The organism is Aestuariibaculum lutulentum, from assembly GCF_032926325.1.
Classification (GTDB): domain Bacteria; phylum Bacteroidota; class Bacteroidia; order Flavobacteriales; family Flavobacteriaceae; genus Aestuariibaculum; species Aestuariibaculum lutulentum.
In genome coordinates this window covers 1,767,844-1,815,000 of record NZ_CP136709.1, presented here as the reverse complement: position 1 = coordinate 1,815,000, position 47,157 = coordinate 1,767,844, and the positions used below count along the sequence as shown (strand labels likewise).

General features: G+C 36.3%; 37 protein-coding genes, 2 tRNA genes and 2 rRNA genes (2 of these 41 cut by a window edge). 3 read left to right on the top strand and 38 right to left on the bottom strand.

The annotated features are described in order from the left end of the window. The 4 genes from R1X58_RS07780 to R1X58_RS07765 form a co-directional block, all read right to left on the bottom strand. Nucleotides 1-217, bottom strand: a 23S ribosomal RNA gene (locus R1X58_RS07780) (it extends 2,613 nt beyond the left edge of the window). A 172-nt stretch (nucleotides 218-389) separates the two neighbouring features. Continuing rightward, a tRNA-Ala gene (locus R1X58_RS07775) sits at nucleotides 390-463 on the bottom strand. Nucleotides 464-568: 105 nt separating this feature from the next. Then, nucleotides 569-642: transfer RNA gene (locus R1X58_RS07770), tRNA-Ile, on the bottom strand. Between the two features lie 138 nt (nucleotides 643-780). Beyond that, nucleotides 781-2,298 (bottom strand): 16S ribosomal RNA (locus R1X58_RS07765). Together the 16S and 23S rRNA genes with 2 tRNA genes alongside form the textbook arrangement of a ribosomal RNA operon. Before the next feature lie 1,005 nt (nucleotides 2,299-3,303). Between R1X58_RS07765 and R1X58_RS07760 the strand changes: the two genes are divergently transcribed. Continuing rightward, nucleotides 3,304-4,134 (top strand): mechanosensitive ion channel family protein, encoded by an 831-nt coding sequence (locus R1X58_RS07760; RefSeq protein WP_240575285.1) that lies wholly within the window; start codon nucleotides 3,304-3,306, stop codon nucleotides 4,132-4,134. Here R1X58_RS07760 and tsaB read toward each other — a convergent pair. The 23 genes from tsaB to R1X58_RS07645 all read right to left on the bottom strand — a co-directional run bounded on the left by tsaB (nucleotide 4,131) and on the right by R1X58_RS07645 (nucleotide 31,782). Then, nucleotides 4,131-4,808 carry a tRNA (adenosine(37)-N6)-threonylcarbamoyltransferase complex dimerization subunit type 1 TsaB gene (tsaB, locus tag R1X58_RS07755; protein WP_240575283.1) on the bottom strand — a complete coding sequence of 226 codons (678 nt, stop codon included), beginning with the start codon at nucleotides 4,806-4,808 and terminating at the stop codon, nucleotides 4,131-4,133. The genes R1X58_RS07760 and tsaB overlap by 4 nt on opposite strands. Before the next feature lie 2 nt (nucleotides 4,809-4,810). Next, entirely contained in the window at nucleotides 4,811-6,139 is a 1,329-nt protein-coding gene (locus R1X58_RS07750; protein ID WP_240575281.1) for a TolC family protein, read from the bottom strand. A gap of 15 nt (nucleotides 6,140-6,154) precedes the next feature. After that, complete coding sequence (locus tag R1X58_RS07745; protein ID WP_240575279.1) at nucleotides 6,155-7,288, bottom strand: efflux RND transporter periplasmic adaptor subunit; 1,134 nt, start codon at nucleotides 7,286-7,288, stop codon at nucleotides 6,155-6,157. Nucleotides 7,289-7,303: 15 nt separating this feature from the next. After that, nucleotides 7,304-8,551 carry an ABC transporter permease gene (locus R1X58_RS07740; RefSeq protein WP_240575277.1) on the bottom strand — a complete coding sequence of 416 codons (1,248 nt, stop codon included), beginning with the start codon at nucleotides 8,549-8,551 and terminating at the stop codon, nucleotides 7,304-7,306. A gap of 1 nt (nucleotide 8,552) precedes the next feature. Continuing rightward, nucleotides 8,553-9,782, bottom strand: coding sequence for an ABC transporter permease (locus tag R1X58_RS07735; protein WP_240575275.1), 1,230 nt, complete (start codon nucleotides 9,780-9,782; stop codon nucleotides 8,553-8,555). After that, nucleotides 9,775-10,476: an ABC transporter ATP-binding protein gene (locus R1X58_RS07730; protein WP_240575271.1), complete on the bottom strand. Its 702-nt coding sequence runs from the start codon at nucleotides 10,474-10,476 to the stop codon at nucleotides 9,775-9,777. Before R1X58_RS07730 ends, R1X58_RS07735 begins: the two co-directional genes overlap by 8 nt. Before the next feature lie 90 nt (nucleotides 10,477-10,566). Further along, complete coding sequence (locus R1X58_RS07725) at nucleotides 10,567-10,797, bottom strand: hypothetical protein (RefSeq protein WP_240575270.1); 231 nt, start codon at nucleotides 10,795-10,797, stop codon at nucleotides 10,567-10,569. Next, nucleotides 10,790-11,323, bottom strand: a complete 534-nt coding sequence (locus R1X58_RS07720) for a DUF420 domain-containing protein (RefSeq protein WP_240575269.1) — start codon at nucleotides 11,321-11,323, stop codon at nucleotides 10,790-10,792. Before R1X58_RS07720 ends, R1X58_RS07725 begins: the two co-directional genes overlap by 8 nt. Next, the gene (locus tag R1X58_RS07715; protein WP_240575268.1) at nucleotides 11,316-12,059 is read right to left on the bottom strand and encodes an SCO family protein; all 744 of its coding nucleotides are present in this window, start codon (nucleotides 12,057-12,059) and stop codon (nucleotides 11,316-11,318) included. The genes R1X58_RS07720 and R1X58_RS07715 overlap by 8 nt, the downstream gene beginning before the upstream one ends. Further along, nucleotides 12,046-12,768 (bottom strand): hypothetical protein, encoded by a 723-nt coding sequence (locus R1X58_RS07710; RefSeq protein WP_240575267.1) that lies wholly within the window; start codon nucleotides 12,766-12,768, stop codon nucleotides 12,046-12,048. The genes R1X58_RS07715 and R1X58_RS07710 overlap by 14 nt, the downstream gene beginning before the upstream one ends. An 88-nt stretch (nucleotides 12,769-12,856) precedes the next feature. Then, nucleotides 12,857-13,237 carry a cytochrome C oxidase subunit IV family protein gene (locus R1X58_RS07705; protein ID WP_240575266.1) on the bottom strand — a complete coding sequence of 127 codons (381 nt, stop codon included), beginning with the start codon at nucleotides 13,235-13,237 and terminating at the stop codon, nucleotides 12,857-12,859. Nucleotides 13,238-13,256: 19 nt separating this feature from the next. Continuing rightward, complete coding sequence (locus R1X58_RS07700; RefSeq protein WP_240575265.1) at nucleotides 13,257-14,237, bottom strand: cytochrome c oxidase subunit 3; 981 nt, start codon at nucleotides 14,235-14,237, stop codon at nucleotides 13,257-13,259. Between the two features lie 138 nt (nucleotides 14,238-14,375). After that, complete coding sequence (locus R1X58_RS07695) at nucleotides 14,376-14,957, bottom strand: cytochrome c oxidase subunit 3 (RefSeq protein WP_240575264.1); 582 nt, start codon at nucleotides 14,955-14,957, stop codon at nucleotides 14,376-14,378. Nucleotides 14,958-14,960: 3 nt separating this feature from the next. Beyond that, nucleotides 14,961-15,854 (bottom strand): heme o synthase, encoded by an 894-nt coding sequence (gene cyoE / locus R1X58_RS07690; protein ID WP_255802988.1) that lies wholly within the window; start codon nucleotides 15,852-15,854, stop codon nucleotides 14,961-14,963. Between the two features lie 116 nt (nucleotides 15,855-15,970). Beyond that, nucleotides 15,971-18,070 carry a gliding motility protein RemB gene (locus tag R1X58_RS07685; RefSeq protein ID WP_240575261.1) on the bottom strand — a complete coding sequence of 700 codons (2,100 nt, stop codon included), beginning with the start codon at nucleotides 18,068-18,070 and terminating at the stop codon, nucleotides 15,971-15,973. Nucleotides 18,071-18,197: 127 nt separating this feature from the next. Continuing rightward, on the bottom strand, nucleotides 18,198-18,947 hold the full coding sequence (locus R1X58_RS07680) for an energy transducer TonB (RefSeq protein WP_240575259.1): 750 nt from the start codon (nucleotides 18,945-18,947) through the stop codon (nucleotides 18,198-18,200). A 176-nt stretch (nucleotides 18,948-19,123) separates the two neighbouring features. After that, a complete protein-coding gene (locus R1X58_RS07675; protein WP_240575257.1) occupies nucleotides 19,124-19,849 on the bottom strand; it encodes an energy transducer TonB in 726 nt (241 codons plus the stop codon). 62 nt (nucleotides 19,850-19,911) lie between these two features. After that, complete coding sequence (locus tag R1X58_RS07670; protein WP_240575255.1) at nucleotides 19,912-20,223, bottom strand: VanZ family protein; 312 nt, start codon at nucleotides 20,221-20,223, stop codon at nucleotides 19,912-19,914. 58 nt (nucleotides 20,224-20,281) lie between these two features. Further along, nucleotides 20,282-20,662 carry a glycine cleavage system protein GcvH gene (gcvH, locus tag R1X58_RS07665; RefSeq protein ID WP_240575253.1) on the bottom strand — a complete coding sequence of 127 codons (381 nt, stop codon included), beginning with the start codon at nucleotides 20,660-20,662 and terminating at the stop codon, nucleotides 20,282-20,284. Nucleotides 20,663-20,732: 70 nt separating this feature from the next. Next, nucleotides 20,733-27,980, bottom strand: a complete 7,248-nt coding sequence (sov, locus tag R1X58_RS07660) for a T9SS outer membrane translocon Sov/SprA (protein ID WP_449500949.1) — start codon at nucleotides 27,978-27,980, stop codon at nucleotides 20,733-20,735. A 25-nt stretch (nucleotides 27,981-28,005) separates the two neighbouring features. After that, nucleotides 28,006-28,587 carry a Holliday junction branch migration protein RuvA gene (gene ruvA, locus R1X58_RS07655; protein ID WP_240575251.1) on the bottom strand — a complete coding sequence of 194 codons (582 nt, stop codon included), beginning with the start codon at nucleotides 28,585-28,587 and terminating at the stop codon, nucleotides 28,006-28,008. Between the two features lie 53 nt (nucleotides 28,588-28,640). Further along, nucleotides 28,641-30,938, bottom strand: a complete 2,298-nt coding sequence (locus R1X58_RS07650) for an NADP-dependent malic enzyme (RefSeq protein ID WP_240575249.1) — start codon at nucleotides 30,936-30,938, stop codon at nucleotides 28,641-28,643. Between the two features lie 142 nt (nucleotides 30,939-31,080). Next, entirely contained in the window at nucleotides 31,081-31,782 is a 702-nt protein-coding gene (locus R1X58_RS07645; RefSeq protein WP_240575248.1) for a LytTR family DNA-binding domain-containing protein, read from the bottom strand. Between the two features lie 152 nt (nucleotides 31,783-31,934). Between R1X58_RS07645 and R1X58_RS07640 the strand changes: the two genes are divergently transcribed. After that, the gene (locus R1X58_RS07640; RefSeq protein ID WP_240575247.1) at nucleotides 31,935-32,252 is read left to right on the top strand and encodes a MotA/TolQ/ExbB proton channel family protein; all 318 of its coding nucleotides are present in this window, start codon (nucleotides 31,935-31,937) and stop codon (nucleotides 32,250-32,252) included. 27 nt (nucleotides 32,253-32,279) lie between these two features. On the opposite strand, the gene queG is transcribed toward R1X58_RS07640, so the two are convergent. From queG to R1X58_RS07590, 10 genes are all read right to left on the bottom strand, one after another. After that, nucleotides 32,280-33,206, bottom strand: coding sequence for a tRNA epoxyqueuosine(34) reductase QueG (gene queG / locus R1X58_RS07635; protein ID WP_240575246.1), 927 nt, complete (start codon nucleotides 33,204-33,206; stop codon nucleotides 32,280-32,282). 38 nt (nucleotides 33,207-33,244) lie between these two features. Beyond that, nucleotides 33,245-34,270 (bottom strand): Holliday junction branch migration DNA helicase RuvB, encoded by a 1,026-nt coding sequence (gene ruvB / locus R1X58_RS07630; protein WP_240575245.1) that lies wholly within the window; start codon nucleotides 34,268-34,270, stop codon nucleotides 33,245-33,247. 111 nt (nucleotides 34,271-34,381) lie between these two features. Beyond that, nucleotides 34,382-36,172, bottom strand: coding sequence for a cytochrome c oxidase subunit I (locus R1X58_RS07625; protein ID WP_240575244.1), 1,791 nt, complete (start codon nucleotides 36,170-36,172; stop codon nucleotides 34,382-34,384). 34 nt (nucleotides 36,173-36,206) lie between these two features. Beyond that, nucleotides 36,207-37,271 (bottom strand): cytochrome c oxidase subunit II, encoded by a 1,065-nt coding sequence (locus R1X58_RS07620; protein WP_240575243.1) that lies wholly within the window; start codon nucleotides 37,269-37,271, stop codon nucleotides 36,207-36,209. A gap of 30 nt (nucleotides 37,272-37,301) precedes the next feature. Then, complete coding sequence (locus R1X58_RS07615) at nucleotides 37,302-38,663, bottom strand: quinol:cytochrome C oxidoreductase (RefSeq protein WP_240575233.1); 1,362 nt, start codon at nucleotides 38,661-38,663, stop codon at nucleotides 37,302-37,304. 20 nt (nucleotides 38,664-38,683) lie between these two features. Further along, complete coding sequence (locus tag R1X58_RS07610) at nucleotides 38,684-39,232, bottom strand: c-type cytochrome (RefSeq protein WP_240575232.1); 549 nt, start codon at nucleotides 39,230-39,232, stop codon at nucleotides 38,684-38,686. A gap of 7 nt (nucleotides 39,233-39,239) precedes the next feature. Then, nucleotides 39,240-39,770: a DUF3341 domain-containing protein gene (locus tag R1X58_RS07605; RefSeq protein WP_240575231.1), complete on the bottom strand. Its 531-nt coding sequence runs from the start codon at nucleotides 39,768-39,770 to the stop codon at nucleotides 39,240-39,242. Between the two features lie 9 nt (nucleotides 39,771-39,779). Next, complete coding sequence (gene nrfD / locus R1X58_RS07600) at nucleotides 39,780-41,228, bottom strand: NrfD/PsrC family molybdoenzyme membrane anchor subunit (protein ID WP_240575230.1); 1,449 nt, start codon at nucleotides 41,226-41,228, stop codon at nucleotides 39,780-39,782. Nucleotides 41,229-41,256: 28 nt separating this feature from the next. Further along, nucleotides 41,257-44,364, bottom strand: a complete 3,108-nt coding sequence (locus R1X58_RS07595; RefSeq protein WP_240575229.1) for a TAT-variant-translocated molybdopterin oxidoreductase — start codon at nucleotides 44,362-44,364, stop codon at nucleotides 41,257-41,259. A gap of 34 nt (nucleotides 44,365-44,398) precedes the next feature. Next, nucleotides 44,399-45,694, bottom strand: coding sequence for a c-type cytochrome (locus R1X58_RS07590; protein WP_240575292.1), 1,296 nt, complete (start codon nucleotides 45,692-45,694; stop codon nucleotides 44,399-44,401). A gap of 216 nt (nucleotides 45,695-45,910) precedes the next feature. On the opposite strand from R1X58_RS07590, the gene R1X58_RS07585 reads away from it, so the two are divergent. After that, nucleotides 45,911-46,306, top strand: coding sequence for an SPOR domain-containing protein (locus R1X58_RS07585; protein WP_240575228.1), 396 nt, complete (start codon nucleotides 45,911-45,913; stop codon nucleotides 46,304-46,306). Nucleotides 46,307-46,442: 136 nt separating this feature from the next. Here R1X58_RS07585 and infB read toward each other — a convergent pair whose 3' ends face one another. Continuing rightward, on the bottom strand, nucleotides 46,443-47,157 hold the 3' end of the coding sequence (infB, locus tag R1X58_RS07580; RefSeq protein WP_240575227.1) for a translation initiation factor IF-2. It continues 2,129 nt past the right edge of the window; the window shows 715 of its 2,844 coding nt (coding positions 2,130-2,844); the start codon falls outside the window, past its right edge; the stop codon is at nucleotides 46,443-46,445.

The following is a 47,157-nucleotide window of genomic DNA, read 5'->3' as shown; positions in this document are numbered from 1 at the left end:
CACTTTTGTTTTCTTCTCCTCCGGGTACTTAGATGTTTCAGTTCTCCGGGTTCGCCTCCTTAACGGATACTATATCTTCAATATAGTGGGTTGCCCCATTCGGATATCTGCGGATCAAATCGTATGTGCCGATCCCCGCAGCTTTTCGCAGCTTATCACGTCCTTCATCGCCTCTGAGAGCCTAGGCATTCCCCATACGCCCTTATTTAGCTTATTGTACTTTTTGCTTTTTTATGAGTTTTATTCACCAGATTATTATCTTGTGAATATCTATTATAATATCGCTCGTAACGAATATTATAATTACAAATTTTTTAAAATAGATATTAAATCTATCTTTCATGTATCTTTTTTCAATATGTCAATGAACTTTCGTCCCTCAGGACTCGTGGAGAATATCGGAGTCGAACCGATGACCTCCTGCGTGCAAGGCAGGCGCTCTAGCCAGCTGAGCTAATCCCCCATAATGAAATTCAGAATTGTGAATTCAGAATTACAAACGTTGAATTCTCTAACTTCCAGAATTTCCTTTCAATATTTAATGAACGTGACCATCTCTGGTACTTCGTAGTCTCAGGCAGACTCGAACTGCCGACCTCTACATTATCAGTGTAGCGCTCTAACCAGCTGAGCTATGAGACTGTGTTTTGTCTACAGTTTTCAGTTTTCAGTATCAATACTGAGCACCGTTTTCTGGTGACTTGTTTTTTAAATTAACAGCTATGAGAATAAACTACTCTTTTCTTAGTTTTATTGATACCATTAGTCGTCTTTCTCTAGAAAGGAGGTGTTCCAGCCGCACCTTCCGGTACGGCTACCTTGTTACGACTTAGCCCTAGTTACCGATTTTACCCTAGGCCGCTCCTTGCGGTGACGGACTTCAGGCACTCCCAGCTTCCATGGCTTGACGGGCGGTGTGTACAAGGCCCGGGAACGTATTCACCGCATCATGGCTGATATGCGATTACTAGCGATTCCAGCTTCACGGAGTCGAGTTGCAGACTCCGATCCGAACTGAGATAGGGTTTATAGATTCGCATCCCCTCGCGGGGTAGCTGCTCTCTGTCCCTACCATTGTAGCACGTGTGTAGCCCAGGACGTAAGGGCCGTGATGATTTGACGTCATCCCCACCTTCCTCACAGTTTGCACTGGCAGTCTTGTTAGAGTTCCCGACATTACTCGCTGGCAACTAACAACAGGGGTTGCGCTCGTTATAGGACTTAACCTGACACCTCACGGCACGAGCTGACGACAACCATGCAGCACCTTGTAAGTAGTCCGAAGAAAGATCTATCTCTAAATCATGCAACTTACATTTAAGCCCTGGTAAGGTTCCTCGCGTATCATCGAATTAAACCACATGCTCCACCGCTTGTGCGGGCCCCCGTCAATTCCTTTGAGTTTCATTCTTGCGAACGTACTCCCCAGGTGGGATACTTATCACTTTCGCTTAGCCACTCAGACCGAAATCCGAACAGCTAGTATCCATCGTTTACGGCGTGGACTACCAGGGTATCTAATCCTGTTCGCTCCCCACGCTTTCGTCCATCAGTGTCAATACATTATTAGTGATCTGCCTTCGCAATTGGTATTCTATGTAATATCTATGCATTTCACCGCTACACTACATATTCTAACCACTTCATAATGATTCAAGATAACCAGTATCAAAGGCAATTCTACAGTTGAGCTGCAGGATTTCACCTCTGACTTAATCATCCACCTACGGACCCTTTAAACCCAATGATTCCGGATAACGCTTGGATCCTCCGTATTACCGCGGCTGCTGGCACGGAGTTAGCCGATCCTTATTCTTACGGTACCGTCAGAACTCTACACGTAGAGTGGTTTCTTCCCGTATAAAAGCAGTTTACAACCCATAGGGCAGTCTTCCTGCACGCGGCATGGCTGGATCAGTCTTTCGACCATTGTCCAATATTCCTCACTGCTGCCTCCCGTAGGAGTCTGGTCCGTGTCTCAGTACCAGTGTGGGGGATAACCCTCTCAGGCCCCCTACCTATCGTCGCCATGGTGTGCCGTTACCACACCATCTAGCTAATAGGACGCATACTCATCTTGTACCGTAACCTTTAATAAAAACTCCATGCGAAGTAATTATACTATGGGGTGTTAATCTTCATTTCTAAAGGCTATCCCCCAGTACAAGGCAGATTGTATACGCGTTACGCACCCGTGCGCCGGTCGTCAGCAGAGCAAGCTCCCTGTTACCCCTCGACTTGCATGTGTTAGGCCTGCCGCTAGCGTTCATCCTGAGCCAGGATCAAACTCTTCATCGTTAAATTTTAAATATTATTTAACAACTAATTGGAATCTCTAGTACTCAAAATGGTTTATTCTCTTAGTTGATTTAAATCGTTTCCAACTTAAATCTTACGCTGTCAATTCAATATGTTTATGAACTTATTTCTCTTTATCTCTTAACTCGTTTCCTCGTTAAGCGGGTGCAAATATAAAACCCTTTTTTTAACCTCACAATAGTTTTGATACTTTTTTTTTGAAAAAATTTTTGAAGCTTTAAAACTTCGTTTTCTCAAGTATATCAACACTTCTTACAAGAACTTCGCTACTCATAACCTTCGCTATTTTTGCGGCTGCAAACATACAACCTTTTTTAATTCTGACAAGATGTTTTTGATATTTTTTTGAAGTTTTTTCCTTTGACCTGAAAATCAAATCTCTAAACCTCGTATCGCTATCTTTTTATGAACTTACCGCAGCAGCTTAGCCGCTAACGGGCTGCAAATATACCACCCTTTTTCTCTACCAAACAAACTTTTTTATGCCTTTTTTTTAATCTTTTTTGTCCAATGCTTATTTACAATAAGTTACATCCAAATTATTTTTGATTCAACTTAATGTTATGACTGCATTAGAACAAAAACCTTCGGTTTTATAATATCTATAATATAAGAACAACTCTTCTATATATATTATATGAAGATGATTTTACCTTTGGGATGAAACGGCATCCTTTTTATGCTTACTACCTATTCTTTATAATACACTACATATGTATACCTAAAAATCACTTCTTATACTATTATATATAGTAGCATAAAATGATATAGTGGACAGCCCGACCAGAAGCACCACGGAGGGTAATGCTATAATACTATAAAAGCCATTTAACTTTGACCTCAGCAAAAGTTTGCGTGTCTTAAACGGAGTAAACATTATTAACCAATTATAACATTTGTAAGATTTAACTATTTTTTCACTGGTTTTATCAGGTAAAGTCTAGATTAGTTAATATTTTTGAATGAAATATAAACAAACACATTATGAATTTAGCAGAAATTGATTTTCAAAGTTTTGACTCTGGAAAGTTAATGGACTTTATCACCGAATACGGATTAAAAGTAATAGGTGCCATTCTTATCTGGATTATTGGATCGTGGATTATTAAAAATATCCTGAAGGCGACTAAAAAAATTATGTCGAAAAGTAATTATGAGGAAAGTCTGCAGAAGTTTTTATTAAACCTTTTTAGCTGGGGCTTAAAAATCCTTTTAATCATTACATTGCTAGGAACCCTTGGAGTACCAACCACATCGTTTGCTGCCATTATTGCTGCTGCAGGTTTAGCCGTAGGTATGGCTCTACAAGGTTCTTTAGGTAATTTTGCAGGTGGGGTTTTAATTATGATTTTTAAACCTTTTAAAATTGGCGATTTAATTGAAGCACAAGGTGAAATAGGCGTTGTAAAACACATTGAAATCTTTACAACAAAATTAACCGGACTTTCAAACAGAGAAATCATTATTCCAAACGGTGCCTTATCTAACGGAAACATTATCAATTATACCACTGAAGGAACACGTCGAGTAGATTTAGTTATTGGTGTTAGCTATGATGCCGACATTAAACAAACCAAAGAGGTTTTAATGAACGTTTTAACATCTCACCCAAAAGTTATTGACACGCCTGCTCCATCAGTTAACGTTCTTGAGTTGGCAGATAGCTCTGTAAACTTCGCGGTAAGACCATGGTGTAACGCTGAAGATTACTGGACAGTTTACTTTGAATGTACCGAAAATATTAAGTTAGCTCTTGATGCTGCAGGTATTGAAATTCCTTACCCACATCAAGTTGAAATACAAAAGAAAGGTTAAGACTTCGGTTTTGGTTTCATAACCACAAAGTCCTTTAAATAATAAGGCTCAAAATAAGCGACATCTTCGGTGTCGCTTTTTTTATACTTAGCATCACTAATTGCCCCCATCTCGTTTGCTGATGGTAATTTATCGTCAACAAAAATAGCATTTGGATGCTGGATTAAGGTTTTAGTTTTTTCAACGCCATTACCTATAAAGTATACTTTACCCTGATTTAAATATTCCGCGAAAGCGTTTTCATCTAAAATCTGAGCTTCGGTTGCTCTTACCTCGTTATAATTTGAATCGTAAATTGCCGAATATACTTCCATACGTCTGGCATCTAACATCGATACGATAATGCCTTCCGTTATTTTCACCTGGCAAGCCAATGCTTGTAATGTAGGCACTGACACCAAAGGTTTATCTAATGCAAAACATAAGCCTTTTGCTGCCGACACCCCAATACGTAATCCTGTATAAGAACCAGGCCCTTTACTAATGGCAATAGCATCTAAATTATTTGCATCAACATTGGCTTCTTTTAAAACTGAATCTATAAATACATGTAAACTTTCGGCATGCGAATAGTTCTTACTGTTATCTTCTTTTAAAAAGATTGTCTCTCCATCTCTCGATAAAGCTACAGAACAGTTTGTTGTAGCCGTTTCTATGTTAAGTATTAATGCCAATTTTAATTTGTTATTGTTTTTCCCATGTAAAAGTCTAAAACTTTTGTCTTAAAAACAAAATCATACTTCGCATTTATTAATAAATTCTGTGCATTTAAGTATCTTATTCTGGTTTGCTCTAAATCGAAAGCCGTCATATTCCCTAATTTGTAGCGTTCTTCCGCATTTTCGAAGGCCAGTTTTTGAGATTCGATAGATTTTTTTGCAGATTCATATGCTTTCAATGCTGCTTGCGCATCTGTAAAGGCTCTTTGAATATTTCCTTCTAAATCTAATTTAGCTTGTTCTAAATCTAATTTAGAGTTTAATTCCTGTATTTGCGATTTGGCTACTGCCGTTTTGTTTTGAAACTGAGAGAAAATAGGAATGTTTAGCCCTAACCTAAACGAATGCGATTTTTGATTATTAAGCTGATTAAAAAATGAATCTTCATTTTCGGTTAAATTAGAATAAAAAACATTAGACCCAAAACCATATCCAAAACTTACACTTGGCCAATATCCCGCCTTGTTTATTTCGGTGCCCAACTCGGCGACTTCTATATTTTTCTCTGCCAGTTTAATTTCATTTCTATTACTATAAGCATATTCTAAAATAGAATCGACATCATCATAAAATAAAGCAAAATAAGACGCATCGATATTTATCATTTCTACCTGAAATCCTTTGTATGGAATTTGAAGCAATTGCGACAATGTTAGCAAGGACAAATTATAATTGTTTTCGGCAGTTGTTAAACTCTGCTCGTCTGAAGCCAAAGTGGCTTCGGCATCAAAAATATTGGCTTTGGGCTGAACTCCTGCATCTACAAAACTTTTAACCTGCTCTAATTGTCCTTTTGAAAATTCAATTTGAGCTTTTGCTGCTTCTAAATTCTCCTTGTTGAACAAAATATTTAAATAAGCATTCGCTACATTTAGTGAAATATCGTCTTTTAATTGCTGCAATTGTAATTCACTAGCTTCCTGAGACAACAAGGATTGTTTATAAATATTGGTATTACGGAAACCATTAAATACATTTTGGGAAACCTGTATCCCCACATTCGTTTGGTGCGATGTACGATTAACAAACTGACCTTGAAACAACTCCTGATTACCAAACCCCATGGATTGGCTTGCACTTGCTCCCAAGGATGGTAATAAATTACCTTTTGCAGCCACTACATTTTGTTCGCTTGTTAATATAGAATTATTGGACTTTTGTACACTAATATTATTTTCTAAGGCATAGTCGACACATTCCTGTAAGCTCCATATTTTTTCCTGAGCAAAAACCGCAGCTCCTATAAAAAATACGACTATACTAATTTTAGTTTTATATTTAAACATACTCTATCTTATCTTTTAGTGTGCAGGTGGTCCTGGTCTTACTTCTACCTTTTCTTCATCAGATGTTTTATTCCAGATTTTTATCTTATCCTCTTTTTTGAGTCCTTCTGTAATTTCAACATTAATACCATCTGAAATTCCTAAAACCACATCTACTTTTTTATACTTTCCTTCTGCTTCTAAAACCTCTACAAAAGGTTTTTCAGTAATTCGATTGTATTGCAACAACGCTTCTCGAATAGCAAAGACACTGTCTTTACTTTCAATATCAATTTCCGCATTAGCACTATAGCCCGCTCTTACATTAGTACCTTCATCTATAGTTACGTTAGCCTTTATAGTGAACTGAACAGCGCCGTTTTCTTCAACACCTTTAGGTGCAATAAAGGTTAACTTAGCTGGAAAATCTTTATCTTTTATGGCTCCCAATACGACTTTTATCTCTCTACCTTCAGAAAGCTTACCCACTTCGGCCTCATCAACCTTACCTTCAAAAATCATTTGACTCATATCGGCGACAGTCGCAATGGTTGTTCCTTCATTAAAGTTGTTACTCTCAATAACCTGATCGCCTTCTCTCACCGGAATCTCTAAAATAGTTCCTGAAATTTGTGCTATAATATTGGTATTGGCTGAAGCACCTCCTGAAATAGACCCCCTTTTAATAATTTGATAATTATTTTGTGCCTGCTTTAAAGTTTCTTTCGCCTGGTTAAATGATAATTCACTGTTTTCAAAGTCCTGTTGAGAAATCACCCCTTTTTCAAAAAGCGATTTATTTCTATTGTATAACGTTTCAGCATTATTAAAAGACAACTGCGCAGTTTTTATTTGACTACTTGCACTCACCAAACTTTGCTCATTAGGTACTACTCGAATTTTAGCAATTAAATCGCCCTTTTCAACCCTATCGCCTTCTTCAACAAGAATCTCATCGATGATTCCGGAAATTTGAGGTTTTAATTCAATTTCTTCTTCAGGATTCAATTTCCCTGTTGCCACAGCTTTGGTATTAATCGAGGTGTAAAATGGCTCTTCAACTTCGTATTCTTCAATAGTTTTTGAATTGGCATCCTTAAAATACTTCAACACTACCAGTAATAGGATTAAAACAACAATTCCTATAATAATTTTTACTGTTTTATTCATGTTTATTTTGATTGTTTATTCTTCTCTTAATGCTTCTATTGGTTTTACACTAGTTGCCTTAATGGCAGGAATGAGTCCTATCAACGTTCCAAAAACAACTGAAACAACTAATGCTATAAATAGTACAAGAATAGATACTGATGCATTAACCAAAACTGCTTCACTACCTTGTCCGTAAAAATGATTTAATGTAATTAAAATCCACCCACCAGAAATCACTCCAAACATTCCCGCAACCATTGTTAAAAATACCGCTTCGACAACTATTTGTCTTTGAATTTCAAAAGGTGTGGCCCCCAATGCACGGCGAACGCCTATTTCTTTAGTACGTTCTTTTACGGTAATTAACAAGATATTTCCAATGGCAAAGACACCTGCTATTAATGTCGCAATACCTACAAACCAGGTTAAAAACTGCATTCCGGTTAAAAACTTATACCTTTTTGCAAACTCCTTTCCAATATTAATAGCCCCAAAAGCCTGATTATCCTCTGGATGTACTTGATTCAGATTTTTTAACAGCAACTTGGTATCCATTTCTATTTGTTCTATATCGTATTCCGGCTTACCTGTAATCATTAAAAAAGAAACTTTATCTGCCTGATTATAGACTTGCTGAAATGTAGAAAAGGGAATATATACATCTTCACTTGGGCCGAAATTATCAATAACTCCCTTTTTGTATACACCAACAACCAGATAATTAATTTCTCCAATTTGGATATATTCGCCTATGGCCTTTTCGTCTTTTTTGAACAGCTGCTTATAAGTATCCTCAGAAATAACCGTTACTTTTTTATGGTTATCAATATCATTCTGATTTATAAATCGCCCACTGATTAGATTTCTTTTTTTGATTTTGTCTAAAACAGGATAATCTCCAAGAACATTTAAATCTGCTGAGAGAAAATCTCTAACCACAAGTGCTTGATTCATATTTCTGGGTACCGTAAACTCAATACCTTTTATATTTTCATCTAATTTTTCAATATCCGACAACCTTAACCGAACCCTTTTTCCTTTTTGAAATCCGTTAAAAGGAATACTAGTTTGACCTCCAAAAACAATAACACTATTCGTTGAAAAATCTCCAAACAAACGATTAAACGTATTCTCCAAGCCACGAGCAGCGCCTAGCAAACTAACCAGTAACAATATTCCCCACCAGACACCAACCATAGTAAGGATGGTTCTCAACTTGTTTTTACTTAAACTGTCGAAAACTTCCTGCCAAGTATCTTTATCGAATAAAAATCTAAACATACTAATCGTTTCTTAAAGCTACTATTGGTTTTATCTCTGACGCCTTCTTAGCAGGAAAATATCCGGCAATGGCTCCAGAAATTATTAAAATTATTGTTGCACTTATCACGAGACTGGTACTTACATATGGATTAATAATAGAATATTGCACCAAACTTGGTCCTATAATTTTTAAAACCCAAACACCAATAAGTAGCCCAACGTATCCGGCAATAGTCGTTACAACTATAGACTCTATTAAAATTATCGAAACAATAGATTTTGGTGACGCTCCTAAAGCCTTTCGTATTCCAATCTCTTTCGTGCGCTCTTTAACTATAAAAATCATGATATTACTAATCCCAACAATTCCAGCTATTAAAGTTCCCAAACCAATAATTAGAATAATACTGGTTAATGCCATACTAAACATACTCACCTTTTGAGCTTCTGAAGCTAGATTATGAACCCTAATAGCACGCTGATCTGTAGCATCTACTGAAAATCTATCTTTTAACTTTATCATTAAAAGATTACTGAATGCCAAAGCCTGATCATAATTTAACTCGGGATTATAAGTTAAATATATTTGATCGATATAATCGTTATTACCATACAAACGCTGAACGGTAGATATTGGCGTATAGATAAGTCGTTCTTCGTCATCTCCACCATCGTCTGTATAAACACCTACAACTTTATATGGAATACCACTTAAATTAATATATTTTCCTAAAGCTTTTGTTTCTTTAAAAAGATCTTCTTCTACAAGGCGTCCAATAACAACAACCTTGCTCGTATTTTGTATATCGTTTTGATTGATATAACGTCCCTCTTTAATTTCTGTTTTTTCTAAAAACTGAAAGTCCGGATGAACAGCCGACAGACTATAACTTTTTTTCTCACTTCTGAAAGATGCATTGACACTTCTGTTAATCCGACCGGTAATAAATTCTATATCGCTATCAAATTCATTTTTTATATAATCGAAATCTTCATTTTTAAACCGAATACGTCTGCCAGCCTGAAGTCCTTTACTCGCAGTAACTGTTTTCCCAGAATTTATAAAAACCCGATTTAAAGCCTCGTCTCCGAAAGCTTGTTTAAAGGTATTTTTTAAACCATTGGCGATTCCAAAAAGAATGACAAATAACAAAATAGCAAATGAAACGGTAAAACCAGACATAACACTTCTGGTTCTATTTTTATTAATACTTTGAAATATTTCTCGCCAAAGATCTAAATCAAACATACTGTTCGGCTCTTACTTGATCAACTTTAGTATCTTCCATAATAACACCATCACGTAAACGAATAATACGTTTACACATATTGGCGATATCTTCTTCATGAGTTACCATTAATATGGTCTTACCTTCATCATTTAACTGCTGAATAAAAGCCATAATTTCATAGGATGTTTTGGTATCCAGTGCACCGGTGGGCTCATCGGCAAGAAGTAATTTTGGGTTGGCTGCCAAGGCTCGAGCAATCGCAACACGCTGCTTCTGTCCTCCGGAAAGTTCCTTTGGTAAATGATGAGACCATTCTGCCAAGCCAACTTTTTCTAAATGAAACATAGCTAATTCTAAACGTTCCTTACGTTTCATTCCTTGATAGTATAAAGGTAAGGCAACATTTTCAAGTGCAGTCTTATAATTGATAAGGTTAAACGACTGAAAAATAAAACCAAGAAACTTATTGCGATAAACGGCAGATTTCTTTTCGGTAAGATCTTTTATGGCCAAACCATCCAAAATATAGTCCCCAGAATCGGCTTCATCGAGCATTCCAATAATGTTCAGTAATGTGGACTTACCAGAACCCGAAGAGCCCATGATGGCAACCATCTCACCTTCTTTAACAGATAAATCAATACCCTTTAATACGTGTAAACTGGAATCCCCTATTGGATAGGATTTGTGCAATTCATGAATTTGTAACATATACTAAGAAAGTTTGTTTACTTGGAGTCGTTTTGAAGTTAGACTCACTAAGCAAGAATATGTTACAAAATAGTTTAAATAATTTACACTTTATTTTTTTGAGGTGTTAAATTTCTTATAAATAAGATAGCCAATGCCACCTACTAATATATACGGAAGCGCCATTAAATAGACAATACCATCGTTAATTCCCTGTGCTGCCGACTGTCCTTCTTCACTTTCTAAAACCGCACGACACATGGCACACTGGGCATTTGTTTCAAAAAAAGAAACTAATGCCAGGACACTAAACAGTATTTTATATTTTACAGAATTATGCATAATACGGAGAAATCATTATGTACACAACAACACCTGTAATAGCGACATAAAGCCATAATGGAAATGTAATTTTCGCAATTTTCTTGTGTCTTTCAATATTATTGGTAATACCTCGAACGTATGTTATAAGCACAAAAGGTATTACGATAATAGACATTAAAATATGCGTAATTAAAATAAAATAATACATATACTTTAATATACCTTCCCCTCCAAACTTTGTAGAATCACTTGTCATGTGGTATGCCACATACATAACTAAAAACAGTAACGACAACAAGATAGCAAATTTCATAAGTTGCTCGTGCAACTTAATCTTTCCATTTTGTACAGCAATAAAAGCCATTACCAAAACTAAAGCTGTAATCGCATTTATTACGGCATAGATTGGCGGTAAAAAAACAGGTAAAGTCGCATCTATTTTAACACCAAATAAAATCGCTACGACAACCGGAATAACAACCGATAAAACAACGATTAACTTATTATACTTCTTGTCGTCTATAATTTGCTCTGATTTATTCATCAAGTAATTTTTTAATATCTTCTTTTAATGCTGTAATTTCCTGAGGAACGCCATCTTCATCTACTTGCTCTTCTTCCGAAGCGATTCCTCTGTAATATATAATTGGATTTCCGTAATCGTCTTTTCGTGAACGAATGAATCCGTTTTTGTCGATTAATGCAAAGTTACCAGAATGTTCGAAACCTCCAGCAGCGTTTTCATCTTCGGCTGAATACAAATTAAATCCTTCGTTTGATAATTTATAAATATCATCACGATCGCCTGTCATTAAATGCCAGTTTGGGTTGGTAACACCATACTGAGTTGCATATTCCTTTAGCACTTCAACTGAATCGTAAGCTGGATTTATAGTGAACGATGCTACCCCAAAATTTTCAAAATCTTTAAACGTATTCTGAACCTGAACCAAATTTTTACTCATTCTTGGACAAATGGTTGGACACGTTGTAAAAAAGAATTCTACCACATATACTTTACCTAAGTAATCTTCATTGGTAATGGTTTTCCCATTTTGGTCGGTAAATGAAAAACTCGGCACTTTTTTAGCCACTCCATCAACTTCAATAAAAGCCAAATCGGATGTAATGTCTCTTTTTTCATTTGCAAAATCGCTGCGGCTTTCATCTCGAACGACGTCGCCATTTTGAATGCGCTCAATAATTTTAGGAATGAACAAAATACCAAACAACAGAATGATAAATGCAATGCCTATGTATGAATAATTATTCTTCTTCATTACTATTTTTTAAATCGTTTTCTCTTCGGCTTGTCGAATCGAATTCTCCTTTACGTTTTTGTCTGTATTCGGTAAACAAGATACGTAAATCGTCACTCATTTTATTTTTAATTTCGGCAACTTCTATAGTGTTATAGGCATATAAGCCATAAACCGGATTGTTTTTTTCCTTTTCACGGTCTTCTCTATCATCGAAGCGCCCACGTTGATAAAGGTCTTTGTCAACTATAAATATTTTGTTGGTTTCTAAACGAGAACCTAAAGCTTCTTCAGTTTTAAGACTTGAATATACTCTTTGAATTTGTTCAGGAGACCCGTAAACAAAATGCCAGAATTTCAAATCCTCATAAGTAAAAACTTCCTCCTTTAATTTTTCAACAGATTGTTCGGTTCCGTTTGGTACAACCAACACAATCTGAAACTTTTTAAAGCCTTTAAATTTATCGTAAACCAGTTCTTTTAGATTTGAAACTTCAACCGCATTATCCATTGGGTTTATTCCTAAAAATCCCAATACTGTAATATGATTTTTTAAAAGAATACTTTCTTCGTCTTCTGAAGTAAATCCTTCGATATCCAATACCGATTCATTAACAATATCCAGCGGAGTATAATTATGTGTTGCCGGATATAAAAACAATAGGAACGTTACAGGCAGAAAGAACAAAACTGCTAAAACGACGTATCTACTTATTTTCTTATAATTCATTAAATACCTGTTGTGTATTGCGCTGCAAAAATAAAAAAAGGCGGTTTAATAACCGCCTTTATATTTCTATTTAACTAAATTATAATAGTTAAAAATCTGATTTTATATATCCTTTATCGTAAACGTTAAATACATACCCACCTTCTTGTAATAGGATGAAGGTTAGATAAAGAATTAAGAAAATAGTTGTCCAAACAACGGCACGTCTTAAGCCTTTAGTTTCGTCACGCATGTGCATGAAATCCCATGTGATGTAATATGCTTTTACGATAGTTAAAATGATAAATATCCAGTTAAGTAATTTCATACCTAACACTTTTATCATTAACGATTCTGGTTTGTAAATACCTAAAATAACTTCAACTGCAGTTACAAGAGATAAGAATACTAATACACCCCAGATTTTTTGTGTATTCGATTTAAATTTAACTAAACCTCTTAATATTTCTAATTTATGATCTTGTGCCATTTTAACGCTATTTTTAATATTAAACTAGGTAGAAGAATGTAAATACAAATACCCAAACTAAATCGACAAAGTGCCAGTATAATCCAACTTTCTCAACCATTTCGTAGCTCTTACGTTTTTCGTAAGTTCCTAAAACAACATTAAAGAAAATAATGATGTTTAAAACAACTCCAGAGAATACGTGGAATCCGTGGAAACCAGTAATAAAGAAAAAGAAGTCTGCAAATAATGGCGAACCATATTCGTTGTGTTGTAAGTTAGCACCCTCAACAACTAATTTACCATTAGCTTTTAACTGGTATAGAGATTCAGCTCTTGTTAAAACTGTTTTATGGCCGTGCTCGGTTAATTCCTGTGTTCTGATTAAAAGGTTATCGTTAGCCTCAAAACTGTGAATTACATCTTCTACAGTGTAAGTTGGCAAAGAACCTTCACCTACGAACCATAATCCATTTTTACGTTCTTGTTGAACACGCTCATGCTCACCAGCAACAACAAAATCTTTTAATGCCACACGGTGACCTTCAGTATCTACGAACTGTAAAATATTACCACCTTTAGTTTCTACTGCTCCGAAATCTCCTTTAATAAATGTAGCCCACTCCCATGCTTGAGATCCTACGAAGATTAAACCACCAATAATGGTTAAGAACATGTATAAAGTAACTTTCGCTTTATTTAAATGGTGTCCTGCATCTACAGCTAATACCATAGTTACAGACGACATAATAAGAACGAACGTCATGAATGCCACATAAATCATTGGCAACTCTTGCCCGTGTAAAAACGGTACGTGAGTAAATACTTCATCGGCTATTGGCCACGCATCGATAAATTTAAATCTTGAAAACCCATAGGCCGCTAAAAAACCTGAAAATGTTAAAGCATCCGAAACGATGAAAAACCACATCATCATCTTACCGTAACTTGCCTTAAGTGGCTCATTACCACCACCCCAAGTTTTACCTTCTGTCTCAGTAGTTACAACTGTAGTACTCATATAAGTTGGTTATTATTTTAAAATTTGGACAAAAATAAGTATTTTATTCATGTAATGAAACATCAAACTTAATTTTTAAGGGCTTAAATGCCGATGTTTACCGATGTTTACAAAGATTTTATAAAAATGTGAATTATTTTATCTTACGAAATATAAAAACAGAAATAGATACACCCACAGTATATCAACAAAATGCCAAAATGTTGCAGCTAGCTCAAAGCCAAGCATATTGCTTGATGGATACTTCTGTTTAAAATGATTATAAATTACAACTAACAAACAAACTAACCCCGCTACAACGTGTAATATATGCATTACCGCAATAACATACACATAAGACATTGTTACATTACTGGTTGGCCCTGTAAAGTTGTAGCCTAAATCTATGATTTGCTGAAACCCAACAAACTGATTGTAAATAAAAACAACACCCAATACTAAAGTAACAACAAGCCAAAGCATGGCTCCGTTTCTATTATCTTTCTTCAAGGCTTGCTTTGCTAATAAAATACTGATGCTACTTAATACAATAACAACTGTACTGATAATAAAAGCATTTGGTAATTGGAAGTCTTTTAACCAGTCTGGTCTAGAACTACTCACAATAAAAGCACTTGTCCATCCTGCAAACGACATCACTAATGAAATGATACCAAACCAAAGCATCATTTTTTTTGCTCTTCCGGTTTTCTCTTCTGTTGTACCTTGTGTTAAATCCATGGTTTATCTAATAAATTTATCTATGACGTATACAATTTGTATTAACGATATATACGATACGCTAACAAGCATTAATTGGCGCGCGGCCTTTTCAGTCATTACATTAAATAATCTAAAGGCGTAATACAGCATCCATAATCCTAATAAGAACACAATCACAGCCGACACGATACTTAATTGTAATTTTCCTGTAAAACCAAATACTGGAATAATAGATACCAAAATAGTCCAGATGGTATACATAATAACCTGCACAGCGGTACCTTTATCCTGTTTTCCTGTTGGCAACATAAAGAATCCTCCCTTTTTGTAATCTTCATACAAAAACCAGCCTATCGCCCAGAAATGTGGGAATTGCCAGAAAAACTGAAGGGCAAATAAGGTACCTGGTTCAATACCAAAATCGCTGGTTGCAGCTACCCATCCTAACATAAACGGTATAGCTCCTGGAATGGCCCCAACAAATACTGCTAATGGTGTCTTAGTTTTTAATGGTGTATACACACAAGTGTATAAAAAGATCGATATCGCACCAAACATTGCCGTTTGCTTATTAATAGCGTACAAAATAATAATACCCGCCAATGTAAATACACACGCTATAATAAATGCTGTGGTTACCGACATACGCCCCGAAGGAATTGGTCTGTTTTTGGTACGGTTCATTAAGGCATCTAAATCCTTTTCTATAATTTGGTTAAATGCATTCGATGCACCAACCATAAAATACCCACCTAAAGCCAGTAATAAAAGTGTCTTATAGTTTACTGTATCTACCCCAAGCAAATAACCGGCAAGTGACGAAAACACGACACTTAATGCCAAACGCATTTTAGTAATTTCTTTAAAATCTGAAATAACCGAAGGGGCTGTTAATGAAGTTTTTGAGTTACCCAATGTTCTTTTTACTTAATCGCTTTCATTTTGCGAGTGCAAAGATACTTTTTAAAACCAATCTGACCAATGCTTTTTACAGGTATTTAAAAAAGTTAACTGACTTTAAAGAACTTACTCTAAAAATCGAAATACCAATTAAATAAATCGGTACGGATTCCGAAATTCATCCAAACGGTGTTTGACTTAAATGTTGATGTTGTTTCGGCTTCCGGATTAAAATCTCTAAAAGTTACATCTGCAAAAATTTTCAGATTTGATGCCGGATTTATTAAATATCCCGCCTGAAGGTTTCCATTAAACACATTAGTTTTATTTCCTTGACCAACTTCAACACCTTTATCGAATGGACGATCGTCATAATCGCGATACACATCACCTCCATAACTGTAATTGTCTGTTCCATCATTAAAATCTAATCCGCGTGTACCAAAAATCAACTTAGCATTAGCAAACCATCGGTTATAATGATAACGACCTATCAAAATAAATTCACTAAAATTGGCTCCCCATAAATGCGCCATAGACTGGTTGTTATGTCCGTAATTCGTGGCAATTGTATTATGAGAATAGGTATAAGGACGAATACGATTGTATTCTGCCTGAACCAATAGATTATCAACTTTAAAGGCATTGTAATATTTAACACCTAACTGATAACCATATTTATTGGTCCAACTTCGTTCGCCAGCTTTTACATCGCTGAGTTTGAATTCATCTAATACAAACTGACTATAAACATTAATGTTGTCGTTCACCTTATATTTTCCAGAGGCTCCCAAAATGGCATTTCCAGCATCCTGTCCGGTTTCGAACTCGATGGCTCTGTAAAAAATAATCGGGTTTAGGTAATTAATATCAAATCCACGGTTATTAGCATCGGTCCACATTACTGATTCGAAAAAACCAAGATTTAAACGTTTCGATACATTCCAGCTTAAATAATGATTCGCCATGTACTTGGTTAAAAAGGCACCGTCTTCGGTAACTTCCGGACGCACATCGCGCAACCACATCCAGGTGTTAGTGTATTTAATTTTCCAGAACTGCGTATTTAATTTTAAAAACGGGTGCGGACTTGCCACATCGCTTAATAATAAGGAACGATACCCATCCCCTATAAAGTTATTACCATGCCCAAACTGAATGTTTAAAAAATCCACAGGCGCATAAGACAAATAAGCTTCGGCAACCGGATAATCATACGAATCTGTTTTGAATCGTTTTGCTATTCCACGTCCGGGAATAATAGCCGGATCAGGCCCGAAAGCTTTTAAGCTTTCTGCATAGTCGTTAAAATATTGAGCAAAACGCCCCTGACTTTCATAAACGGTCGTAAAGAAGTTAAACTTCTTCCCTAATCCTCCTTGCACTCTTAAACCGCGAGTATTATTATAGGTAGAACTGAAATCGGCATCGGTATCTTTACCAACTTCCAAATCGAATATCGGGTCGATGGTAAACCAATAGTCTTTACCTTGCAATTGCACTAAATGCTCATTCCATAACTTTCTACCAAACCAGGTCTCTCTCTTCTGCAGAAGCATTTCTGTTTTTGCATCAAAATCGTAATACTTCGCGACATCCTGATAAACAAAAGGCTTCGATGCGGTATGACTGTTGGTTCCCACTAAGTTGATTTGCCTATCGAATTTGGCATAATCGGCATGCGTAAACGGAATGTTTAACTGACTTGAATAGGCCTTATTTTCAAAAGCAACTAAAGTAGCATTAACACTATCAAACTCTGTTTTTGCTTTTTCTTCTATCGCTGTAATGGTTTTCATTTTTGATTCCTGATTTTGAATATCAGATTGATTAACCAGAGGAATCTTCACCTTTATAGAATATTGTTTAAAAGTCTTTCTGCCGTTATAAGTTGCAGGTGCCACCTTTGGAAATTCTGAAAATACACGTTTTGTTTCCATTTTCAGTTCTTCATACATGGCATCAACATAAATAACTTTAAAGCTACCAAGCGTATCTACCTCAAAAAGCACCACAATATCTCCTTTATACTTATCGTCATTAACTTTTTGCGGTACATTAAAAGTGTTATAAATATTATTATAAACATTACTATCGAAACACTTTTGTAATTCACTAACCACTACCGAATCACAATTTGAAAATACCGGTGGTTTCTCGTAATACAATTCATTTTGTGCATATACACTATATTGAAGACATACAAAAAGTAGGATGATGAATTGCTTCATGAATACCAGATTATAGTTGATAGAGTTGAATTTGGCAGAAAGATACTATATTTTTAATAATGCATTCGTTAAAAAAAGCCGATATCGAAAAACGACATCGGCTTTAAATTTTACTGGTTGGATAAAATTAATCCTGAACTTCGAAAATTATTGGTAAATCGTAAATAACATCTACATTTTTATCGCGTTGTTTCCCAGGTGTCATTACAGGGATAAAATCAATAACGCGTTCGGCCTCATTTTTTAATTCCGGATGTGGCGCTCTAATTTGTAAATCTTTTACCTCTCCTTTTTTATCTATAGTGAAGCGCGTTCTAATAACCTGTTTACCCGACAAACCATATTCACCACCTAAACCTGTATTAAATTTACGCTGAATTAGCTTTGTGATTTTATCTGACATGCATTTTTTACGCCCTGCATTATCCTTTTCCTTTTCACAACCAGGATAAATAGGCACTTGTTCTACTCTAATAAAACTAACCGCTGGCTCGACAGTTGGAGCATCAACAAGTTTTATCTTATCTGGATCTAAATCACTATTAGATAAAGAGGGTTCATCTTGTGCTTTAAAATTGTCTGTGGGTTCAATATCCGAATCGTTTTCTATCACTTCGGGTGGTAAATCCGTATCAGGTAATTCTGGTTGTGGTGGTTCTGGAATATCAACTTTTTCCTGATACACTTCGTAGTTTTCAACGTCGATTTCATCAGGTGTTACATCAATTGGAAGCGCACAAATTTCTTGCGAAAGTTCTGATTTAAATTTCATTTCTAATAGTCCGTAGGCGGATAGCAAACAAACTATTAATCCGATTTGAAAATAGAGGGTCGTGTTTTTTTGTAAATTAGCCTCATGCTTTTGTGATTTTTTCACGATTTGCTCATTTTGCCGAATGAGATCGTGAGTTTTCTTTTGATTACTCATAAATATTAAAAGTTAAATGTTAATATTATGATAAAGTCACAATAAGCATACCAAAAAAGAAAACCCGTTACAAAAATTGTAACGGGTTTTTAATATTATAAACGTTTGTTATTAAACGAGGTACCTTAGTCTTGTACTTGAAAAACGATAGGTAAAGAATATGGTACAGTTACCGCTTTTCCACGTTGTTTACCTGGTTCCATTTGAGGAAGCATTCCAATTACACGAGCTGCTTCTTTTTCTAAACCTGGGTGTGGTGCTCTGGCACGAATACCTGTTACCTTACCTGACTTGTCAATTTTAAAGATTACGTTAATACGTTGTCTTCCTGATAATCCTAAATCACTTGCTAAATCGGTATTAAACTTTTTACCAACAAACTGTGTGATTTTTTCAGACATACAATCTTTTTTCTCTTGATTGGTTTTCTTTTTCTCACAACCAGGGAAAACAGGTACGTTCTCGATTACTGCGAAAGGAACCTCAATATCTTCTTCTACTGCTGCTGCAACTTCTACGTCTGCTACCTCAACAATTTCTGTTTCCTGAGATACCTCTGTAGATTCGATAACGGTTTCTTCAACTTCAACCTCATCCTCTACAACTTCAATAACTTCTGGAGCTGCTGGCGGTGGTGGTGGTGGTGGTGGCGTAGCCATTTGGTTTGTTAGAGGAATTTCTTCTTCTATCTCTTGTTCCATCGCTACCATACCGATTTCAACTTCTTTATCGTCGTAAGTTTTATAGTTAATAGCCATGTTTGTTAAAAATAACAACAATGCTAAACCAATTGCAAAGTAAAGTGAACTGTTACGTCCAACATTAGCTTTAGGATTCTTTTTAGGTTCCATAATTTAATTTCGTTTTTTCAGGATTGCTAAAATAACCATTTATTTGTCAAAAAAGCAAGTCTTTATAATTTTTTAATCTGTGTTCTGTTGTATACCAACACTACTACTACAGCCAACAAAACCCCTACTGAGTTTGCAATAACATCCTCAAAATCAGGTTTTCGCGTTACTGTTACCATCCCTTGTAATACCTCAATAATTATACCAAAAATTGTTGAAAATAATGCGGAATAAATTAAAGCTTTTACGCTGGGCATCTTAAACTTAAACAAAAACGTACTGTACCACAGTAAAGCTAATATTAAATAGGTCAAACTATGAAATACTTTATCTGCATTTGAAATCCCAACATCAGGCATTTCTTTTAGCTTCATTAAGCAAACGAACGTTAATGCTAAAGTGTAAAGAACACTTATTAAAAACAGATTTTTTTTAAGCACCAATTAGGGCTTTATAATCGTCTGCAGACATTAAACCTTCTACTTGAGAAAGGTCTGAACATTTTACTTTAATCATCCAACCGTCTCCGTATGGGTCACTGTTTACTGTTTCAGGAGCATCTTCTAAACCTTCGTTAAACTCGATAATTTCACCTGATACTGGTAAAAATAAATCTGATACGGTTTTAACAGCTTCTACAGTTCCAAAAATTTCTTCAGCTTCTAAAGTTTCATCAACAGTTTCAACCTCAACATAAACAATATCACCTAACTCGCTTTGTGCGAAATCTGTAATACCAATTGTTGCTACATCACCGTCTATACTTACCCACTCGTGGTCTTTAGTATATTTTAATTCTGCTGGAATATTCATTTTTATTATATATAAGTTTTAGTTTCGGCAAATGTATTTATTCAAAACCTAAATTCAAACACTTATTGTGTTAATTCCCAAAATTATATCGAAGGGTAAAACCTGATCGAATTGTTGTTTGCGGGAAGGCTGTACTAATCGCATAATCTGAAAACGCATAATCGAAATAGAAAATACCGGTTAGGTTTTTACTGAAAGCATAATCGGCCGAATATTTAAGTCCCCAGATGGTTTGACCAGATGTTACCTGATTGTTTTCCAAATCGAGATATCTAATAATGGTTTTATTATCTCTTACCGAAATATCGGCTTTCATATTCAGATCACTTATAATGCGCTTACTTGGACCAGCCAGATTAGAATTTATTCTTAAGTCTTTAATTCGATACCCTAGCCCAATCACATATTCTTTACCCTGAACTTCGGTCATTAAATTATTATCGAAACTTAAAGATAGTAGTCTGTCGCGTTTAATTTCAGCTAAGATTTTAACTGAGTTTTTCATTTCGAAATCAATACGCACTAACGGACTAAACATCTCGGTTAAGTTAATGTTACTGTATAAGGTTTCGTTCTTATAATTCCCTGACTGATTTTTAACATCAGCCGGCTGGCTATCGTATGCTACACTAAAATCAGGTTTTACATAATCTAAATTCGATTGGAATTGATTAATTGTATAAGTTGAACGGTACCCATGCGTTAAAGAGAAACGTTTAAAATTCTTTTTAAACCAGGTAAACTTCATGAATCCGGTATACTTTAAATCCCAGTTAGGAATTGGCATATCTCTAAACGCAGATGTTTTCACTTTCCCTGCATCCTGACCTGAATAAGCGGCTAAAAATGCTGGTAATAATACCGCCTGACTATTTTTTCCAAATCCTTTAGGGAATCCGTCTGTATCTACATCTGTAATATCAACACCTTTGTCCTGAGCTAAACGTCTTGCAATGGTTAAACGGTTTGCTCTGAAATCGTTGAACGCTGCACTTGAGTTTTCATCACTTGAACTAAACGCTGTCTTAATTAATACAGTAGAAATATTAAAGTTACCAAAATTGTTAGGTGTTAACGATTCGTATTCATACTCGCCTCCAATATTATTTACTCGGTAATTCTCTGTATAATTATCGTAGTAGGCACGGTTACCAACCAAGTCTATCTTTAAATCTCTTAAAGGCTCTAAACTTGCCGAGATATCTAACTGTTTTGTATTGGTTGTTGAATACTGCTGATTAAACTCTGGAAAAACGGTCAACCATCCTTTTCTGGCCGCCATATATCGCACATCGCTTTGACTACCAAACGTGAAACCAACAGTTGGTTTTAAGGTTCCAATAAAACCAGGTGTTTGTAAATACCCCGGTAAGAACGTACCGTTATTCTCTGAATAGTTTATCTGAATACGTTTAACAGCTGTTAAAAGATCAATACCTGTATTTAATGCTTTTGTTCCTGCCTGACTGTTTTTCTTTGGTTGATTTTGTTGCGTACCAGGAGGATTGTTTCTATTGGTATTAGAGTTACTTGTACGAGCTATTGGCTTTTTAACCAAACCTAATTCTCTATACAATCTATTCATGTCGAAACTTGAATTGATGTTATGCGTATTGGCATTTTGTACCGTATTACCTAAATCGTAAGTCACGCCATCAACTTCTAACTCTCCATACAAATCAGATCCTTTTTGCCATTGAAAGTTTGCATTATACTGATAAGTGGCACTAATAAAACTTAAGGCCGGAATTTTATTAATCGGTACCTCGTAGGTTACACCCAAGTTTTGCATTTGACGGTTAGGATCTCCAAAATCGAAGAAACCATCCCAAACATCTAAACTCGGATCCTGTAACTGCTCTCCGGCTATGGTATTCTTAAAATAGTTACGTACAATATTGTTATTGGCAGCGGTGAAATTGAAACTCAACGCATCCGTTAAATTATAATTTATGGTATACTGAAAATCGAACATATAGTTTCTTCTAAACAGTTCTTCCACGCCAATATTTCCAGCGCCTAATTCAACCTCTCTGTATTTCTGACGGTTAAACTGTCTGTTAATATCTGTATTTACCGTAAAGCTTGATGGCAATAAATTAAGATTGAAATCTTTTAATAATTTCCAGTATTTCCCAGTAAATAACGAATCATTCTTTTTAAATGGTTCGATACGGAATGGTTCAAAATTATAAGCATAATTCGCTCCGGCACGTACCGTTTTATTAACCGAATTTTCAATCTCAAAATCTCTGTGCTCAACCTTATTATACGAGTAGTTCAAGGTCAGGTTTTCTACATCGTAAAAATGTGGTTTCTCTTCTTCGTTGGTTTTTATCTTACGAACACCAATAAAGTTGATACTTTGACGCTTAGTATAATCTTCCGATTGTTCTTTAATACGATCTCTATCTGCACTTGTTTCAGCTGCATCCAATCTCGATTCTAAAGTTAAATCTTCATAATACTGATCATATTTTGGAGTGATTAACTCTTCACTTTGTGCATAGTTAAATGGCACCTGAATACCCCACTGTTTTGGTAATAACTGCCCTACGTTAATATTCGTAACCACATCGTATTGCTTCACATCTTCCAGACTACGCTGACTAGGTCCTTGCTCGATGCCACCAAAACCAGACGTACTTTGTCTACCTGTAGCACTAATATTCATGAAATCGGCAAGGTTGGTGTCCATACTAACAATAGCTGCCCAACCACCTTCGTTATCCATATCAGATAAACGCAACTCATTGAACCAAACCTCAGCACAAACATCGTTACTACTTGTAGCGTTTTTAACCCCAACCATAAGAGTTCTGATATCTCCAAAGTTTGGATTTCCTTTTACTCCAACACGATGTTGTCCGGAAACATACCCTGAATACGGATCGGCAACAGCGCTAATTTCTCCATTAATAACATCGTAAAACGTTGGATCTTCATTGCTCAATGTCATATCGGCAATACCCTGAGCTTTTATTCTTCCTAAAATTTCGATAGGTAAGTTAATCTCATTGGCTTCTGGCCAGATACCTTCTCGTGATGAAGACGTAGACACCTGTAAAGGAATTTCAATCTGGTAGAAGTTTTCGGTAAGGTCGTTACCCATTCTAATGAAACCAACAATATCATTATCAGTTAAATTCCCAACACCATCTTCGCCGTCTTCAGCATGAATAAACATTCTAAGACGTTTAAACTGACGCATGTCTATACTTATATTTTTATAAACCGCTTTAGAATCTTCAGCTTCAAGATTACAAACTTTAACAACTAACGATTGCTCATTTTGATCGATAACCGTGTTATTATTGAATAATTGTTCTGGCTCGATACCTGGCGGACGTTGGTAGCTACCTTCGTTTTCAATGGTTCCAATTACACCCACTGAAAAATCGGTTTGTGAATCTTCAGGTGTTGGGTCGTTCTTATCTAAAGCCTGAGTATAACGACGCCATTCGCTACGCACCAATTCTAACGAACCGAAACGGAATACCGTTGGCTGAACGAAATCTTTTAAATACACACGGGTGAAACGAATAGAACGGAAATCGGTAATACCCCCATAACGTTTGTATTCTGAAACATTAGTATCGTCAAACTTTTCTAAAGGCACGTTAATTGGTATTCTGAACTGATACCATCGTACATTTTTGCTATCGCCATTTGGCAATGATCTTGGTCGTTCTTTAAAATCTCTTAAAAACTCCTTAAGCGGATTTGAACTCGGAAGATTATCAAAATCGGCTTTCGATTCCGGTAAGTTTTGTCTGGTAATTTCAAGAGCATACTCAAAATAACTATCGATAGTATTCATCGTGTTATCTCGATTCACATCCTCGACATCTGGTTGGGTATTAGCCCCGCGGTCGGTATTTGAGAATGTATCAGGCGTATTTCCTTCTACTCCGTTGTACTTTTTATAACGTTCAAAAATACCTCCTTCGGCATTTAAGAAATAGGTGTAGTTATCGTTTGAAGGGTCATCGCCAAAGTTAGATCCAAAAATAGCAAGCTCTTCCGCATCATCATAACCATCATATCCCACATCCTGATTATCTCTTTCCTGACCTGTAGTGTCAAAAGTATAAATTAAAGACTGGTTTAAAGGCGCCACAGTTCCCCACTCAGTTGGATTAAGTAAACTTACATCACCATCCTTTGGAAGACCATTCTCATATAACTTTTTACCATCTTTTATGATATCCTCTGAAATGTTTCCTAAGTTGAATACCAGTGTTCCTCCTGGATTCGCTGTATTTTCCTGAAACGGATCCTGCAACCAGAACTCGATATATTCCACATTTTGTTGTTCAAAATCGGTTGACGTTAACTGACGTGTAATCCCTGCCCAGGAATCCTGCGGATTATTAATTACATTATTAGTCGTCGTTGGATCAAAGTTATATGGTCCACGCTCGGTTGGATAGTATGCTAAATCTAATGTATTTAAAACCGAATTTTGTCCTTGAACCAAATCTCTTTCTGGATACAACTCCTGAATAAACACGCGACTCGTGTATAAACTCGATAAATCGTTGTCTGATATACCATTTGGTCGCTGTGCGCTATAAAAAATAGGATCGATGTTATACCAGTTAAGCATCGCTCTCTGATAACCATTCTGAATCCCGTTTTGATCTTCGTTAGGGTTTGTGGCAACATTCAGTTCCAACGGTCTACTTGATAAAAACCACGATTGCTGCGATTTTAAATCGATACTGTTTTGTGTTCCTTCAAAGTCATCAATATACGATGTTGCTTCTCCATTTAGATTAGTTCCTTTTGGAGCTCCCGGAGCCAGATATGCAAACTCACCACGTAATGATAAATTCGACTCTACATCGGTATCAATATTAGGCAACTTATTTACCAATCGTGTAAAGAAAGGTACTTTGGTTGCGTAATTTCCGTTGAAACCAAAAATGGTATTATTTATAGGCTCTGAACCGTAATTGGCTTTTTGGGTAATCGGGCGTTCATTTAAATTTAAAAGTGTTCCGCCCAACACAAAGTTTTCATTGAATTTATGTTCAATGTTAATACCGGTAAAACGTTTGGTTTGTTGTCCGAACACCGCGTTGTTTTCTGTCGATACTTCAATAGGTGTATTCGATGCCTTTAAAGCTTCATCTAAAATTTGAACACGTCCCAACTGATAGTTTACCGTATAGTCGATACCTTCAACTAACACACGACCACCAGCGGTAACCTTTACAGAACCACGAGGCACATTAAATGACCCTATAGGAATACCATCGCTTCCGCTCGATTTATAACGTCCTTTTAATTTGAATTTATTCTTTTCAACCTGTTCTAATGCAGCTGTCTTGGTACTGTTATAAAGTACGTTGTAGACATACTTTTTCTGATCGTCGTTATAACTTGCTTCGTTTGTATAATCACCATCTCCTAAAACCTTAAATAAGTACTCCCCAAAAGGTTCGGCACTGGTGAATATAATTTTACCGTTTTGCGGAATAACAGTTATACCGGAAACGAAATCGAAGAATCCGTCACCATTGGTTTGCGGATCGTTATTATAATTGAGTTTGTCTAAATTAAATACGCGTAATAAAGGAATATTTTGTAATTGTGCTTCTTCAGGGGTACTCCCTGTTACAGGATTCCCGTAAATGTCTTTAGCAAAACTTCCACTAACCGGTTTAATGTAGTTTAACGGCGATGCTTCGTTGTAGAAAATATTTAATTTAAAATCTTCCTGACTTAAATTGTATGCGCCGGTATCGTAGACGTTTTTCATCATTAAGTCCCAGATTGGCTGCGTTACATTGGTAACACTACTTTTTAATAATTTTAATACCAGGTTCGTATTTACCACATTGGTAACCTGACCAGAACTGTTTGTCGTAACGTCGGTAGCATCAACTCCATCGTTTGCAAATTCCCCAACCTGATACACTTGTCCGCCAACAGTATACTGAAAAGCAACAGCAAGTACCTCGTCATTATTTAAACGTTGATTTAATGAAATATACCCCAACTGACTATTGTATGTATATTCCTGACCATTAACTAACTTTCTAGCATTTTCCAGTTTCGCATAGTCGAATCCTTCGTTTACTCCTGAAATATTAAAACCAGATTGAACTGTAGAAACATCACGAATACCTGAATTTAACTGTGAATTAGCGCCACCAATGTTGGTAGGATCGAAAGCATTATTTTCATTATCTGGAAAAGCTCCGGGCGTAGCAAACACATTAACTGTAGACGCCACTTTATCGGTTTCCCCTAAATCCTGAAGCGCAACAATATTTCTAACGTTATCAGTTTTATTACTTCGGTTGGTTACCCAAACTTCAAGTCTTGTAATTTGTAAGCCTCGGTTATTAATGAATGGGTAATTCTCTAATGCTCTATCGTAATTTTCTCTAAAGTACTGAGATAAGAAGAAGTGTCGGTTTTCGTCGTAATCACGAATGAATAATTCAAACTCTTCTAAGGTTCCTCCGCCTTGAGCAACGACTCTGTTAGCTTCAGATTTTTGTTCGGAAAATACCGCGGTAACGGTTGTTCTTCCAAATTGCAATTGTGTTTTAACACCAAATAAACTTTGAGCACCTGTAATTAAGGAACTGTTTAATGGCATATTAACGTTACCGACTTCTATTTTTTGAATGATATCGTCTTCTGTAGGCGTGTATTCTAATTTGATTAGATTCTGAAAATCGAAAGTCGATTGCGTATCGTAATTCGCATTAATCTGCAAACGTGTTCCCACTTTTCCTAATAAACTCAAACTGATACGCTGGTCGAAATCAAAAGTGAAATTACTTCTATTTCGCGGAGAAAATGTCGGGTTATCCTGCTTTGAAAAGAGCACACCTAAATCCATTTCCACAGACCCTTGCGGAACTACTTCAATATCTCCACTCCCAAAAATACTTTCAAAAAGTCCAGATTTAACATAGAATTCGGGAAGTAAGTTCTTTTGAGCTTCTTCTTCTCCTTCTTTTTTACCATCGAAAGCATCAATCTTTTGCTTGTAGTATTCTCTTAAGCTCTCCTTTGCCACCAAATCATAATACTCTTTTGGTGTTAAGATTACCGGATACTTTATATTATAATTACCTATCTTTTCGGTATAGATATAACGATTGGTAACAGGATCATAAGTGTATTTAGACTCGATACTTTCCGGATCGGCAGTCTTAATGGTTCCTAAGTTAAAACCTGTTTTTAATGAATCTGGCTCCTGAGCCCAAAGTACTACTGAAAATAATAATGCAAAAGCTAACAAAAAGCTTTTGTAGCGTTCATGCGTACGCCTGTAGTTTGATTTTTTAGAAATAAGGTTAGTTATGTTCAAAATCGAATTATAAATTTTTTAAAGCCTGCTTGATTATGTTTTCTACGGTTGCTTCTGGTTCTGCTTTTAAAATCTTGTCTACAACACGCTCTGCCTGCTTTCTCACATAACCAAGAACCTCTAAAGCAGATAACGCTTCATCTTTGTTGGTATTGTCTTTAGAGACAGAAACTTCGCCAATATCGTAAATTTTAAGAACTTTATCCTTTAAGTCGATGATAACACGCTGTGCTGTCTTCGCTCCAATACCTTTTATAGACTGAATTAAAGCCACATCTTCACCTGCAATCCCTTCAATAACCTGCTTGGAAGTCAAGGAGGATAACATGGTACGGGCAATACTTGCTCCAATACCGCTAACCGATATAAGCAACCTGAACACTTCACGTTCTATCAAAGAAGAAAACCCATACAAGGTATGGGCGTCTTCTTTAATTTGTAGGTGTGTATATAACTTTAAAAATTCTTTATCTGGAATTTCGGAATACGTATGTAGTGAAATGTTTAATAAATAGCCAACACCGTTACAATCTATAACAACATCGGTTAAGTTTTTCTCTACAAGTTTCCCTTGAATATGTGTAATCATTTATAGCAATAGGTTTCATCCCAAATGTAGTAAAATTATTTAGAATGGAATGACTATAAACTTTGCTTTTCCTTCTCCTGTTTTTCCTTTTGTTGTGCGTCAACGACCGCTATTGCTGTCATGTTTACAATTTCGTCTACACTAGCACCAAACTGAAGAATATGAACAGGTTTACGCATACCCATCATGATTGGTCCAATAGAATCTGCCTCGTTTAACTCCTTTAAAAGTTTATACGTAATGTTAGCCGAATCCAAGGTTGGGAAAATCAAGGTGTTTACCTTTCTGTCAACCAATTTAGAGAATGGGAATTTGTCTTTAAGCATATCTGCATTTAAAGCAAAATCTGTTTGTAATTCTCCATCTACAATCATATCCGGATAATAACGGTGTAAATACGCTACAGCATCACGAACTTTTGACGCTCTTGGATCTGATGAAGACCCAAAATTAGAATATGAAGTCATCGCCATTACCGGTGTTAATCCAAACATTTTAACCACCTGCGAAGTCATTTGCGCAATTTTGGTTAACGTTTTAGTATCCGGATCAATATTGATAGAGGTATCACTTAAGAATAATGGACCACGTTTGGTCATCATCATATTGGTAGTTGCCACACGTCTTACGCCATCAGCCATACCTATTAACTCTAACATTGGCTTCACAACTGTTGGATAACTTCTTGAATAACCTGTAATCAAAGCATCAGCATCACCTTCGTTAACCATCATAGCTGCAAAGTAATTACGCTCACGCATTAAACGTTGTGCCGAATAATAAGTGACACCACGACGTTTGCGTTGTTCCCAGTATACTTTAGCGTATCTATCCTTTCTTTCGTTTTCTTCTTCTGTTTTAGGATCGATGATTAAAATATCTTCAGCATCAAATTCAATTTCAGCCATCAATGCCTGAATTGCTTCTTTTCTTCCTAATAAAATTGGAATCGCAATGCCTTCTTCGTAAGCTATTTGTGCAGCTTTTAAAACCGGTAGCTGATCTGCCTCAGCAAACACCACACGTTTTGGATCTAACTTCGCTCTGTTCAATAACAAACGTACCATTTTGTTATCGGAACCTAAACGCTCGCGTAACTTATCCTGATATTCTTCCCAATCGGTGATAGGTTCTTTTGCCACACCACTTTCCATAGCAGCTTTAGCTACAGCTGGTGGTACTTCAACAATTAAACGCGGATCGAATGGTTTCGGAATGATATATTCTTTACCGAAAGTTAATTTAGTTTCTCCGTAAGCAATATTTACCTGCTCTGGCACCGGTTCTTTAGCTAAACGCGCTAGAGCCTCAACCGCAGCCATCTTCATTTCTTCATTAATTTTAGTTGCACGAACATCTAACGCACCTCTGAAAATAAATGGGAAACCAAGTACATTATTTACCTGATTAGGATGGTCACTACGTCCTGTAGCCATAATGACATCTTTACGTGTTTTTATTGCTAAATCGTATTTAATCTCCGGATCAGGATTTGCCATAGCAAATACGATAGGATCGTTTGCCATTGATAATAACATCTCTGGAGACAATACGTTCGCCATAGATAAACCAATAAAGACATCAGAATCTACCATCGCTTCTTCTAAAGTATCAATTTTTCTATGCGTCGCGAACTCAGCCTTTTCTGAAGATAAGTTTTCTCTATCGTCACGAATAACACCTTTACTATCCAGCATAACCATATTCTCACGTTTAGCACCAAAAGCCTGGTATAAACGAGAACATGAAATCGCTGCTGCACCGGCACCACTAATTACGATTTTTGCCTCTTCAATTTTTCTTCCTGTTAATTCTAAAGCATTAATTAAGGCTGCCGCCGAAATAATAGCTGTACCATGCTGGTCATCATGCATTACAGGAATATCAAGCTCTTCCTTTAATCGGCGTTCGATTTCAAACGCACCCGGAGCTTTAATATCTTCAAGATTGATTCCTCCAAAAGTTGGAGCAATATTTTTTACAGTTTCAATAAACTTATCGACATCCTCTGTATCGACTTCAATATCGAATACATCAATATCTGCAAATATTTTAAATAACAAGCCTTTTCCTTCCATTACTGGCTTAGAAGCCTCTGGACCAATATTTCCAAGCCCTAAAACTGCTGTACCATTGGAAATTACAGCGACTAAATTTCCTTTCGCTGTATATTTATAAGCATTGTTTTTGTCTTTCTCAATTTCTAAACACGGTTCTGCAACCCCTGGAGAATATGCCAGAGATAAATCTCTTTGTGTTGCATATTTTTTGGTTGGAACTACTTTAATTTTACCTGGAGTAGGTTTTGCGTGATATATAAGTGCCTCTCTGCGTTTACTTTCTTCGCTCATAAATTAATAAGTTAACTAAAAGCAAAGATAGTAATACTATATTAGGTAAGCCTTGAATCTTTTAAGTTTTTAATGGTACTTTTTTAGCTAAAAAACATATTATATCACTATTTAATCTTCAATGAAATCGATATGTAAAACTTTATAATTGAACGGAATTTTCAAAATAACTTAATACTTGTTGTTTATAAGTTCGTGAAATTGGAAAATTCCATTGGGCATTAACAACAACTTCATTTCCATTTAAAGTAGCATAACGGGGATTAACTAAAAATGAACGATGAATGCGAAGAAACCCATTAAGACGTTGTTTCCATTCTGATATTCTCATATTGTTTTTAAATTCTTTACCATCCACTAGAACTGCCAGAGTAAACTCGCCTCGGCTTTCAATATATGCCAAGTTCTCAATATTAATTGTCGTTTTTTTTCTGTCGCTGTAAATGGTAATGGTTTCCTGCTCTTTTGGTTGCACCTTTTTGAAAAACATAAACTCTAACAACACGAAGAAGCCAATTATTAACCAAATAAACACAGGGCTTATTAAAACCTTGTCTAACAAATCTGCTTTAAGTTCAAGAAAATACCAGTAAGCAACTGCTATAGCAATATATCCCCAATACAGTGACAACATAGCAATATAAAAATAGCGGATCCACTTTTTAACACCTTTAAGAAGATTAGCCCTTTCAACTCCAAATTTTACGATTAAAGCTGCAGGCAAAAAAAACAAAGCAATTAACCAGGCATTCCAAAAATTAACAATTGAATTTTGCAACAACAAGGCGATTAAAACGGAGGCTATTAGCCAATACCCAATTTTAAATAAAAGATGTTTATTCATAGCCTAAAATTATAATAATTCTGTTTGAATTGCTTTCTTAACGGTTAATGTTTTACCTTAGAAAGGGATTTTACAACACCAGAACGGTTTATAACATCGTCCGAAACTGTGTTTTATAGATACTTTTAAGGGTAAACTTAAAACAAAAAATTATGTTGAATTTATTTTATGAAGGAGGTACATTATTTATGACCATCCTTACCGTTTTGCTACTTGCTGTTATTGTTTGTTTCGTTAAATTCCCGGAATGGATAAAGGACATTGGAGTTTTAGCCCTTTCATTCGGTATTTTAGGACAAATTATCGGACTTTACAGTGCCTTTAAAGGTATTGAACAAATGGGACAAGTGAGTCAGGAAATGATGGCTGGTGGTTTAAAAGTCAGCTCCATTACAACTATGTACGGATTGCTGATTTATATTATCTCTGTTATTTTAAGCTTGATTAATAAACAAAAATTAATCAAATAACAATCGGTAAAATAGAACATTGACTTTTTAAGGTTTTAAAAAGTCAATGTTTCGTTTTAATCCAGAAAATTTGGTACGCTTTACTGCAGATTTTTTAAATATTTCACTGAAAACTTCCTGGGTAATCTCTTCCCAGTCTTTTTTAGTCATGCTTAATAATTCGGGGTGCGGATTGAATAAAGGTTCGTTGTGGGCTTTTGAAAATCGGTTCCATGGACATACATCCTGACACACATCGCAACCAAACATCCAGTTGTCAAATTGTCCTTTAAATTCATTAGGTATATTATCTTTTAATTCGATAGTGAAATAGGAAATACATTTACTACCATCAACAACAAAAGGTTCCGTTATGGCCTGTGTAGGGCAGGCATCTATACATTTAGTGCAGGTACCGCAATGGTCGGTGGTTACAGAATCATATTCCAATTCTAAATCCACAATTAATTCAGCTATAAAATAAAAGGACCCTACCTGTTGGGTTAGTAAATTACTGTTTTTGCCAATCCAGCCTAAGCCACTTTTTGCCGCCCAGGCTTTATCTAATACCGGAGCGGAATCGACAAAGGCACGACCATCAACCTCTCCTATTTCTTCATGAATAAAACTAAGGAGCTGTTTTAATTTGTCTTTAATTACAAAATGATAATCAGTACCGTAAGCATATTTACTAATTTTTGGAGCTTCAGAATCTATTTGAGTATTTTCGGGATAATAATTAAGTAATAATGAAATGACACTTTTGGAACCTTCAACAAGTTTCGTTGGATCGAGGCGCTTGTCGAAATGATTTTCCATGTAATGCATTTCACCATGCATTTGCTTATTTAACCAACGTTCTAAACGCGGTGCTTCAGCTTCGAGAAAACCAGCCTGGCTAATACCACAAGATAAAAAACCGAGGCGTTTGGCTTCGGTTTTTATAAGTTGTGTGTGTTTTAATTTAGAACTCATTTGTATACAGATCCTGAAACGAGTTCAGGATGACATTACTATTCAAATAAACCGCCTTGTACCGATCCACGAACACGGCCTAGATGCTTATAGGCTGCTTCAGTAACTTCACGACCTCGAGGTGTACGCATAATAAACCCTTGTTGAATTAAAAACGGCTCGTAAACTTCTTCAATGGTTTCTGCACTTTCACTTACCGCAGTTGCTAAAGTTGTAATGCCAACAGGACCACCTTTAAACTTATCGATAATTGTGGTTAAGATTTTATTATCCATTTCATCCAATCCATGGGCGTCAACATTCAGAGCCTGTAAAGCAAACTTTGCTATTTTAATATCGATACGTCCATCGCCCTTTATCTGAGCAAAATCACGAACACGACGCAATAAAGCATTCGCTATACGAGGTGTTCCTCGACTACGTCCTGCAATTTCTATAGCTGCTTCCATACTAATAGGCACATTTAAAATGGATGCACTACGTTCTATAATGGTTGATAGTAATTCAGTGTTATAATACTGTAATCGACTTTGGATTCCAAAACGAGCACGCATCGGTGAGGTTAGTAAACCAGAACGGGTAGTAGCTCCAACCAAAGTAAAAGGATTCAAATTAATTTGAACGGTTCTTGCGTTTGGCCCAGATTCGATCATGATATCAATTTTATAATCCTCCATAGCCGAATATAAATACTCTTCAACTATAGGGCTTAATCGGTGAATCTCATCAATAAACAACACATCACGTTCGTCAAGATTCGTTAACAATCCGGCCAAATCCCCTGGCTTGTCTAAAACTGGCCCAGAAGTTACTTTAATCCCTACATTAAGTTCGTTAGCCAGAATATGTGCTAAAGTCGTTTTACCCAATCCTGGGGGTCCGTGAAACAAGGTGTGATCTAAAGCTTCATCACGCATATTAGCAGCCTGAACAAAAACCTGTAAGTTTTCCAACACCTGATCCTGACCTGTAAAATCGCCAAAACTAAGCGGTCTTAACTTTCTTTCAACATCAAGTTCTTCAGGTGAAAAGTGTTCGTTTGTAGGATCTAAATTTTCATTCATAGTCATCTATCTGTAATGCAAAGATACCGAAAGCACCTCGGCATAAGCAAATATAAAGAAAAAGCCTTTCTAAATTTAGAAAGGCTTTTTGGTATTTAAATATGGTTTGTCTTAGTGTTGAAGTTCTTCTTCACCATCCTTTAAAGGAACGTTTTGCGGAACGAAGTCAACATCATGACCTGGTTTACTGTAATCGTAAGCCCAACGGTATACCGTAGGAATCTCTCCTGGCCAATTTCCGTGGATGTGCTCTACTGGAGTTGTCCACTCCAACGTAGTCGATTTCCAAGGGTTTTGAGTTGCTTTCTTTCCGTAGAAAATACTGATAAAGAAGTTGTATAAGTAAATGATTTGAACCACACCACCAACTAATGCGAATACAGTGATAATAACATTTACGTCTGCTAAATCATCGAATAACGGGAAGTTACTGTTTGTGTAGTAACGACGTGGTAAACCAGCCATTCCGATAAAGTGCATTGGGAAGAATACACCATAAGCACATACTGCAGTAATCCAGAAGTGAATGTATCCTAAGTTTTTGTTTAACATACGTCCGAACATTTTAGGGTACCAGTGGTAAATACCAGCAAACATACCGTAAAGTGCAGAGATACCCATTACTAAGTGGAAGTGAGCCACAACGAAATATGTATCGTGAACGTTAATATCTAAAGCAGAATCTCCTAAAATAATCCCTGTTAAACCTCCGGTGATAAACGTAGATACGAAACCAATAGAGAATAACATAGCTGGATTCATTTGTAAGTTACCTTTCCAGATGGTTGTAATCCAGTTGAAGGCTTTTACTGCTGATGGAATCGCAATTAATAAGGTTGTGAATGTAAACACAGATCCTAAGAATGGATTCATACCTGATACGAACATGTGGTGACCCCATACAATCGTAGATAAGAATGCAATTGCTAATATAGAAGCAATCATCGCACGGTAACCAAAGATTGGTTTACGTGAGTTAGATGCCATAATCTCTGACACAAGTCCCATCGCAGGTAAAATAACAATATATACCTCCGGGTGACCTAAGAACCAGAATAAGTGTTCGAATAATACTGGTGAACCACCGTGGTAGTGTAATACTTCACCTTGAATAAATATATCTGATAAGAAGAATGATGTACCAAAACTTCTATCCATGATTAATAATAAGGCTGCGGATAATAATACCGGGAACGATACGATACCAATTACAGCTGTAATGAAGAAAGCCCAGATAGTTAAAGGCAATCTTGTCATGGTCATACCTTTTGTACGTAAGTTAAGTACAGTAACCACATAGTTTAATGATCCTAACAACGAAGAAGCAATAAAGATAGCCATAGCTACTAACCATAAGGTCATACCCATACCAGAACCACCCTGCGCCATTGGTAAAGCACTTAACGGAGGATAGATTGTCCAACCTGCAGCAGCTGGTCCAGCTTCAACAAATAAAGAAATTACCATGATGATACTAGATAAGAAGAATAACCAGTAAGACACCATGTTTAAGAATCCTGATGCCATATCACGAGCACCAATTTGCAACGGAATTAATAAGTTACTGAATGTACCACTTAATCCTGCTGTTAATACAAAGAATACCATGATGGTACCGTGAATGGTAACTAATGCTAAATATATATCGGCATCCATTACACCTTCAGGAGCCCATTTACCTAATAAAGCTTCAAACAATACGTTTGGCTCTTCAGGCCATGCAATCTGCATACGGAACATCATAGACATTAAAATCCCAATAACTCCCATGATAGTACCAGTAATAAGGTACTGCTTAGCAATCATCTTGTGGTCCATACTAAAGATATACTTCGTCATGAAGGTCTCTTTATGATGATGTCCGTGGTCGTCGTGAGCGTGAGTATCTGCGTGTGCTGACATAATCTTATATCGTATTTATCTTTTTATTAATTGATTAGTTAAGAGAATTTTTAAATTCCTTTTGCTCTTTAATCCAAGCGTCAAATTCTTCTTGAGTTTCAACAACAATTTTCATTTGCATATTGTAGTGAGATTTACCACAAATTTTGTTACAAATTAATAAGTAATCAAACTCGTAGCGATCTAAAGCATCCTCTCCTTTAGCAACCAATTCTTCACTTTTTTCTACTCTGATTTTGTTGATGTTTGCAACTTTTTCAACCATATCAGGGTTTAGTCTCATTTCCTCGCTTGTTACAGTTGGAGTAAATCCGAACTGAGTAATCATCCCAGGAACACAGTTCATTTGTGCTCTAAAGTGTGGCATGTAAGCCGAGTGTAATACGTCTTGAGAACGCATTTTAAATAATACCGGTTTTCCAACAGGTAAGTGTAATTCTTTAGTAATGATATCATCTTGAGCATTAGGATCAGCTTCATCTAAACCTAAAACGTTAGCTCTGTCGATATCAATTAAACGTACGTTAGCTTTTCCTAACGTGTTATCCTGACCAGCATAACGCGCTGTCCAGTTAAACTGCTGAGCGTATAATTCAACTACCATCGGGTCATCACTTTCGTCAACACCCATAATGTTAACCCAAGTATTCAATCCGTAGATAATTAAACCTGCTAAAACAATTACAGGAATGATTGTCCAAATAGCCTCTAACTTATTGTTATCTGCAAAGAATAACGCTTTTTTACCTTTTTCACCTTTATATTTAAATGCGAAATAGTGTAATAAAAATTGGGTTATAGTTTGAACAAAGAATATGATAACTAACGAAATAGCCATTAAGTTATCGATTGTTGGACCATGTTCTGAAGCAGAGTTAGATAGTAAAGGTAAATCTCCCCATTTAACTATACATACAATGGTAATGATATAAATGAAGGCTAAGAAGCCCATCATTAAATAAGCATTTATTTTGTTGTCCTTATCGGTAGCTACTTGGCCACATTCCGATGAAGCCTGAGCCAAATCGAAAATCTTTACCATTTGCCAGATGGCAACCAGAATAAATACTAATACTATAATTGTTAATAAAGCAGTCATTGTTATCGTTCGTCTTTATTTATATCTTAATTAATAATGGAAATCTTCACTTTCTTTGATTAAAGGATATCCTTTTGCTAATAACGGTGCTTTTGTTAAAGCGGTGAAAACAACAAATATGAATAAACCTCCGAATAATAATATTGAACCGATTTCTGGAATTCCTATAAACCATCTATCTCCAACTGTAGCAGGCATAATCATATTGAAAATGTCAACGTAGTGACCAAATAAGATTACGATACCTGTCATTACCACAAACCAAGGCACGCGTTTAAAATCAGCATTCATCAATAATAATACTGGGAAGATGAAGTTAAGCGCAACCATACCGAAGAATGGTAATTTATAATCGTTTATACGAGTTATAAAGTATGTTACCTCTTCTGGAATGTTAGAGTACCAGATAAGCATGAATTGAGAGAACCATAAGTATGTCCAGAAAATACTAATAGCGAACATAAACTTAGCCACATCGTGTAAGTGGTTTGCGTTTACAAATTCTAAGTATCCTTTAGATTTTAAGTAGATGCTCATTAAAGCGATAACTGTAATACCACTTACAAACATACTTGCAAATACATACCATCCAAATAATGTAGAGAACCAGTGTGGATCAACACTCATTACCCAATCCCAAGACATCATAGATTCTGAATAGATAAAGAATACTAAGAATGCCGCAGCGATACGGAATGATTTCTTAAAGTTCGTGTTATACTGTGCGTTATCCTGAGCGATAGAGAATTTACGAGCAAAGTGACGGTATAAAGCCCATCCTGCAATAAATACTAAACCTCTAACAGCAAACATTGGTAAGTTTAACCAACCTGATTTTCCTTGAATTAATTCATCATGAGCAACCACTTCTGGATCCATCCAAATGAAAAGGTTGTAGTGACCAATTGTACCAGATGCAATAGCAATCGCTAATACAATTAAAGCTCCAGGTAATACGTAAGCAGTGATTGCTTCCATAACTCTGAATAATACTGGAGACCATCCTGCTTGTGATGCAATTTGAATCGCATAGAAGGCTAAAACGCCTAAACCAATCATCATAAAAAAGAAAGCTCCAACATACAAAGCAGACCAAGGACGGTTTGCTATTTGGTGTTGAACGTGCTCTGCGTGAGCGTCACCGTGGTGCGCATCTTCAGCGTGAGCAACTTCTCCGTGTACTGCCTCTCCATGAGCATCATGAGTATCGGCTACTGCGTGAGTAGCTTCTTCACCATGACCACCACCGTGATGTGATGCCTCTTCAGCAAGCATAGTTTTTACTTCGTCTAAAGATTTATGAGATGTCATAAAACCATATCCAACACCTAACAATCCTAAAACCATTAGAATGATAGAAAATGTCTTTAATTTATTTGAAAATGTGTACATATCTATATAATCTTATCTTCTTACTTTACTAAATCAGCTCTTAATTTTAACACGTATGAAACTACTTGCCAACGCTCTTCTTCATTGATTTGATTAGCGTAAGAACCCATAGCATTTTTACCGTAATAAATAGTGTGGTAAATACTTCCTGCTGTAATCTCTCTATCGGCGTAGTTTGGTATACCTAATATTTTTTCACGTTTTACTAAGTTACCTTGACCGTCACCTTTATTACCGTGACAAATACCACAGTAAATATCGTAAAGCGCTTTTCCTCTTTCTAAATCAACCTGAGTAGAATCTAAAGGACTAACTAAATTGGCTTTAGCTAATTCGTATCCCTCTGTAGAATTTTCAATATCGAAAGGAACAAATCCTCTAGCTATAGTACCTGCTACTGGTAATTGTGCTTCTACTCCGTTTTTAAATGCAGCCGATTCGCTATATGTTTCATAGCCTACAGATTCATACATATTTGGCATGAATTGGTAGTTTGGTGCTGTATCCTTTTTACATGATACAGCTACTAAAACAACTGCTACTGCTAATATTTTAATTAAGCTCTTCATCTTTATCTTAATGCGCTTTATCAATTAAATTAATTTCTACTGCTCCAGTTTCACTTAGTAAACTTTGTAATGCTTCTTCGTTACCGTTAACAGAGATTTCCATTAAGAAATGATCGTCTGTTGTTCTTGGATCTGGGTTTTCAGCATTTTTAAATGGCCACATTCTACTACGTAAGTAAAACGTAATTACCATTAAGTGAGCTGCAAAAAATACCGTTAACTCAAACATAATTGGTACGAAAGCCGGCATATTTTCAATAAAGCTAAAACTTGGTTTACCACCAATGTTTTGTGGCCAGTCTTCAATCATGATGAAATTCATCATAGTGATCGCTACTGTTAAACCTACCAATCCGTATAAAAATGCTGTAATAGCAATACGCGTTGGAGCTAATCCCATAGCTTTATCTAGTCCGTGAACCGGAAACGGTGTATATACTTCGTCAATGTGATATTTTGCTGCCTTAACCTTTTTTACAGCCGACATTAAAATATCGTCATCATTATAAATAGCGTGAATTACTTTAGATGCTTCCATTGTTTACGCTTAGTTTTTAGTGTTGTTAACTTTTCCAGAAGTTCTTTCGTCAGCTCCTGTTCCTACTAAACTTTCTCCTGCCTCTCTAATCTTCTTGTAACGTTCTCCAGAAGATTTAAGGATAGTCTTAACCTCTGCCTGTGCAATTACCGGGAATGTTCTTGAGTATAATAAGAATAATACGAAGAAGAATCCGATAGTTCCAACAAAGATACCGATATCAACAAACGTTGGTGAGAACATTGTCCAAGACGATGGTAAGTAATCACGGTGTAACGATGTTACGATAATTACGAAACGCTCGAACCACATTCCTATGTTTACCACGATAGAGATAAAGAATGAGAACATGATACTTGTTCTTAATTTCTTGAACCACATGAACTGTGGAGAGAATACGTTACAAGTCATCATCGCCCAATATGCCCACCAGTAAGGTCCTGTTGCTCTGTTTAAGAAGGCGTATTGCTCATACTCTACTCCAGAATACCAAGCAATAAATAACTCAGTAATATAAGCCACACCTACAATAGAACCTGTGATCATGATTACGATGTTCATTAACTCGATATGTTGTACTGTAATATAATCTTCAAGGTTACATACTTTACGCATTACAATAAGTAAAGTGTTTACCATCGCGAATCCTGAGAATACCGCACCGGCAACGAAATATGGAGGGAAGATTGTTGTATGCCATCCTGGAATTACCGACGTAGCGAAGTCAAACGATACGATGGTGTGTACAGAAAGTACTAACGGTGTTGCTAAACCTGCAAGAACTAAAGATACTTCTTCAAAACGTTGCCAGTCTTTTGCTCTACCTGTCCAACCAAAACTTAATAATGAATAAATTTTCTTTTGGAATGGCTTAATAGCTCTATCTCTTAACATAGCGAAATCTGGTAATAAACCTGTCCACCAGAATACTAATGAAACAGATAAATATGTAGAGATCGCGAATACGTCCCATAATAATGGTGAGTTAAAGTTAACCCATAAAGAACCAAATTGGTTCGGGATTGGCAATACCCAGTATCCTAACCATGGACGACCCATGTGAATAATTGGGAATAAACCTGCTTGTACTACCGAGAAGATAGTCATCGCTTCCGCAGAACGGTTAATTGCCATTCTCCATTTTTGACGGAATAATAAAAGTACAGCAGAAATAAGTGTTCCTGCGTGACCAATACCAACCCACCAAACGAAGTTAGTAATATCCCAGGCCCAACCAACGGTTTTATTTAAACCCCAAGTTCCAATACCTGTAGATATGGTATAAATGATACATCCAAGACCCCAAAGAAAGGCAGCTAGTGCAATACCAAAAACTATCCACCACTGTTTATTTGCTTTTCCTTCAACAGGCTTTGCTACATCCACAGTTACATCGTGGTAAGACTTCTCTCCTGTAACTAAGGGTCTTCTAATAGGTGCTTCGTAATGAGACGCCATAATTATATAATTGATTCTTTAATTAGATTTATGCTTCAGTTGTATTTCTCACTTTCGTTTGATAGATCACGTTTGGTTTAGTACCTACGTGCTCTAGTAAGTGATACATACGGTTATCTTCTTTAAGTTTAGCAACTTTGCTCTCCTTATCGTTAATGTCTCCAAAAGTCATAGCGCCGCTAGAACAAGCCGCAGAACAAGCTGTTTGGAATTCACCATCCTTAATTACACGTCCATCACGTTTAGCATCAAGAACTGTTTTTTGTGTCATTTGAATACACATAGAACATTTCTCCATAACACCACGAGAACGAACTACAACATCTGGATTTAATACCATACGTCCTAAATCATCATTCATATGATAATCGAACTCATCGTTACCGTTATATAAGAACCAGTTAAAACGACGAACTTTATAAGGACAGTTGTTAGCACAGTATCTAGTACCTACACAACGGTTATACGCCATGTGGTTTTGACCTTGACGACCGTGTGATGTTGCAGCCACAGGACATACAGTTTCACAAGGTGCGTGGTTACAGTGCTGACACATTACTGGTTGGAAGGCAACCTGAGGATTAGCCGAAGCATGCTCCATTTCACCGAACTCACTTAATGAGCTTCCTAAACCAGAGATGTTATCTTTCTTCTCATCATCACCTGCGAATGACTCTTCAGATGAATAATATCTATCGATACGTAACCAGTGCATATCACGGCTACGACGTACTTCAGATTTACCTACTACAGGTACATTGTTTTCAGCGTGACAAGCAATAACACATGCCCCACATCCTGTACAAGAGTTTAAGTCGATTGATAAGTTAAAGTGGTGACCAATTGAACGATCGAACTCATCCCATAAATCAACGTCTGGAGAAGTTACTGGTGTTTCCTCGTGGTTTAATGACACTTGAGGAATAGCATTCCAGTACTTTTTATCTTTAGTGTTGAATATCTCTAAAGTAGTTTCTTTAACAATATCACCACGTCCCATTAAAGTATTGTGCAACTGTACACAAGCAAACTCGTGCTCACCAGCAGCTGCTTCAACAGTTACATTCTGTACGTTGTTGAAGTTGTGGTATAACGTATACGCATTAACACCGGTTTGCATTTCTTCTTTAATCCCTTTTGTTTTACCATATCCAAATGATAAACCTACAGAACCTTTAGCCTGACCTGGTTGAATTAACACAGGAACAACTAAAGACGTACCGTTTACAGTAACTTTAGCATAACTACCATTTAACGCACCATTAGCAACGTTATAGTTTTTTAAACCTAAGGCATCAGCATCAACTTTAGAAACTGTTAAGTAGTTATCCCAAGATGTTCTGGTAATCGGATCCGGGAATTCTTGTAACCAAGGGTTATTGGCTTGTTGCCCGTCTCCCATACCTACTTTGGTATACAATGATAATTCTAAACCAGAACTTTTAGCAGAAGCCGCTAAAGCACTAGCTGCAGCATTAGATGGTTTTTCAACGTCGTTGTTTTCAACTAAACCTTCTAAAGCATCAATATCGTTAATTGCATGAACTTCTTGAGATACAAACTGCCCATCGTGTAACGCTTGGTTAAACGATGCTCCGTTTAAAATATCTGAAGTCCAGATTTCTTTAATATAATCGTTGTAAGCAACACTATTAGACGTCCAGATTAATAACGCTTCCTGGAATTGTCTAGTGTCGAATAACGGACGGATAGTTGGCTGCATTAATGCATAGTGTCCGTTTTTAATTTCAACATCACCCCAAGACTCTAAATAGTGAGGAGCAGCAGCGATATACTGAGATTCTGAAGCAGTTTCATCTTCTTTCATTGAGAAAGTAATAGATAATTCAGTCTTCTTTAATCCTTCAGCAAAATCTGCAGCATTTGGTAATGTATATAATGGATTAACCCCAGCCATAATGATTGCAGAAACCTTACCTGCTTTCATATCAGCAACTAAGTTTGCAACATCTTTATCATTACCTTGTCTTGTTTTAATAGCAACCTTAACATCAAAAGCCTTGCTCGCTAAAAACTCGTTTATTTCCAGAACAACAGTTTGTGCATTTACGTCTTGAATTCCTGTAACTACAACACCATTTGATCCTGCTTTCTTTAATTGAGCAGCTGCCTTTTGAACAGCTTCGTCTATGTGCGCTGGTAATTCACCTGCAACGGCACCACCAACTACATAGCTATATAATTTAGCTAAGGCTACTTTTTGCTGACTTGGTGTTAAAGGCACACGTTTATCGGCATTAGCACCTGTTAGCGACATGTTAGATTCAAACTGAATGTGACGAGACATTTTACCGTGGTTAGGTACTTTGTTCTTAGCATAGCCAGAATCAAATCCGCCACCTTGCCAGTCACCTAAGAAATCAGCTCCAACAGATACAATAGTCATCGCTTTAGAGAAATCGTAACCAGCTAAAGCACGTTTTCCATATTTAGCCTGGAAAGCATCTAAAGCAGCAGATTCTGATACCGCATCGTACACAACGTGTTGTACATTACCGTATTCTTCTTTAAAATCTGCAATTAAGTTACGTGTAGAAGGACTCGCAAAAGTTTGTGTTAATAAAACAATCTTCTTGTTAGCCGCTTTTAACTCATTTAACTTTTTAGTCGTATCAGCATCGAAATCACCCCAAGTAATGGCATTACCATCTTTTTTAGGACCTTGTACTCTTAAACTATCATACAATCCTAAAACCGAAGCATTAACTCTGGCATTAGCACTACCATTTGTAGCAGCCAAAGCATTATTTTCAATCTTAATTGGACGACCTTCACGTGTTTTCACTAAAACACTAGCAAAATCGAAACCATCTGCAATAGTAGTTGCATAGTAGTTAGCAACACCAGGAATAATTTCCTCTGGTTGTACTACATAAGGAATCGACTTAACTACAGGACCTTCACAGGCAGCTAATGATGCCGCAGCTGTACTGAATCCTACATATTTTAAGAAATCGCGACGCGTTGTAGAACTTGATTCCAATGCATTTTTATCACCTAAAAATTCATCTGTAGGAATCTCGCTTACAAACTCGTTTTGTTTTAGCGTCTCAACAATAGAGCTATTCTCGTTTAGCTCTTCAACACTTTTCCAGTATTTCTTGTTTGATGACATATTATATAATTGAATTACTTCTTATTAAATTTTATTAATAGTGGCATTTTCCACATTCTAAACCACCCATTTGTGCAGCTGTAAGCTTATCTACACCATACTTCTTAGATAATTCTTCGTGAATTTTCTCGTAGTATGCATTGTCTTCTACTTTAACATTTGTAGTTCTGTGACAATCGATACACCATCCCATTGTTAATGGCGCATGTTGATACATTACTTCCATAGTCTCAACAGGACCATGACATGTTTGACATTCAACACCTGCTACAGAAACGTGCTGAGAGTGGTTGAAGTAAACGAAGTCAGGTAAATTATGAATACGAACCCATTTTACCGGATGTGAATCTCCAGTATATTTTTGGTTAGCATCATCCCATCCTGCTGCTGCATATAATTTTTTGATTTGTGCATCATAAAACTCTTTAGTATACTCTGCAGTTGTTTCACCGTTGTACTCATAAATAGATTTATGACAGTTCATACAAACGTTTACAGATGGAATACCTGAAGTTTTACTAACACGAGCTGAAGAGTGACAATATTTACAATCGATACCGTTATCACCAGCGTGAATTTTATGTGAGAAATGAATTGGCTGCACTGGTTGATACCCTTGATCAACACCAACCTGCATAAAATATCCATATACAAAGTAAGCACCAGCAAGCAATAAGAAAATTGCAGACACTAACATTAAGAATTGATTCTTAACAAATGCTTTCCAAAGCGGCATTCTTTTAGAGGCTTCAGGTAATTCAACACCCTGAGCTTCTGCAAAACGACGAAGCGTTTTGTTTACTAAGATTAAACCTATTGCCAAAAGCGCAAATAATACAGCAAGAGCACCTAACACTAACTCGTTAGATATACCCCCCGTAGTCGCGCCAGCAGCAGTTCCAGCTGCAGCAGTTGCCGCAGCAGCAGGCACTTCTTTTTTAACTTCTGCAGTATAGGCTAAGATATCGTCAATATCTTTTTCAGATAACTGAGGAAAAGCTGTCATCGCAGCTCCACCGTACTCATTATAAACTTTGTTACCATAAGCGTCACCAGACTTGATAACACCAGAACTGTTATGAACCCAATCATAAATCCAAGCTCGGTCTAACCCTTGCTCATCGGCTAAACGCGCTTCAACATTTCGAAGCGCTGGTCCTGTCATCTTTTTATCCAATTGGTGACATGCAGCACAATTCGCGTTAAATAATGATTTTCCTTTTGCTGGATCTCCTTCCTGAGCAGAAAGGGAAGCGGTAAAGATTAATAAAACAATTAAACCTAAACCAAGAATGTTCTTGCTTAATTTACGGTGAATCACCTTTTTCATATTGTTGGTTATATTAACTTCTAAACTTTGGTATGATTTTTTCATACAATAATTTAAAATAAAACGCAGTTATAAAATCTCACGCAAAAGTAACATTTAAACTCGATTATAGAAATGTTAGACAAGTGTTAATGTCTAATTTAGAGGGATTCTAAATAATAAAAATAGCCCCATTTTCACTTTATTACGTATACATTTGCATAAACCCATTACACAATGAAACCTTTGAAATTAAAAATCAAGCTATTAACAACATTTATCATTGTTATTGTAACCAATTTTTGTTATGGACAAGAAGGTAAGGTTACTATAAATCAAGATAAAAACATTCCTACGTTACTGAATTTAAAGAAAGAAATTAACAGTAGTGAAAATGATTCTGAGAGATATAGAATACAAATTTATTCAGGCAATAGAAGCAAAGCCGAATCAACTCAATCTCAATTCGAAGAGCTTTTTCCAGATTGGCATGCCAGTATTCAATATGAAACACCAAATTTTAAAATTTGGGCCGGTAATTTCAGAACTAGACTGGAAGCCGACCGTGCTTTAAAAAAGATAAAAACAGAATTTCCAACAGCCTTTATTTTTAAACCGAAAAAGACAAGTTAATTCGATACTCATACGAATAAGAAAAGCGACATAAACATGTCGCTTTTTTTTTATGCTTTAAACAGTTTTACAAGTTAAATTAAACGCAAAAAAAAGACGCTCATTTCTAAGCGTCTTTCCTTTTATGATTAAACTATTATTTAAGTTTCTTCTTAACTTCAACCTCGTGAAATGCTTCAATAATATCACCTTCTTTAATATCATTGTAGTTTTTAATCTGCATACCACAATCGTATCCTTTAGTTACTTCTTTAACATCGTCTTTGAAACGTTTTAACGACGCTAACTCTCCAGTGTAAACAACCACACCATCTCTAATAATACGAACACCTGAACTTCTTAAGATTTTACCATTAGTTACCATACATCCAGCTATACTACCAATTTTAGAAACTTTAAAGATTTCTCTAATTTCGGCTGTACCAGTAACCTCTTCTTTATACTCTGGAGACAACATACCTTCCATCGCATCTTTAAGATCATTAATCGCATCATAGATGATTGAGTAAGTTCTGATATCGATTTCTTCTCTATCTGCTGTTGCACGAGCATTTCCAACAGGACGAACGTTAAATCCGATAATAATCGCATCTGAAGCCGAAGCTAATAATACGTCACTTTCGGTAATAGCACCAACGCCTTTATGTAAAATGTTAACCTGAATTTCTTCAGTTGATAATTTCTGGAACGAATCTGTAAGCGCCTCAACAGAACCATCCACGTCACCTTTAAGGATGATGTTTAATTCTTTGAAGTCTCCTAATGCAATACGACGTCCAATCTCATCAAGTGTAATATGACGTTGCGTACGCACCGATTGCTCGCGTTGTAATTGCGAACGTTTTGCTGCA

Bases quoted from the DNA above. Each gene is read 5' to 3' on its own strand.
- R1X58_RS07760 (WP_240575285.1), top strand. From the start codon at position 3,304: ATGAATTTAGCAGAAATTGATTTTCAAAGTTTTGACTCTGGAAAGTTA.
- R1X58_RS07750 (WP_240575281.1), bottom strand. From the start codon at position 6,139: ATGTTTAAATATAAAACTAAAATTAGTATAGTCGTATTTTTTATAGGA.
- R1X58_RS07745 (WP_240575279.1), bottom strand. From the start codon at position 7,288: ATGAATAAAACAGTAAAAATTATTATAGGAATTGTTGTTTTAATCCTA.
- R1X58_RS07740 (WP_240575277.1), bottom strand. From the start codon at position 8,551: ATGTTTAGATTTTTATTCGATAAAGATACTTGGCAGGAAGTTTTCGAC.
- R1X58_RS07735 (WP_240575275.1), bottom strand. From the start codon at position 9,782: ATGTTTGATTTAGATCTTTGGCGAGAAATATTTCAAAGTATTAATAAA.
- R1X58_RS07730 (WP_240575271.1), bottom strand. From the start codon at position 10,476: ATGTTACAAATTCATGAATTGCACAAATCCTATCCAATAGGGGATTCC.
- R1X58_RS07725 (WP_240575270.1), bottom strand. From the start codon at position 10,797: ATGCATAATTCTGTAAAATATAAAATACTGTTTAGTGTCCTGGCATTA.
- R1X58_RS07720 (WP_240575269.1), bottom strand. From the start codon at position 11,323: ATGAATAAATCAGAGCAAATTATAGACGACAAGAAGTATAATAAGTTA.
- R1X58_RS07715 (WP_240575268.1), bottom strand. From the start codon at position 12,059: ATGAAGAAGAATAATTATTCATACATAGGCATTGCATTTATCATTCTG.
- R1X58_RS07710 (WP_240575267.1), bottom strand. From the start codon at position 12,768: ATGAATTATAAGAAAATAAGTAGATACGTCGTTTTAGCAGTTTTGTTC.
- R1X58_RS07705 (WP_240575266.1), bottom strand. From the start codon at position 13,237: ATGGCACAAGATCATAAATTAGAAATATTAAGAGGTTTAGTTAAATTT.
- R1X58_RS07700 (WP_240575265.1), bottom strand. From the start codon at position 14,237: ATGAGTACTACAGTTGTAACTACTGAGACAGAAGGTAAAACTTGGGGT.
- R1X58_RS07695 (WP_240575264.1), bottom strand. From the start codon at position 14,957: ATGGATTTAACACAAGGTACAACAGAAGAGAAAACCGGAAGAGCAAAA.
- R1X58_RS07685 (WP_240575261.1), bottom strand. From the start codon at position 18,070: ATGAAGCAATTCATCATCCTACTTTTTGTATGTCTTCAATATAGTGTA.
- R1X58_RS07675 (WP_240575257.1), bottom strand. From the start codon at position 19,849: ATGGAACCTAAAAAGAATCCTAAAGCTAATGTTGGACGTAACAGTTCA.
- R1X58_RS07670 (WP_240575255.1), bottom strand. From the start codon at position 20,223: ATGAAGCTAAAAGAAATGCCTGATGTTGGGATTTCAAATGCAGATAAA.
- gcvH (WP_240575253.1), bottom strand. From the start codon at position 20,662: ATGAATATTCCAGCAGAATTAAAATATACTAAAGACCACGAGTGGGTA.
- ruvA (WP_240575251.1), bottom strand. From the start codon at position 28,587: ATGATTACACATATTCAAGGGAAACTTGTAGAGAAAAACTTAACCGAT.
- R1X58_RS07650 (WP_240575249.1), bottom strand. From the start codon at position 30,938: ATGAGCGAAGAAAGTAAACGCAGAGAGGCACTTATATATCACGCAAAA.
- R1X58_RS07645 (WP_240575248.1), bottom strand. From the start codon at position 31,782: ATGAATAAACATCTTTTATTTAAAATTGGGTATTGGCTAATAGCCTCC.
- R1X58_RS07640 (WP_240575247.1), top strand. From the start codon at position 31,935: ATGTTGAATTTATTTTATGAAGGAGGTACATTATTTATGACCATCCTT.
- queG (WP_240575246.1), bottom strand. From the start codon at position 33,206: ATGAGTTCTAAATTAAAACACACACAACTTATAAAAACCGAAGCCAAA.
- ruvB (WP_240575245.1), bottom strand. From the start codon at position 34,270: ATGAATGAAAATTTAGATCCTACAAACGAACACTTTTCACCTGAAGAA.
- R1X58_RS07625 (WP_240575244.1), bottom strand. From the start codon at position 36,172: ATGTCAGCACACGCAGATACTCACGCTCACGACGACCACGGACATCAT.
- R1X58_RS07620 (WP_240575243.1), bottom strand. From the start codon at position 37,271: ATGACTGCTTTATTAACAATTATAGTATTAGTATTTATTCTGGTTGCC.
- R1X58_RS07615 (WP_240575233.1), bottom strand. From the start codon at position 38,663: ATGTACACATTTTCAAATAAATTAAAGACATTTTCTATCATTCTAATG.
- R1X58_RS07610 (WP_240575232.1), bottom strand. From the start codon at position 39,232: ATGAAGAGCTTAATTAAAATATTAGCAGTAGCAGTTGTTTTAGTAGCT.
- R1X58_RS07605 (WP_240575231.1), bottom strand. From the start codon at position 39,770: ATGGAAGCATCTAAAGTAATTCACGCTATTTATAATGATGACGATATT.
- nrfD (WP_240575230.1), bottom strand. From the start codon at position 41,228: ATGGCGTCTCATTACGAAGCACCTATTAGAAGACCCTTAGTTACAGGA.
- R1X58_RS07595 (WP_240575229.1), bottom strand. From the start codon at position 44,364: ATGTCATCAAACAAGAAATACTGGAAAAGTGTTGAAGAGCTAAACGAG.
- R1X58_RS07590 (WP_240575292.1), bottom strand. From the start codon at position 45,694: ATGAAAAAGGTGATTCACCGTAAATTAAGCAAGAACATTCTTGGTTTA.
- R1X58_RS07585 (WP_240575228.1), top strand. From the start codon at position 45,911: ATGAAACCTTTGAAATTAAAAATCAAGCTATTAACAACATTTATCATT.